The organism is Halomonas sp. ISL-56 (genome assembly GCF_018612805.1).
GTDB lineage: Bacteria > Pseudomonadota > Gammaproteobacteria > Pseudomonadales > Halomonadaceae > Vreelandella.
This window is the reverse complement of the sequence record NZ_JAGGRO010000012.1, coordinates 171,372-229,042: the sequence shown is the minus strand read 5'-3', so window position 1 is coordinate 229,042 and position 57,671 is coordinate 171,372. Positions and strand designations below refer to the sequence as shown.

Below are 57,671 nucleotides of genomic sequence, written 5' to 3'. Positions count from 1 at the left end.
GGGCGCGGGCCACACGCTAAAACTGCTGCATAACTTTGTTTCGCTGGGGTTTTCGGCGGTCTTGGCCGAGGCCACGGCGGCATCTCGCAAAGCAGGCATTAGCGATACCGCCTTGTTAGAAGTGCTGGGGGCCGGTGGCGGCGGAGGGGTAGTGTTAGAACGCCTGCGTCCCTATATTGCTGAAAACGATCCTTCAGGCTTTAAGTTTAGCGTTGCCAATGCCAGCAAAGACCTGGGTTACTACCACACGATGACCGAAGATCTCGCCGTAGAGGGAGGTATCGCTGAAGCCGTTCGCAACCTGTATACATCGGTTGAAGATCAAAGCCTTCCAATACCCGCGCTAATCGGTGTGCTTGAGCGGCGTTAAGATAGAGAATGGCTCAACCGTTGTTATCTCGGCTGGGTTTCCCATACGCCGCCAAAAACACATCCACGGCGCTGCTGATTTGGCGGTGAAGCTCTTCATCGCTGGGCGGCGGACGCACGCCCATGCGGACTTCTGTGACCAGCGTGCCCTGCCACATGCTGCACAGTTGGTCGGCGGCAGATTGAGGTGCGGTAAGCGTTAAGTGCCCGCTGTTGGCTAACCCCTCCAATTTCTCCTGAAGCCACTGTTTAGTGGCCCAGGGGCCTGCCTCGAAATACGCCCGTAGCAGCTCCGGGTACTGCTCGCCCTGGGCGGTCATTACCCGTTCAACCGCCAGCACATGGGGCTCTAATAAAAAGCGCACCAGGCTTAAACCGACCTCGATCAGCGATTGGCGCACCGCCCTGTGGGTGTCGGGCAGTTTATCCAACCCGCGGCGGATGATGGTGGTTTCACGCCGGATCACACTGCCAAACAGGGCCTCTTTGGTTACAAAATGGCCGTACACGGTGACTTTGGAAACCCCCGCTTCTCGGGCAACGGCTTCCATCGTTACCCCCTCTAAGCCATGGCGAAAAAACAGGCTTGTCGCCGCATCCATCATGGCATTCCGTTTAGCCATATCTTTAGGTCGGCCAGCGCGGCGTGTTGGTTCCGGCGATGTATGTTGAGAATCTGTCATCCAGTGCAATCCGTGCCCATCGAGTAAATAAATATTGAACGTACGCGTACAGGTATTATAGTGGACGGTATCGTTCAAGAATAAACCATTTCGAGGCCATTATGGTTAGGTTATTAGCGTCTTCTTGGCGCCACCGACTACGCGGCACGTTGGCGGCGCTGCTGATGATAGGTGTCACACTGGTGGCGGTGTTTTTCCTGACCAGCCAGCGCAGCAGTGCTCAGCAGGCCCGCCAGCAAGGCGCTGATAACGCCCTACTGCAGGTGGCGACCGAAGCCCTGGAACAGTCTGAACAGCTGCAGCGGGAGGTGCGCTTAACCGGGCGTGTGGTGGCGCGCCAGTCAGTATCACTGGCGTTCGAACCCGCGGGGCGGGTCACTGCTGTGTCCGCCGACAGAGGCGATGCGGTTGAGCAAGGGGATGTGCTGGCCACGCTGGATACCCGCCGATTAGAGAGCCGCTTGGCGGAGGTCGCCGCGCGCAGTGAAGAAGCCCGTGCCAGCCTCGCCCTTGCCCAGCGACAGGAGGAGCGTGAGGCGCAGCTAAACCAGAATAACTTTGCCAGCCGTACCGCACTGGATCAGGCCCGTACCGATCGGCTAACCCTTCAGGCTCAACTTGCGGCGCTGGCTGCCGAGCGCGATAGCCTGACCGCCGATTTAGATGACAGCACATTACAAGCGCCCTTTACCGGACGGGTGATCGAGCGCCATGTCAGTGTCGGCAGTCTGGTGAGTAGCGGCACGTCGGCTTTCGATCTTATCGATATCGAGCAGTTAGAAGCGCATCTTGGCCTACCTGCCGCGCTAGCTGCCACGTTTACCCCAGGCGAGGCCGTTGAACTGAGTGTCAATGGCGAGTCGATCCACGCAGAGGTGCGTGCCCGGCTGCCCCAGGTTGACAGCGACAGCCGTACCCAGACGCTGGTGGTATCGCTGGGTGAGCCCGGCAGCGCCGTGCCCGGCGATTTGGCAGAACTGCGCTACACGATCACCGAGCCCGCAAGCGGCTACTGGGTGCCTTTGGATTCCCTGCAAGCCGCTGAACGCGGCCTATGGAACGTATTGGTGGCCGAGCCGCTAGAAAATGATCACTACCGTGTGGCCCAGGCCAGCGTGGAACTGCTGCACAGCGAAGGCGAGCAAGCCTTTGTGCGCGGTACGCTAGCGCCGGGTATGCGGCTGATTACCAGCGGCACCCACCGGATTACCCCAGGGCAGCAGGTCACGTTGAGCGAGGAAGTGGCCAATGAAGCGCCTTGAGTGGTTATTTAACCGACGACTGTTAGCGCTCGCGCTGGGCCTTCTTGTGGTCGCCGGGCTGTCGGCCATTCAAACCTTGCCACGTGCGGAGGATCCTCACTTGGTAGCGCGCATGGCGACCGTATTAGCGACTTTTCCGGGTGCCACCCCAGAACAGGTCGAAGCCTTGGTGGCGCGCCCCATTGAGGATGAGCTACGCACCATCGCCGAAATTAACGTGCTGGAATCCACCTCACGCCAAGGCATTGCGGTGATTAGCCTTGAGCTCGAGGACGCGGTGACTAACGTAACGCCGGTGTGGAGTCGCGTGCGTGACAAGCTGGCCGACGTTGCGCCTACACTGCCTGATGGCGTGCAAACGCCAGAGCTACTGGATGACCGGGGCTACGCGTTTAGCATCGTGGCCGCGCTGCGCTGGACATTGGACGCCCCACCCAATCCCCAACTGATGGAGCGCTACGCCGAGCGTTTGGAAGCAGCGTTTCGAAACGTCCCTGGCACGGAGTATACCCACCGTTTCGGCGTGGCGGGGGAGCAGGTAGAGGTGAGCGTTAACCCGCTTGAGCTGAACGCCTTGGGGCTCTCGGTTGGGCAGTTAGCAGCCACCATTGAGGCAAGCGACGGTCGGCGTACCGCTGGTGAAGTGGTTACCGACGGCCACCGGCTAACGGTGGGGCTAAGCGGTGAGTTCGATGCGCTTGATAGGCTGCGCGATATAGAAGTGGCGACTCGCCAGGGGCAAACCGTCAGGCTTGGCGAGTTGGCTGAACTACGCCGCGGCGTACAAGACCCCCCAGCTGCGGTGGCACTGCTAAACGGCGAGCGTGCGGTGTTTGTCGGCGCACGTATGGCGCCCGGCCAGCGAATTGATCGCTGGGTGGAACAAGCCCAGCAGCAGTTGTCGGCGTTTGCCGACGAGCTACCGATTGGTATCGCGGTTGAAGAAGTCTTCGAGCAAGCCAGTTACACCAATCAGCGTTTGAGTGACGTGGCAGTTAGCCTATTGATAGGGCTGGTGCTGGTGGTGGCGATCTTGTTCCTTACCATGGGCTGGCGCTCGGCGGTGACAGTGGGACTGGCGATTCCCGCCACGGCTCTGCTGACCCTGGCGTTCTTCAAACCGCTGGGTATCGATATCCACCAGATGAGCATTACCGGCATTATTGTGGCCCTGGGGTTGATGGTCGATAACGCCATTGTGATGACCAACGCCCTGCGCGAGCGTTTTTTGAAAGGCGATTCAGCGCTGGCCGCTACCCGGGACACACTGCGCCACTTAGCCGTGCCGCTGCTGGCCAGTACCTTAACCACCATTCTGGCGTTTATGCCGATTGTGTTGATGCCAGGCCCTGCGGGGGAGTTCGTAGGCCCCTTGGCCATGGCGGTGATGGTTGCGCTGGTAAGCTCTTATCTGGTCTCGTTGCTGCTGGTGCCAGCACTGTCACCCATGCTGTTAGCCAAGGTTGCTGACAAACCTCCAGCGCCAACCGAAAGCGGCATCAGCTATAGGGTTAAGCGCGGTTTTCGCCGAACGGTACGTAGCGCGCTGCGTCATCCTTGGGCCGCGATGATCATTACCTTGTGCGTGCCGGTGGGTGGCATGGCGCTGATGCCTACACTGGACGTGGCGTTTTTCCCACCCGCAGACCGCGATCAGTTTCATATAGAGGTGCGCTTGCCTCCTGCCAGCAGTATGGCCAACAGCGAAGCCCTGGCCCATGAGGTCGAGGCGATGATTCGTGAGCTGCCGGGCATCACCCGCGTCTCGGCGTTTGTCGGTGAAAGCGCGCCGATGATGTACTACAACGTGCTTACCAATGAGGATAACAACCCGGCGTTTTTGCACCTGGTAGTAGACACAACATCTTTGCAGGCCACTAATCAACGAGTACCCGCCCTGCAGCAGGCGCTTGATCAGCGGTTCCCCCAGGCACAAAGCGTAGTGCGCAAGTATGAACAGGGGCCCCCGTTTAAAGCCCCAATTGAACTTCGTGTCTATGGCGATGATCTAGCGGTGCTGTCATCGCTGGGGCTTGAGTTGGCGGGGCTCATGCACGAACTGCCGCAAGTCACCCATGTGCGGGCGGGCATGCAGCGTGATTTGCCCAGGTTAACCCTGGATATCGACCATACTGCATTGAGTGATGTTGGGCTGACGCCGCAGCGGTTAGCGGAACAAGTGGGTGCCGCGCTCTCGGGACAATCGGCAGGCATGCTGCTGGAGGATACTCAGCAACTGCCGGTGCGGGTACGCTACGCCGATGAGTGGCGCACTAACGCCGAGCAGTTGGCGGCGCTGCGCTTGGTCAGCGACCAATTAGCGGAGGGCCTGCCACTGGCGGCGGTGGCGGAGGTGTCGCTCATGCCTGCCTGGAGTGTGATTACCCGCCGTAACGCGGAACGGGTTCAGTTGGTGCAAGGGTACCTGGTGGCTGACGCTTTGCCAGCGGTCTCTATGGCTCAACTAGATGGCAAGCTTCAGGCGGCGTTGGACTCGGGGGCGTTTCAATTGCCACGGGGCTACCGTATTGAAACCGGTGGTGAAGCTGCCGAGCGTGATGAAGCCGTGGGCCAGCTGCTTGCTTCGGTGGTGTTGCTAGTCATCGCCATGGTAGCCACCGTGGTGTTGGCCTTTAACTCCTTCCGGCGGGCCGCCATCGTCTTTATAGCCGGAGCCCAGGCAATGGGGATGGGCATTGTCGCGCTGCTACTCAGCGGGCATGCGTTTGGCTTTGTGATTATCGTTGGTATTATGGGCTTGGTGGGGGTAGCGATTAATGCCACCATTATCATTATTGCCGCCTTGGATGACGATGAAGCCGCCCGCCGAGGCGACATTGACGCCATGCTGGCGGTGATCAGTGGCCCCACCAGCCGACATATCGTTTCGACCACGATCACTACCTTTGCTGGTTTAATACCGCTAATGGTGGCTTCCGGCGGTCTTTGGCCACCATTCGCGCAAACGGTTGGTTTTGGTCTACTCTTAGCGACGCTAGTATCGTTCTTCTTTACGCCAGCGCTTTATCGGCTGTGGATATCGAGATCTGCTGACGTTTAACACCATGACATCACGACTATTTTACAAGGATGAGTAAATAGCATGTTTCAGCACTATGCGAGACCGGGGCAGGACGCCGATGGTGAGGAGCCAGGCCATGCGGTGGCAATTCTTAGCGTTCAAGGAAGCTCACCTGGGGCTCATATTGTCGACGTCAATACGGATTATCAGCGGTTATGGGGTGGCAGTCGTGAAGACTGGCTGGGTGCGTCGCCCATTATCGTTCAGCAAGAGGCAGCCAACCGGCAAATTTTTGACCAACTGCACGATGCGTTGAATCCCTTACTCAATAATGCGGAAACTTTTTTCGAAGGCATTGGTGGGCTGGAGGTAAACCGCCGTCACGATGGGTCGCGTCGATATGTTGAATGGCGAATCACGGCGATGGGCGTGCGTCATAATGACAGCATTACACTAGTGTTAACCCAGCGCGATGTGACCAAGCAGATGGAGAAAGAGGCGCAGCTTGAACGGCTAGCAACCACCGATATGTTAACGGGGCTAGTTAACAGGTCTCAGTTTGATGCGGTACTGAAAAGCGAAGTCAACCGCCAATCCCGCTACGCTCGACCACTCGCTTTAATCATGCTGGATATCGATTTCTTTAAAAACATTAACGATAGCTATGGCCACGATGTCGGTGACCAAGTGCTGGTCGAGCTTGCCCATTTGCTTAAGCGCAATCTACGTAAAGCGGATTGTTGCGCACGCTGGGGGGGTGAAGAGTTTATGTTACTAGCCCCTGAAACCTCCCTTGAGCAGGCAGTGCGGCTAGCAGAAAAAGTGCGTGCCGCCATTAAACATACCGATTTTCCTATTCAAGGCGGTGTTACGGCCAGTTTTGGTGTTGTGGAGGTTTATTCGCAAGAATCGATTAAAAACGTCATGAAGCGAGTGGATAACGCCCTTTACCTCGCGAAAGAGGAAGGGCGCGATCAAGTTTCAACGGGTGGTTTATTACCCTCTGTTAAGCAAGCTTAATCTTGGTCGCGATCAATGGCGAACGGTGACCACGCCTGACGAACGGTCATAATTTCTAAACGGTTGATGTTGATATGGTCGGGCAGGGTCGCCAAGTAGTAAAGTTGCTCGGCAATATCTTCCGCCTGGAGTGGCGTGGTGCCGCGGTAAAGCGCATCAGAGGCGGCCTGGTTGCCTTTGGTTCTAACCAGTGTGAACTCGGTTTCCGCCATGCCGGGTGCAAGATCGGTGACGCGCACACCGGTACCTAACAGGTCGCAGCGTAGGTTATAGCTGAATTGCTGCACAAAGGCTTTGGAGGCGCCATACACATGCCCGCCCGGGTACGGCCACTGCCCCGCCACCGAGCCAAGATTAAGAATACTCGCTCCTTTGCCGGTTTTAAGTAGCAGTGGCAGCGCCGCGTGAGTCACGTTGACCAAGCCCGTGATATTGGTATCGATCATGGTGTGCCAATCTTCCAGCGCCACCTTTTGTGCCGGTTCCGGCGCCAGGGCTAAGCCCGCATTGTTGATCAAGCAAGTCAGCGGTAAAAATTCTTCTGGCAGGTTGCTGATAGCACTTGTGACTGCTTCGCTATCGCGTACATCAAGCGCCAGCGTTAGCACAGGCACTTGTTTGGAAAGCTCTTCCTCTAGTGCTTTTAGGCGCTCTTCACGACGGCCCGTTAGAATTAACGACCAACCTGCTTTGGCAAAGCGCTGCGCTGCCGCTTTACCAAACCCCGAAGTAGCTCCCGTGATAAGTACGCTAGGCATTGCACTATCTCCATGTTAGTTAATGCTTAATAGGGCGACATTGCCCATGATTGTTTCACTGTAAGCAACGTTGGCCCAAGCCATTAGGGCCAGTTAACAACAGCCGATGTGACATTGTCTGTCCCGTTGATGCGTTGCGACTGGCCCTACAGCCTCAAGGATCAAACTCACTAGGCTGGCAAGCACACTATTTGCTAATGGATTAAACAGGGTGCCTGCCATGAATGCCACTATTGCTGCTTCTTATCCACCCACCCAAGATGTGGATAACCGCTATGTACACGGCTTGGATCGCCAGTATGTGTTCCATTCTTGGGCCCAGCAAGGCAGTTTAGATCCCATGGTTATCGCGGGCGCTGAAGGTTGCCGCGTTTGGGACTATGCGGGACATTCGTATTTGGATTTTAGTAGCCAGCTGGTTAATACCAACATCGGCCATCAGCATCCTAAAGTGGTGAGTGCGATTCAGGCCCAGGCGGCAAGCCTGTGCACCATCGCGCCGGCCCATGCCAATTTAGCCCGCGGGGAGGCGGCTAAGCGCATCATCGCCAAAGCCCCCGCAGGCTTTAGCAAGGTGTTTTTTACCAATGCAGGTGCGGATGCCAATGAAAACGCCATTCGCATGGCTCGGCTGTATACCGGGCGAAGCAAAATACTCTCCGCCTACCGTTCCTATCACGGCAACACCGGTTCAGCGATTGCCGCCACCGGTGACTGGCGGCGCGTACCTAACGAGTATGCCAGCGGGCACGTCCACTTCTTCAACCCCTACCTTTATCGCAGCGAGTTCTGGGCGCGGGATGAAGATGAAGAGTGTGAGCGGGCGTTAACCCATCTACGCCGGGTGATTGAGTGCGAAGGTGCCAACGCCGTCGCCGCCATTCTGCTCGAAACCATTCCCGGTACCGCAGGGGTGCTATTACCGCCCAAGGCCTACCTGCAGGGCGTTAGGCAACTTGCCGACGAGTTCGGTATCGTGCTGATTCTCGATGAAGTGATGGCTGGTTTTGGCCGAACGGGCCGTTGGTTTGCCTTTGAGCATTACGACATGGCGCCGGATTTGATTGTGTTCGCCAAAGGGGTCAACTCCGGCTACGTACCTGCCGGTGGGGTGATTATTTCAGAATCTATTTCACACTACTTCGATGATCACTTTTTTGTCGGCGGTCTAACCTATTCCGGCCACCCCTTGGCCATGGCGGCGATAGTCGCGACCCTGGACGCCATGGACGAAGAGGGCATCGTCGAAAATGCCGATAGTATCGGTAACGGCTTGTTAGCAGAAGGATTGCAGCAGCTTGCCGAGCGCCATGCGGTGATCGGCGACTGGCGTGGCTTGGGCGTTTTTCACGCTCTGGAACTGGTCAGCGACCCGGTACGCAAAACGCCGCTGCCCGGGGCTGAAGTGCTGAGGCTCAAGCAGCAATTGATGGAGCAGGGCTTGCTGGTGTTTACCGTCGAGAACCGCATTCATGTCGTGCCGCCATGCATTGTGTCGGCGGCCGAGGTGGAAGAGGGGTTAGCAATTCTTGAACGCGTGTTTGAAGGTTACGCGTTACCTAACTGCTAATAAGTTACTTAAGTACTTAAAGCGTTATCGTAGGCGAGGCCCAGGCGCTGTATGCCTGGGTCAATACGCTCCCGTTCGATAGCGCCAAACCCCAAGCGGAAAAAGCGCCGCGGCGGGGCGGCATCGAAGAAGTGTTGAAAGCCGGGTTCAATCAACACACCACGTTGAGCGGCATGCCAGGCCAACCGCTGGGTATCGATGCTGGCGTCTGCTTCCAGCCAGAAGGCGCTGGAGCGATTGCTGCTATGGCTTCGGCAGCCAGGCAAGGCCTGTTCAATGGCGAGGCGCATGGCATCGCGGCGCTGATCGATCTCTTCCACATGCAGCTTGAGATAGCGCTCGTAATAGCCTTGGGAAATAAACTGCGCCAGTTGATGCTGCAACGCCGCAGGTGGGTGGCGGTACATCATGCGGCGCAGTGCGCGTAGTTCGTCAATCAACTCTGCATCCGCGACCACGTAACCCATACGCAGCCCAGGTGAGAGTGCTTTGGATAAGCTTCCCATATAGATAATCCGCGCACTCTGGGCACTGGCTTTAAGCGCGGGCAGCGCAAACTGGTCGCCGTGAATCTCGGCGTCGTAGTCATCCTCAATCACGATTTGGTCGCGGTAGGGGAGTTGGGCCAATAGCGCCTCGCGTCTCTCACGGCTCATGGTCACGCCCGTGGGAACCTGATGGCTGGGCATCACATACAGATAGTCACACTGCTGAGAGCCCTCAAGGCACATGCCGTCTGCATCCACGGTTTGGAACTGCAGGCTAGCGCCGCGCTGGGCAAATACATTCATCGCCTCGCGGTAACCCGGTGACTCCAGGGCCACGCTCGTTCCCCGATGGCAAAGCAGTTGCGCAATCAAATAGAGCGCATTTTGCGTTCCCATGGTGATCAGTATCTCTTCCGGTCGGGCAAAAATACCTCGACGCGGCAAAATACGCTTACGCAGTTGCTCAATGAGTAAAGGGTCATCCTGATCAATGCGGTCGCGCAGCCACGGTTTATCGCGCTGGGAGCTTAATAAACGCCGGGACACATCGCGCCATTGGGCAAGCGGGAACAGACGCGTATCTAACTGGCCATAAATAAACGGATAGGCATATTCCGACCAATTGCCGGGTTTGAGAATACCTTGGTAGTTAGTAGGGCGCTGGGAAATACGTTTGTGCCAGTTTGGTGCAGTGGTTGAGGCGCTACTGCTCTCCGTCATTGCGGTTAAAGAGGCATTTAGTCCTGATTGAGGCTCATTATAATCAGGGTGTAAGTAATAACCGCTACGTGGGCGACTAACCAGATAGCCATCTTCGACCAGCTTTTCGTAAACAATCGCTACCGTATTACGCGAAATACCCAGCTGTTGGGAAAGCTTGCGGCAGGAGGGGAGCGCGTCCTCGGTGGGTAAGCTGCCCGTGCGAATGGCTTCTAACAGCGTTTTACGCAGCTGTTCTTGCAGGCAAGGGGCAGCGTTAGGGTCGACCTCAAGACACAGCGTAGTCATGCACTCCTCCTCTTTAGATTATCCCCCTCTCTTTAAGCCAAGCATCTTTCATGCCAGTTTTAGGGTGCCCAGCTGTCCTTTTAATTTAAGCCAACTGGCTCTAATCGGGAGGAGGATAAAAAACTAGGGTGAAGTTACTTCCAACTTGTAACCGTTTGGTTAGCGATGATTGTTCACTCTAGGGATATAAAAAGATGAAAAAAATAGCTGCTTTAACTACCGCACTAAGCGTTGGTGTTCTTACTTTAGGGATGTCATTCACTACGGCAGCCGCAGATTTAGAAGAAATCGAGAGCCGTGGCTACATGACCGTGGCTACCGAAGATAATTACGCACCGTTTAACTTTATGAGTGGCAGCGACCCGGACGGCTTTATCAAAGACATTTTGATTGAACTGGAGGAGTACGCTGACTTCGAAATCCGCCAGGATATTTTGCCCTGGACAGGGCTGCTGGCGTCGGTGTCGTCGGGCCAGTACGACATGGCACTGACTGGCGCTTCGGTGACCGATGAGCGGCTGCGGGTGTTCAACTATGCACCGCCTTTCGCCTCCGCCCAGCACTTTTATATCAAGCGGGCGGGTGATGACCGTATCAATAGCGTTGCAGATTTAAGCGGTATGACGCTGGGCGTTCAAGCGGGCAGTGCACTGCTGTCGCGCCTGCCAGAGCTGGAAGTCATGCTGGAAGAGAGCGGTGGCGAACTGGGCGAGGTCATGCAGTATGAAGCCTATCCAGAAATCTACGCTGATCTCGCCAATGGCCGTGTTGACTACGTTATCAACTCCATCGTGCCGGTGAATGACCTGATCAGTGAGCGACCAGACGTATTCGAAGCGGGCCAGGCCGTCTCCGGCCCGGGCTATGTGGCTTGGCCGATGCGTAAAGATAGTCCCGAACTGTTGGCCTATATCACCGATTTTATGAGCCACCTGCGCGATTCCGGCCGCTTGGCCGAGCTACAGGAAAAATGGTTTGGCGAGTCCTTTGACGACCTGCCGACAACACCGATCACCTCCGTAGAAGAGTTCCACGAAATGGCCGGTATGTAAGCCATCACCTTCGCCAGCCGCCTGTGCGCATCCAGCCGGGCGGCTTATCCAATCAAGCGAATCAGGGGGTGAGTGGGCATGGACAGTAGCGCATGGGGACTTCTCATTCAGGGTGCCTGGACAACGCTGTGGATCTCCGGCATCTCCATTGCCATCGGTGTGGTGATGGGGCTGTTGATTGCGTTGCTTCGAGTGGCAAAAATTCCCGTTCTGCATCAAGTGCTAGGGGTTTATATTAGCCTGGCGCGGGCAACGCCGCTGGTAACGCTGGTGTTGTTTATCTTTTTAACCGCACCGACCATGGGCGTTAACCTCAACCGCAATGTGGCCGGTATCATTGCGCTAACGCTCAATACCACTGCCTTTAACGCCGAAATTTGGCGCTCTGCGTTTAACAACTTCTCCAAAGATCAGCGTGAAGCCGCGCTGGCGATTGGCATGACCCCATGGGTCTATTTTCGCCGCATTATGCTGCCGCAAATTACCATTACCAGTCTGCCGGGCTTGGTCAATGAGATGTCGTTTCTGATTAAAGGCAGTCCCGCCATTGCCGTCATCGGCGTGGTCGACCTTACCCGGGTGACCAACCGTATCTCAGCGGTTACCTACGACCCATTGCCACCCATTTTAGCGGCTGCGGCGCTGTATATGCTGATCATCAGTTTGTTGGTGTGGTTTCAACGTGTGGCTGAGCGCAAGGCCAGCCGACTGGCCGTTTAACGTGGCCATTATGGGGGAACCTCTATGAGCAATTGGGACATTCTTTGGTCGTCTTACGATGTGTTTTTAAGTGGTTTTTACAACACCTTAAAACTGTTTGGTTTATCCGCCGTGTTAGCTTTTTTAATGGGCAGCGGTATGGTGTTTTTGTTGGAAGGCTCTCGCCCACGGTTGAAGATTCCGCTGCGAATTTTTATCGATGGCATGCGCATGCTGCCGTTTTTGATATTGGCGTATTTGCTCTATTACGGTTTACCCAGTGCAGGCATTCGTATGAGCGCCTGGACGGCCGGGATTATTGCCCTGGTGATTTACCACGGCGCTTATTTTGCCGAAATTCTGCGTGGCTGCCGCGCCACTTTTGCCCAAGGGCAGGTCGAAGCCGCCATCGCCCAAGGGTTCTCGCAGCCTAAAATGTTTATGCGCATCATCTTGCCGCAGCTGATATTAAAAACCCGCGGCTTATTGGGCAATCAACTGATCATCCTGCTCAAAGACACCGCCTTTCTGGTGATTATCACCGTGCGCGAACTCACCGCGGCGGCGAGCAGCCTGTCGAGTACCTACTTCATTCCCATGGAAGCATTCATTGTGGTGATCGGCTTCTACTGGTTGATCAGTATTGGTTTAGAACTGTTTATCAAAATGATTGGCCGTTTTGGCGCCAAGCGAGGATTTGAAAATGCCTGAGACCGCCGCTGTCAGTATTCGTAAACTTTCCAAAAGCTTTGATGGCACCGAGGTGCTGCGTGATGTATCGCTTGAAGTGCAGCCTGGTGAAGTGGTGAGTATTTTGGGCTCATCGGGGTCGGGTAAATCCACCCTGCTACGCTGCATTAACTGGCTTGAACAGCCCGACCGCGGCGACATTCGTATCGACGGTGACCGCATCGGCGTCAACGACACCGGCAAACCCATGTCGCGACGCGAGCTTGCTGGCATGCGTGCGCGCTTGGGCATGGTGTTTCAGGGCTTTAACCTCTGGCCTCACTTGAGCGTGCTGCGCAATGTCACCGAAGCGCCTATTCATGTGCAGGGGGTAAGCAAGAAGGAGGCCGAGGAGCGTGCTATGGCGCTACTTGAGAAAGTCGGGATGGCCGATAAACGCGAGCAGTACCCCTACACCCTTTCGGGCGGGCAGAAACAACGGGTCGCGATTGCCCGGGCGCTCGCCATGCAGCCCAATGTGATGTTGTTTGACGAGCCCACTTCAGCCCTTGACCCTGAACTGGTGGGCGAGGTGTTAGGGGTCATCAAGGATCTCTCCAAAGAGGGCTACACCATGGTGCTGGTAACCCACGAGATGGAGTTCGCCCGGGCCGTTTCTGATCAGGTGGTGTTTCTCGACAAAGGCATCATTATCGAAAAATCCCACCCCAGCGAATTTTTCGTCAACCCCAAAACCGACCGGGTACGGCGCTTCCTGGAACTTGAAGCGCCGCTGGTGTGAATCAAAGCATTGATCCCAGTGAAATCGAACGGGCTATCGCTAACGGGCAGCGCCTAGGCTGACAGAGAGGGCTGTATTGCACTAGACTGACACAAACATACGCAGGAGGCGCTTTATGAGCACCCCACTGGATCCGATTATCAGCGAATTTGAGACACAGGAGCAGGCCGACAGCTACCAGCGCTGGTTTCGTGAGCGGGTACAAGCCAGCTTGGATGATCCCCGGCCTTCAATCCCCCATGATGACGTGATGGGCGAAATGCGTGAGCTGATCGCTAAGCGTCGCGATGCTGCTAGTTGAGTGGCGCCCCCAGGCCCGTGAATCGTTGTGGGCGATCCTTGACTACCTCAGTCAACGTAACCCGTATGCCGCTGAGGCGCTTTACCAAGCCATTGAAGAAGCGACCGAAGCGCTACCTCAGCATCCCTACCTCTACCGCCCAGGCCGCGTTGTCGGTACGCGAGAAGCCGTAGTGCACCCTAACTACATCGTGGTTTACCGCTTAGCGGCAGGCAGTATTGAAATAGTTAACGTTCTGCACGCACGCCAGGAATATCCCTAGCGAACCATTACCCCAACTGCCTGCGCCAGCGGTTCTCAATGGTATCCAACTCAGCTGGGCCGTAAAGGGCATGATCATGTTGCCCGTAGTAGGCCCATAATTGATCGCCGTAATCGAAGTGCCACCACTCGCTGGGCAGGTTGGTGAAGCCCTGCTGTTTCATGGTGTGGTAAAGCAAGCGGCGGTTATCCCGCGCCTTGTACTGTTGCGGGGTAAGCATTTCTAGATGCTCGAAATAGTCGCTATGCGAGGCGGGAATCGCTTCATCAAACAGGGTGCCCATATCCAGCGGCAGGCCATCGGCATCACAAAGTGTGACATCGACGGCACCGCCGGTGAGGTGCGGGCTGGGGGCTAAAGGGTCGCGGCTGGGTACCGATACAAACTCCCGTGTGCGCTCCAATAGCTCAGCTTCGCTGAGATCTGGATGGTGGTGATGGATGGCTTCATGCAGAGTATCAAACAAGTACTGCTGCACCCGCCATGGCCGCCAGCCATCCAGTACGATCAACCCGATGCCCTCGGGTAAGCTACGTGCTGCCGAGAGTAGCGCCCGATAAACTCCCTCACGAACGAAACACTCCGGTACCGCTCCCGGAATACCCAGCCGAGCATAGGCGGGGAACACGCTGACCGGTGCCGGGGCGAGGCTCATCGGTACCAGGCGTTCACCGTTATCTTCAATAGGCGCACGGCGCAACTGCTCCCAGCAAGGGGCTGGATGGCTGGGTATCGGCGGCAAAGCCTTCAATAGTTTGTTTAAAGGCATCATGTTATCCAAGCAGAGTGTTCTTCAAGAAGAGCATTAGCAAAACTGGCTATCAAAACTGAGTCGGTAGCCACAGTGTCAGCGGTGGAAACAGGATTAATAGAATAAGCACCGCAATTGCTGTCAGCACAAAGGGCCAAATGGTTCTGAACAGCGACACTATCTCTAGCCGACTGACCGCGGCGGCCACGAACACACAGGCCCCCAATGGTGGTGTGATTAACGCAATAGTAATATTCAGCGTGATGATGACGCCTAGATGGATGGGGTCGATACCCGCCATCATGGCCACCGGCGCAAAGATAGGCGTCAGTAGCATCAATGCCGATACCTCCTCCATAAACATCCCCGTTATAAAGGTAATGGCACTCAGTAACAGTAGAATCAGTACTGCGTTATCTATGTAAGGAGATAACAGTGAGACAAATTGCGCGGGCACTTGCGCATAGGAGAGCAGCCAGCTAATCGTGGCCGAGGCTGCCATGATCAAAAAGATCGCTGAGGTTAAGCGTGCCGTATCAAGGATGGCTTGCCAACACTCCTTGAAACGCAACCCTCCCAGCACAAAACCACATAGGGCCACGTACAGCGCTGTCAAAGCGCCCGACTCAGTAGGCGTAACAAAGCCCAGCACGATACCCGCAACGATAATGAAGGGGGCGATAAGTGCAGGCAGGGCGGCTACGAAGGCTATCGCAAGCTGGCTGAGCGAGGGCAATTGACCACTTTTGGGCAACCGGTGGCGCCAGGCATACCAGGCGTTCATGCCCATAAAGGCAACACCCAGCAGTAGCCCTGGCACAACGCCCGCCAGAAATAGATCACCGACTGACGTATTCGTCAGTGAGGCATAAAGAATCATAAAGATACTGGGGGGAATAATCGGGCCGATCAGCGAACTGCCCGCAGTTAAACCAGCGGCAAAGGCCCGTGAGTAGCCCTCCTTCTCCATGGCGGGCACTAACAGCGACCCCAGTGCCGAGGTGTCGGCTACCGCCGAGCCATTGACGCCAGCGAAGAAAACGCTCGACACCACATTGACGTGGCCCATGCCACCCCGCAGGTGACCTACTATCAAGCGGGCAAAGCCCATCAAGCGCTCCGTTAAGCCGCTGACGTTCATTAGGTTGCCTGCGAAGATGAACAGCGGGATAGCCATTAAGGAGAACACATTGATACCGCTAAAGAACTGCTGAGGCAGCATACGCGGAATCATTGAGGGGTCGACAAACAGAAAACCCACTATCGCGGTGGTAAGCAGTGCGATGAACAGAGGAAGCCCAAGTAGTACATGGCCTAAGAAAACCGCCAGCATCGTCGCAATCATAAAGAGTCCTCAACGGTTTTCATACAGAGTCCTCAACGGTCTTGAGCGGCGCGGGGCCATAGAGAAGCGCATGCCAAGCGAGTAGCAAAAAGCCCAAGGGTAGCGATAGGAGTGGCACCGTGCGGCTAATGCCGAGCCCGGACGTGGTAAACATGCTGACTGATAACGCATAGCGATAGCTTACCCATGCTCCCCCCGCTGCAATCACAAGGGTTAGCAGCCATTGGTACACATTAAGTAAACGAGCGAAGGGGGCGGGCAGTAGTTTCTCCAACAGGCCAACGCGCATGTGGCCTCCTTCCGACCAGACGGCCCCTGCCGCAAGCATTACAGTGGCGATAATTAAGAAACGTGACAGCTCATCTGTCCAAATGGGAGCACCACCGGCGATATAGCGGGAAAACACACCAAATAGAATGGCCGCAACGTTGAGGGATAACAGCGCACCCGCCAGGGTCAGAGTAATTGGGCGGCTAATCGCCAGTAGCCGGAATCTAAGCGTATGAAACATGGCAGCCTTCCATGAAGCGCTAGAACATTAAGCACAGAAAATAGAGGGCCAGTAAGGTACCAGCCCCTGTGGTTGCAACAGTGTTGAAAAGCCCGTTAGTCGAGCAGTTCGCTCATACCCGCATCTTCCAGCGCCATATCGATCCAGCGTTGCTCGATATCACGCTCTTCGAGCCATTCAAGATAAGCAGGCTGACCAATTTCGCGGAAAGCGGTGAGCTCCTCTTCAGAAGGGCGAATCACTTCCATACCTTGTTCTTCCAGGTAGGCGATACGTGAATCGACCTGCTCCTCGTTGTGCTCACGGGCATTGTGATTAGCTTCGGCGACGGCTTCCTGAAAGGCGCTACGAAGTTCATCATCCCAACCAGCGATCATTTCGCTATTTCCTACCAGGAACTGGTTGGAATACTGGATATTGGCGAGGGTCAGGTAGTCCTGTACTTCGTAAAGACTGCCCAGAATGATATACATCGGCGGGTTCATCTGGCCGTCGGCCACCCCTGTGCGCAGTGCCATGTAGGTTTCTGTCCAGGGAATCGGCGTGCCGGAGGCGCCGAAGGATTCGTAGAGAGCTACCTGACTGGGATCCATGGCTCGGAAGCGCAGACCTTCGAAGTCGTCAGGGTGACTGATCGGCCTTTCGTTATTGGTGAACGCTAAGAAGCCCCCTTCTTCGACAACCGCCAGCATATCGATACCGGCACGCTCTTGCAGAGCATTCCCAACTTCCTGCCAATATTCGCCTTCATCGAAGAAGCTACGTGCCGCCTCAAAGTCGTCGAATAGAAACGGAATCGCGCTGACGAAAATCTCATCAACAAGAGGAGACACGCCCGCAAACGACGCCACGTTGAGCATCGGCGTGTTCATGGCCTGTTCCATGCGCTCCTGCTCTTCGCCCAGCATACTGTTGGGGTAGAGCTCAAGCTGGATCTCACCGTCGGTCTTCTCGTTTACCAACGTTTTAAGATTCTCTGCAAAGACATGGACAGCATTCTTCTCGGGATCGGGCGCACCGTTGTAGCTCAGATTAATCGTGGTGGCTGCAAGGGTATTTCCTGCCATAAAAGCGCAGCTAATCAGGCAAGCTGAAATGAGTCGTTTAGGTGTAAACATTGGTTGAGCAAGCATCGTAAGTCTCCTGGTTTATTGTCGTGAGCTAGAAGGCGCTAAAGGCGCGTTATTAGATTTATAAGAAGTGCCTACTAGGAGACTATGTATTGAAGCGTTGACTATGCAATACCTAAACTGTGGCTTTTATTGCAACAGTCGTGGCGCATCGGCCGAAAAAAAACGCATGCCTTTGTGCAAATGATCGATGCAGGTGGTTGAGGCAACAGTGAGTTCTTGTCCTTTCAGACTAACAATTTGGGCGCGTGTACCACTCATCACCGGGTACTGCATCGGTAGCGTAAAAATTTCACCCCGCTCTATCTCATCCATTACGGTGAGCTCAGGCATAAACGTAATGCCGATGCCAGAGCGGACGAAATTCTTTAACACCGAAACAGAATTAGTATGTAGGCGCGCTTCAAGATGAATACGCTCCTGGTGAGCCACCATATTGACCATTTGCCGCATACCGAAGGGGTTGTCCATCAACGCCAGCGGCCAATCCTTAAAGTCATGCAGCGTCACGGGACGATTCAGCTCAATGAGAGGATGTTTGGGGGGCACAATGACATCGAGCGGCTGGCGCGTTTCCACATGGCAGAAAAGCTGCGGGTCTACCGGCGGTGCGTAAAGTAGCGCTATATCCACTTCACGGTCTTTGAGTAACGACATCGCTTCATTGACCCCCGCCATGCGAATTTCAACATTGATACCTGCAAATCCTGACATGAAAGTGCCTAATGGTGCGGCGATCAGGTCAGCGATAAACCCTTCTCCCACGGCAATGCGAACTTCCCCCCTCGTAAGGCTCTGTAGGGCCATTAGCTGGGATAGTACGGCCTCTTCTGAAGCTCGTTGGGCATGAAAATGATGCACCAGCAACTGGCCCGCAGCGGTTGCGCGCATCCCCCTTCCGTGCCGCTCACATAGCTGGATATCCAATTCTTCTTCAAGTGCTTTTAATTGGCGACTAACGGCAGAAGCATCGACATTGAGGTGGGCCGCGGCACGCCTGAGCGAGCCGCGGCGAATTACTTCATTAAGATAGGTTAATGCACGCTGGTTAAGCATAAAACACACCTGTGGTGGGATGTTTTATATCTTACCGGAAGCCTGCTCGGACTTGTCATGATTGGGGCTAGCTAAGCGATTGGGTGGCTTGCTGAGTGCGGACGTTTTTCTCTTCCACCGCATCTGTCAGCATATCGGCAGTAATGGCAGAAAGCGTCCAGCCGAGGTGGCCGTGCCCGGTGTTATAGAACACGGTGGGCAGTTTGCCGGGGCCGACCTTGGGCAGCATATTGGGCAGCATCGGACGCAGCCCTGCCCAGGGCACCACGCGGCGGGTGCTGACGCCGGGGAAGCACTCTTCCACCCAGCGAATCAGCGGGCGAATCCGGTTGTCGCGTATATCGCGATTAAAGCCGTTAAACTCGGCGGTACCGGCGATGCGGAAGCGGTCATCACCCAAACGGCTGGTGACCAGCTTGGTTTCGTCATCCAGTAAGCTAACGGTAGGGGCGGCCTGTTGGGAGGCAGTATCGTCAAGCTGCACGGTAATCGAGTAACCTTTGACCGGGTAAATATTGACCCGGTCGCCTAGCTTGGCGGCCAGGGCGCGGCTGCCTACGCCTGCGCATACCACGACGCTATCAAAGGTTTCGCGCACGGGTTCGCCGTCAGCCTCGCCTTCAATTGCGGCAGTGACCCAGGCGTGCTGTTCGTCCGCGCCGATATCCTGCACGCTGTGGCCATATTTAAGCGTTACGCCGCGGCGTTCGGCAGCTTGGGCCAAGCCATGGGTAAACTTATGAATATCACCCGTGGCATCGCTTTCGGTAAAGAAGCCGCCGTAGTAGCTGCCCGCTAGGGTAGGTTCGATGGCGCGCATTTCCTCGGGCGTCACCGGCTGTCGCTCTAGGCCGCCTTGGCTGAGCAGTTGCGATACCTTAGCGGCGTGGTCATAGCCCTTTTTGTCGCGGTAGATGTGCAGAATACCTTTCTGCTTTAAATCGAAATCGATCTGCTCTTCCTGCGCCCACTGAAACAGGTGCTCGCGTGCTGCAATGGCCAGCCGAGCGGTTTCGGTGGTGTTGGCAGAGTAGCGGGGGATAGCGGCGATAAATTCGCCAAACCAACTGAGCTTATGCCAGCTTGGTCGGGGATTAACTAAAAGAGGGGCGTCGTTTCTGAGCATCCAGCGCAGGCCCTTGATAACGGTTGGCCAGTGGTTCCACACTTCAGCATTAGAGGCTGAAAGCTGGCCGCCGTTGGCGAACGACGTCTCCATTGCGGCGTAGCGATGCTTTTCAAAGACAGTGACGTCATAGCCACGTTTGGCAAGGGCGTAAGCGCTGGTAATGCCGGTGATACCACCACCGATAACGGCAATGCGTTGCATAACTCTCTCCAGATTGTATGAGCGTCGGGAATCCCACCTAACGGCGTAAGCTGCTGGGCGTACCCCTTCCGTCATGGAACCTGAGAGATTCACGCATCCGTTGGGTGCGCTTGCTCCTTCGGTGGGCTGAGTGACGCAGTCATCAGCCGCTCTTCGGAAAGCGAGGGTGATAGCGGTCCGGTTGCCTGAGAGTTTCCGGGGTTGTTGCTCCTTCGGCGCTGGCGTCATCGCGATTGCTATCAGATGCGCCAAGCTCTCCCGCTATTACCTTGTGTCTTATTGTCTTAAATGCTGCTGTCTTTAATACGGTTAGTGTTTAATACAGTCAGTTTTAACGTGATTAGTTTTAGCATGAAAGACGACGATGGTCTTGAACGCTTATTCCACGGGTCTCATTCCAAGGGCCTTATTCCACGGGCTGTGCACGCTCGATGATCGCCGCACAATTCAGCCCGGTGGGCAGGGTGCCGGTGTTGAGGCCACTGCGCTCAGCTAGCCGCCCCGCGCAGAACGCATCGGCCACATAAGCGGGGGCGTGCTGTACCAGTAGGGCGCCCTGTAGCGCCAGAGCCATACCGTCCGCTAACTGGCGAGCGCGGTATTGGAGCGCTTGGGTATCCTGCATTTCCCGCTGTAACTGGTGTATAAAGCGATCCAGATGCGCATCAGCGCCTTGTGCTTTGGCGAGTTCTACAAAGTAGGCGTCAAGCACCTCGGGCTGCTTTTCAATCGCGCGCAGGATATCCAGACACTGCACGTTGCCGCTGCCTTCCCAGATGGCGTTGATGGGCGATTCGCGGAACAGGCGCGGCATCAAATGGGTTTCCATGACGCCGCTACCGCCGATGACTTCCATCGCTTCATAGGCGTGGTGGGGCGTGCGCTTGCAGATCCAGTATTTACCGACCGGTGTGGCAATGCGTGCAAGCAGACGCTCGTGCTCGTTGTCTTGCTGATCCATCGCTCGAGCCATGCGCAGCATCAGGGTCGTCGCGGCTTCACTCTCGATGGCCAGATCGGCGAGCACGTTTTGCATCAGCGGCTGCTCACTCAAACGCGCCCCAAAGGCATGGCGATGAGAGGCGTGGTGAATCGCCTGGGCGGTGGCCTGTCGCATGCCGGCCGCAGAGCCAATCATGCAGTCGTAGCGGGTCATGGCGACCATCTCGATGATGGTGCGCACACCGCGCCCTTCATCGCCCACCATCCAGGCAAAGGCACCCCGCAGCTCCGTCTCGCTGGAGGCATTGGCCACGTTGCCCATTTTGCGCTTTAGCTGCTGGATATGGAGCGGGTTTTTAGTACCGTCGGGTCGCCAGCGCGGCAGTAGAAAACAGCTCAGGCCGCCCGGGGCCTGGGCGAGCACCAGGAAAGCGTCGCACATCGGCGCGGAGACAAACCACTTATGCCCTACTAGCTCGTAGGCTTCCCCTGGCCCGCCTTGATCAATCGGATAGGCGCGGGTGGTGTTAAGCCGCACATCGGAGCCGCCCTGCTTCTCGGTCATTGCCATGCCGAGGGTGACGCCCTGTTTTTCGAAATAGGGCACGTTGCGCGGGTCGTAGTGTGGCGCGGTGATTTTATCGCCCCAGCTCTCAAGCAGGCTGGGCTGGTGGCGTAAAGCAGGCAGGGCCGCGAACGACATAGTGATCGGGCAGCCATGGGCCGCTTCCACCTGAGTGTTCAGATAGTAGTTGGCGGCACGTGTAACATGGGCGCCCGGCCCGGGGGTTCGCCAGGGGCTTGCGTGCAGGCCTTGCTCTACCGCTGTTTGCATTAGCTGGTGATAGGCTGGGTGAAACTCGATTAAATCGATCCGATGACCTTGCCGGTCATGGGTGACCAACTGCGGCGAGTAACGGTTGGCGTCAAACCCCAGGGCGATGGCTTCAGACGAGCCTGCCCACTGGCCAAACGTCTTGAGAGCTGTGTCGTCAGTACCGCCTTCGCGCTCGACGCCTTCCTGAAGCGCGCGATCAGTGGTGTAGCTGTTGTAGTTCTCCAGCGACGGTGGCTGGTTTTCCACCTTATGCGTACTGGCTTGGAGTTGGTCGTCGAGCGGGTAGTGATCAGTCATAGCAATACCTTGCGCGTAGAGATGATAATTGTGTTTATTTAAACGTACGTTTTATAGTTTTTAGGGTAGTTGCTTGGCAGGAAAGACGCTAAACATTGGAGGCGATGGGGAGCGGGATGTGGTGCTGCTTTGCTCAGTCAGCGTATTTAACCGACAATGCGGTTTATCCTTCTCAGTTTTGAGTACTATTAATGCAAGCAAACGCAATGCAGGCAAACGGCTTTTTTGACGAAATCGGCGAAACCATTGGCGAAGCGATACGCGTAATGGTGGAGTTTCTACTGGGCATTTTTACCAACTTCTTCGGAGCGTTCCGTGATTTTATTGACGGACTAACGCGTTCGCTAGGAATCAATGATTCAATTTTCAGCATTGCTGTCTTAGTGATCGGGCTGCTGATTCTGTGGGGCGGTTTGCGCGCGTTCCTGCGCGGCTCGCTGCTAGGCGGTATTATACGTACCGTGTTGGGGCTGTTTATTCTTTCCTGGCTGATGATGTAGACACTCAAAGAGGAATAACAAATGAAACAATATGCGTTGGTCGCCTACGACTACACTGATGAAGGTGCCTTGGATCGTCGCTTGGCTTGTCGCGAGCCGCACCTGGAAGGCCTGCGCCGCTTATATTCGTCGGGTAATTTCGTCAGTGGCGGGGTGATACTCAACGATGAAGGCAAAATGATCGGCTCTAATGCACATTTCCGATTTACCACGCGAGAAGATTTGGAGGCTTGGTTGGCGCAGGAGCCTTATATGACTGAGCGTGTTTGGGAGCAGGTCGATATACGTGAAGTTAAACTGTTTGATCCCACTACTTAATATGACGATCGAGTCTTGGAATTGTTTATAAAATTGTTCCTAAATTAATTGCCCGCCTTATTACTAGCCTTGATTAGCACTCCTATGCGCTGACGACTATCAACTGGTTTTCCCGTGAGTCAGTTTCATCAGGGGCATGATGGATTGTCATTTGCTTATTTGGTGCATTTTGGCATCATTTGCACTCATTTTGTGCAAAGCGAGTGTGATGAAAACTTATCTTGGCAAGATGCGGGGGAAGCCAATTAAGCGTGACCGGGTAGGTTGGCAGGATGCTTTTTGGTCATGGGTCGGTGCCTTTACCGGTATGGCGGTCATTTGTTGGTTAAGCTCGGCTTGGCTATCACAACAGCTGCTAATCGTAGGCTCCTTCGGCGCAACCTCGGTGCTTATCTATGCGGCACCTGAGAGCCCCTTTGCTCAACCCAGTCATGTGCTGTTTGGCAGCATGCTCTCCGCAGGTATTGGCGTTGCTTGTTATCAATTGTTGGGAGCGACACCGCTCTCGATGGCTCTGGCCGTATCGCTGTCGGTGCTGGGTATGCAGCTAACCCACACGGTTCACCCACCGGGAGCCGCGGCGGCTCTGATTGCGGTAGGCGGGGGTGCCAGCGTTCACCAATTGGGCTGGTGGTATCCGTTGTTACCCATTGGTGCCGGCAGTGTGGTCATGTTGATTATCGCCATACTGGTCAATAATCTTGCCCGTCACCGGCGCTATCCGCGCTACTGGTAATGTTAAAAACGGCTCAACTGCCGCTCTAGGGCAAAAATATGGGCGTCTTTGGCCCCTAGCTCGCGCAGCGCCTTGGCCAGATTGATCAGGTAGTCGCGGTTGGGGCCGCTGGGGCCATGGGCATTGGCAATTTGCTGGGCCATCTCGGCAAGCGGCGCCTCGCCTAGAAAGGCCGGATTGTCATCGCTGGCTAGATAAATAAGCCCTTCGCTCTGTTCGATCCCATTGCCCTTTTCATCAACAAATGTCAGCGGTACTTTTTCCCGCAAATAGCCGTTCTTCTCCCGCACATCCAGCGGTGCCAACACTTCTGGGGTAATGCGGTAAGCCATCCCGTGGCAAATCGAATCCTTGGCGCGGATCAGCGTCGCTACACGCCCGGGTGCTTCAGGGGTGCCGCGATGGTCGTGGGAAGCCTGCCAAAACCGCCGTTCCCAGCCTTGAATATAAGCTGGGCGGCGCTCTAGGAAGTCAAAATCGGCCTTCCAGATCAGCGAGCCGTAACCAAACAGCCAGATAGCCGCATGGCCCTCGAAGAAGTTTCTTTGCTGGTTTAAGGCAGTGGTGTCAAACATCAGTATCAAGCATCATGTTCTCGGCGTATTTGTTTCAGCGTCTATCTTATCATGTCACTGACGATCACTTGGGAGACAGACATGCGCGCGATTTTTCTGGTCGATAATGGCTCCCTGCGGCCCCAGGCAACGCTGAATTTGCGCCGCGTGGCGGCCTCGCTTAGCGAGCTGATTGGCGAAACCGTGCAGGCGGCTTCGCTGCTGCACTCTAACAAGATCCCAGCCGATGAGGTTGAGGGAATCCCTGCGACAACGCTTGGCCCCGCCGCTGAGCGCTGTGCCGAACAGGGGGCAACGGAGATCATTATCCTGCCGTTCTTTTTCGGCCCTAGCAAAGCGCTGACGGGCTACCTGCCTGAACGTATGGCCACGCTGCAAGAGCGCTTTCCTCACGTGAAGGTGCGGGTGGCCCAGCCCTTGGTGGATGAGTTCGGTAGTAATGACCTGCGTTTAGCCCATTTGCTGGCCGACAACGTGCGCGACAAATTTCAGCCAGGTACTAAGCCGCATGTGGCGCTGGTAGATCACGGCAGCCCGATTCCAGAGGTCACCGCGGTGCGCAATCGCCTGGCGGGACAGCTTAGTGTGCTGCTTGGTGAAGAGGTGGCCTGCGTTGCTGCAGCCTCCATGGAGCGCCGCGAGGGCGATGAGTACCGCTTTAACGAGCCGCTGCTGGAAAACTTGCTTGTATCACCCGAGTTCAGTTCAGGGCCAGTTATCTTGGCGATGCTGTTTCTTTCGCCGGGCCGCCACGCCGGGGAGGGCGGCGATATCGCCGAGATTTGTGCGGCCGCTGAACAGCAGCATCCAGAGCTTTCCGTTACCACGACGAAACTGGTGGGGGAACACCAAGGGATCGTCGATATTTTGCACTCGCGGCTGCGCCAAGCACTTGATGATCAACGCTTTCTACTCGATATTCCGGCAATCACCTGATGTGACGAAAGTCTGATGGGTGAATACCCGTCCAATAGCGCGTAGAATCGCGGGCCTTTCGTATTGTAAATACTGTTGTTACAGATATGCTAACCGGGGCTCTTTTTTTGTGATCGCAACCGCCAATATCACCATGCAGTTTGGGGCCAAGCCCCTGTTTGAAAATGTCTCTGTTAAATTCAATAACGGCAACCGTTACGGCCTGATCGGCGCGAACGGCTGCGGTAAATCCACCTTTATGAAAATTCTCGGTGGCGATTTGGAGCCCTCTTCCGGCCAGGTGATGCTGGATAGCAGTACACGGTTGGGTAAGCTGCGTCAGGATCAATTTGCGTTTGAAAACGAGCGCGTCATCGACACCGTGATCATGGGTAATGTTGAGCTCTGGTCGGTGGCTGCCGAGCGCGAGCGTATTTACTCGCTGGCAGAAATGAGCGAAGAGGACGGCATGGCCGTCGCTGATCTGGAAGTGCGCTTTGCCGAGCTGGATGGCTATACCGCTGAGTCCCGCGCAGGCGAACTGCTGCTAGGGTTAGGTATCCCCATCGAGCAGCACACCGGCCCGATGAGCGAAGTGTCTCCCGGTTGGAAACTACGCGTACTGCTGGCTCAGGCACTGTTCTCCGACCCGGATGTACTGCTGCTGGATGAGCCCACCAACCATCTGGACATCAACACCATCCGCTGGCTGGAAGATATTCTTAAAGCGCGCAGCAGCACCATGATTATCATCTCCCACGACCGCCACTTCCTGAACAGCGTCTGCACCCATATGGCGGATCTGGATTACGGTGAAATTACCCTGTTCCCGGGTAATTACGATGATTACATGACCGCTGCCACCGCCGCCCGCGAGCGTCAGCACTCTGATAACGCCAAGAAGAAGGCCCAGATCGCCGAACTGCAGCAGTTCGTTAGCCGCTTCTCTGCCAACGCCTCGAAGGCTAAACAGGCCACGTCGCGAGCGCGTCAAATCGATAAAATCAAACTGGAAGACATCAAACCCTCCAGCCGGGTTAGCCCCTTTATTCGCTTTGATCAGGCCAAGAAGATCCACCGCAATGCTGTCAATGTGGATGGCATTACCAAGGCCTATAACGGCGAGAAAGCGTTGTTTGAACGGCTATCCATGACCGTTGAAGCTGGAGAGCGAATTGCCATTATCGGCCCCAACGGCATTGGTAAAACCACGCTGCTGAAAACGTTAGCAGGCGAGCTGCACCCGGATGCGGGCGAGGTGAAGTGGACGGAAGCCGCTGAAGTGGGCGTTTTTGCCCAGGATCACAGCGACGATTTTGCCGTCGATGCCACGCTGTTTGAGTGGATGTCGCGCTGGACTAAAGGGGGCGAGCAGGTAGTTCGCGGTGCTTTAGGGCGGATGCTGTTTTCCAGTGATGATATTGGCAAGTCAGTGAAGGTGATTTCCGGTGGCGAGCAAGGGCGCATGCTGTTCGGTAAGTTAATCCTTACTCAGCCCAACGTCATGCTGATGGATGAGCCGACCAACCACTTGGATATGGAGTCTATCGAGGCATTAAACCTAGCCTTGGAGAACTACCCCGGTACGCTGCTGTTTGTCAGCCACGACCGCGAGTTTGTGTCATCGCTAGCCACGCGCATTATCGATATGCAGCCGGAAGGCATCGTCGATTTCAGCGGCAGCTACGACGACTATCTGCGCAGCCAGGGGGTGGTGTAAGCCTATTTGTATTAGCTATTTTTATAAGCATCGATAAGGCTATTCGCCAATGATCTGGGCGTAGGTTTCTTCGGTTGCCGTTTGATGGTCAGTATCCAGTACATTGGCATTAAATAGCGTCGCCGCTTCCTTGGCAAGTTCAACAAAAACAATCATTTGCTGGTTTCGGCGTTTTCGCAAAGGGGGCTTGACGATTAGGCTGATCCCTTTGATTGCTTCGCTGCCGCTCTCATCTCTGAAGAGATCAGGCAGCTCTCCCGGTAAAAATGCATTGGCAATAGTAATGGGGTTAGCGGGTTGCTGCCCATTGATTAAGAATACTTTCCTAAGCGGTTCATAATGAGCGTCTTTCTCACGTAACCATTCGGCAAGCCGCTCATCTGATCGCTCACTGGGCTGATCAAAAATAATGAATAGTGAGTGTTGTTTCACATTGTTAGTGCGCTTGGCCGGTGTGGATGTTTCGGACGGCTCCGGAGGGCTATTCGCTTGAGTAGATGCTGGGTTAGCGGCTTTCTCTTTCGCTGCGCGCCGTCGGCGACGCCAGGGGACAATGACATAAATAAATATCGCCGTTGCCATTGCGCCTAATACCAGCGATGCGAAGGCGAGTAATATTATAGTGGTGGTGCGATCCATACTCTCAGAACCCTTTGTTGTTTAATCAGCGCTCAAGCTTGATTTAACCGAAAAATAGTGGCGTTGAGGGCTAGCGCAAGTGCTACCCAGAGCCAGTAGGGCACCATAAGCCACGCGGCTAGGGTGTTGACCTGGAAAAACAGTGCGATGGCGATCGTAATTAATGCCAGTAACACCATGATATCTACCAGTGCAGCAACAATTTGTTTACGCCCAAAGAACAGCCATGACCAGGCTGCATTGACTAAAAGCTGCAGCGCGTAAACCACTAAGCCTGCCGTGCGCCATGCTGATTCTTCAGCCATGTATATTCGCCATGCGGCGATAGCCATCAATAGATACAGTATGCCCCAAGCAATAGGGAAGGCGATATCCGGCGGTGTCCAGGTGGGTTTGCGCAGTTCACGGTACCAACCATCGGGCCGAAAGCGCGCACCAGTCGTGGCGGTAAGGCCGACGAGCAGAAGAGATACCAGCAGCGCTAATAGTGAACCAAGCATTGATCACCTGTCTGTTCATACGAAAGAATCAATAGCCTAGCAGTGTTTTACAATGGGCAGATATAAAAAAAGCATCACCTAAGTGATGCTTTTCCAACGTAAGGGAGTAACAGCAATAGTGGCATGCTGTTTTAACTCATACGTTTAACTCATACGGTCATAGCCATTATCCATAAATGGATAGTCGGTATAGCCCTTTTCATCACCGCCGTAGAAGGTTTCATGGTTGGACTCGGTGAGCGGTGCGTTAACGCGGAAGCGTTCCGGTAAATCAGGATTGGCAATATAGGGGCGTCCGAAAGCAACCGCATCCGCAGTGTTTTCACTAATGCGGGCTTCAGCGCGCTCGGCATCGTAATTACCGCAGTAGATCAGGCTGCCGCTAAAACGCTTGCGCATCTGCTCGCGGAAACCGTCAGGGAAGGTGATATCACCACCGGCCCAGTTGGGTTCGTTAAGATGCAGATAGGCAAGGCCGCGCTTTGACAACTGCTCGGCCATGTAGAACGCCATCGCTTCTGGCTCATCGTCGGTCAGGCCAAACAGTTCGATAAACGGCGTCATGCGAATACCAACCCGGTCAGCGCCATAGACGTCAATCACGGCGTCGACGACTTCCAATGGGAAGCGGGCACGATTCTCCAGCGAGCCGCCGTACTGGTCGGTACGCTGATTGGTGCCGGTGGCTAGGAACTGGTTGAGCAGGTAAGCGTTAGCGGCGTGGACTTCGACCATATCGAAACCTGCCCGCTTGGCGCGCACAGCCGCCTGGCGGTAGTCTTCAACGATGCCGGGAATCTCATCGGTTTCCAACGCACGCGGGGTACTGGTGGGATGCTGGCCCGCAGTGCCATCTTCAAACTCGACGAAACACTGAGCGCCTTCACCTTTCAGTGCACTCGGCGCAACGGGCTGTTGGCCATCGGGTTGTACCATTTCATGGGAAACGCGCCCAACGTGCCACAGTTGCAGGGCAATACGGCCACCCTTAGCGTGTACTGCGTCCACCACGCCTTTCCAGCCCGCTTCCTGCTCATCCGTCCAAATGCCCGGTGTATACACATAGCCACGGGCAGTGGGTGAGATATTGGTAGCTTCGCTGATGATTAGCCCCGCACCAGCACGTTGACCGTAATAAGCTTCCTGCATCTTGCTCGGTACGCTATCGGGCGTACGCGAACGAGTCAGCGGCGCCATAATAACGCGGTTAGGAATTGATAGGCTGCCCATCTGGGTGGGAGTAAACAGTGTTTCGAAAGCCATCAATTAAGCTCCTTTTGAATGCTTCGATGAAATAGTACGCGTTAGAATAGACCAGTTTACTAGTTGACGCCAGCCAATGCTTTGCAGCCACTAGGTGGGGTGTTAAAGATAATACAAACGGAGCTGCACAGGTCAGTGGGTCAAGGATGAGGCAAGGACGAGGCAACGGAGACTCACGTTTTCAAAGAGAGTGCTGTTCGCTTGATAATTGCATTTAAATGCACCGTTCTACATCATAAGGTTAACTTAAGCGTTATAAGGCCTAGCACGTGCGATATGACGTCAATCAAACGCCTGAGCAAGCGGCATGACACCTAAACTTCCCATCAATATTGATGACTTGCTTCATCACCGCACGGTGGAAAGCGAACGCATTGAATATAAGGAAGGCTGGAACCCAGAATCCATCCTACACACCTTGTGTGCCTTCGCTAATGACTTTCACAATTTGGGTGGCGGTTACGTATTAGTGGGTGTGGCGGAAGAAAATGGCCAGCCGCAATTGCCGCCTGCTGGTCTGTTACCGGCGCAAATCGATGCCATTCAAAAAGAGCTGTTAAATCTTGGGCATTCAGCGACTGCGCCGCACTATCATCCATTAACAGCCACCTATGACATTCAGGGCAAAACCATTCTGGTGCTATGGGCCCCAGGCGGGGAAACACGCCCCTATAAAGCTAAAACCAGCTTAAGCAAGAAGAGCGATTGGGCCTATTACCTGCGCAAACATACCAGTACGGTAAAAGCATCGGGGCGGGATGAGTGCGAGCTGCTAAGTTTGGCGGCAACCGTGCCTTTTGATGATCGCTATCGCCAAACGGCGGATTTAAGCGATCTTTCCCCTTATTTGATGCGTGACTTTTTGCACGATATTGGCAGTGAATTAGCGGCAGAAGCCCGCGAACTGGATCTTGAAACCTTGGGCCGTCGATTGAATGTGGTCGGTGGGCCAAGCGAGATGGCCTTTCCCAAAAATGTGGGGCTGTTGTTTTTTAACGAGCATCCCGAGCAGTTTTTCCCAGCCACTCAAATAGATGTGGTGTATTTTCCAGACGGAGCCGGTGGTGACCATTTTGAAGAGAAGATATTTAAGGGCCCGCTGGGACGTATAACCCGTACGGCGTTGGACTACATTAACCGCAACTATTTGAAAGAGGGCGTAACAAAGCACGCTGATCGTCCCCAGGCCGAGCGTTTCTGGAATTTTCCGCTGGTCGCCATTGAAGAAGCGGTGGTGAATGCGGTGTATCACCGCTCTTATGAAATTCGTGAGCCCATTGAGATTCGTATTGATGGTCAGGAGCTTGTGGTTCTCAGCTTCCCAGGGCCAGACCGCTCAATTCGTTTGCAAGACCTGCAAGCAGGTACAGCAGTCAGCCGCCGCTACCGCAACCGGCGTATCGGCGAGTTTTTAAAAGAGCTGGATTTAACGGAAGGCCGTTCAACGGGCGTGCCAAAAATTCTTCGAGTGATGAAGGGGAACGGTTCTCCAGAGCCGGTGTTCGAAACCGACGATGAACGCAGTTACTTTTTAATTCGCTTACCCGTTCATAGAGGGTTTTTGGTTGATAAGGACATAGCCCCTGTAGCAACTAAGCAAGTAACCGAACAAGTAACCGAACAAGTAACCGAACAAGTAATGCGGTTATTGCAAGCTCTGCTTGAAGAGCCAATGAGCACTAAAGCACTTCTTGAGGCGTTATCACTCACGCATCGCCCGACGTTTATACAAAATTATTTACAACCGGCATTGGCACTGGCATTGATTGAAATGACACAACCTGGCTCGCCGCGTAGCCCAACCCAAAAATATCGATTAACAGACCTAGGTAAGCAAGTGCTTGCCACTAAGAATACACATCAATAAACCTTAACCTTTTCAAGGTCTGGAGCGTCGCTACTTGCCTGCTACCATGCTAGTGCCCCCACTAGATATCTGCTGGACTAGTAATGCCCCAATGCTCGCTCAGTTCCACTTCGTCCAAGGCCAGCGCCGCTTGACGGGGGTATCGATCTGCTGGAGCGCGCTAGAGATCGGCAGCATAATGGCACCCAATTGACGATGGCAGACGGCGCTACTGAGTACCCCAGGGCACTGTTTTAGTAGCAGCTCGCACTGCTGGGAGGCGATATAAAGCTGTTCGATAACAGGTGGGGCGAACAGCGGTTTGGCTTGTTGGCAGCAGCGAGTGAGTTCCCGCGAGAGCATTGACAGCATGCTGGTATCTAGCCAGCAGGGCAACGGGTCTTCCAGGCGGCCAGCAATCGAGTGCTGAACCGCTTCAAAAGAGGTGCGCAAAAATATCAATGTTTGGCGAAGTTGGCGCTGCTCACTGGTCATGGTGCTTACCCTTACCTCAAATGATCGTCACCTCATATAGATGAGAGAGCTAAAAATAGTGTTTCTCATTTGCATCTATGCTGACGATAGCGCTACTCCATCGACCTGTCAATACGGTGGCTATAAGGCGCAAGCACCTATGAGTGCGCCTCAAACAGCTGCCAGTCGTTAGTGGTCAGCGGTTTGGCGCCGTTTTCAGTCACTACCACGGTGTCGCTTATGCCTACTCCCCACTGGCCGGGTACACGCAGGCAGAGTGGCAGGTGAAAAACCATATTGGTTTCAAAGGTGCGGTTCTGGCCTTTGGCGATAAAGCCGGTACCTTCCACCCAGCTAGGTGGAAACTGCGCGCCCACGGCATAGCCAAATACGCCGGAGAAAAAATACTGGTCGCGCTGAGGGGCAAGAATTGCGTCGGCAGCCTGGGCGGCGTCATCAAAGGTGTTGCCTGGCCGCATGGCGCCGCACAGCGCTTCAAAAATTGAGCGGCATAGATCCCGGGTGGCAGAGAGAGCTAGGCTTGGCACGCCGGTTACCGCGGTGCGCATCATGGGTGCCGTATAGCGTTGATAAGCGGCGCCGAACTCTAAGAAGACCGGCTCATTGGCCTGGATGACACGCCGTTTATGGTTGACATGAATCACGCCAATGCGGTGTCCGCTGGTCACAATGGGCTGCAGGCTCATAAACTCGCTGCCATTTTCGAGCAGCGCTTTGGCTCCCACGGCGGCAATATCGTTATCGGTCATGCCGGGGCGAATGCTCTGTATGGCGATCTCTAAGCCTAGGGCGGTAATTCGTGCGCTCTCTTGCAGCATCTCAAGTTCAGCAGGGCTTTTAACAATTCTGAGGGCATCGACTAACGCGCCTGCCTCGTTAAAGCGTTCACGGCCAATGGTTTGCATCAGCGCATCAACCACTCCAAAACGTAGCCCGCTGCTCCAACCATCTATGCCGATTTTTTGACAGGGGGTAAGAATATCGGCCAACGGTGTGATGATTTCGTCCAGATTTTCCCAGCGGTAGCCAATGATCTCATCCACGCGAGCGGTCACCACTGCGGCGCCGGTTTCAATTGAAGCGACTTGCAGCACTAACCGCTCCTGCGTGCAAACCAGGCAGGCGTGAACCGAGACTTCAAAGGTGTGATAGCCGGTGAGGTAATTAATGTCGGCGGGATCGGTAAGCAGCAGAGCATCTAAGCCATGTGCGGTCATTGCCTGACGGATCTTATCCAGGCGTGCCTGATATTCGGCAGCGGGAAAGGGCAGTTCACTCTGGGCGAGCGTTTCCGCAAGGGCTTCGCGGTAGTGGTGATAATCCATAGCGACCTCCATCAATAGGTAAGGTCAGTATAGGCACCCGCTTTAAGCTCGCCGTTATCTCCCTCAACGCTAGCGGGTGAGCAGGAAGGCCTCCTGTGGAAAGAAGAAAACGGCGAACCGGTTAGCATGAAAGCTCGCCTTCAGAGGGACGGTATACAAAACGAGAGGTAACTCTTTCCAGTCTTGTGGCCGTGCCTCGTTATGAATGGGTGTTGCTTTTTTGATAACACTTTTCTGCGGAGAAAGAAGTATTGCCACCCTGTAAGGCTAGTATTTGCTGATGCTTGCGTATTTTTGTAACGATCTATATGATTATTTTGTTTAAAATAATCAACAAAAGGAATGTGATAAATGCAACCTCAAGCGTCTTCTGGTCATGTGGCGTCTTACTACGCTGCATCGTCAAACTCCACCTCACAACGGCCCATGCTGGAGGGGGATATTGAGTGTGATGTCTGTGTCGTGGGGGCTGGATTTACGGGTATCTCAGCAGCACTGCATTTGGCAGAGCGCGGCCACCGAGTGGTGGTATTGGAAAGTGTGGCAATTGGTTTTGGGGCGTCCGGGCGCAACGGTGGTCAGATCGTTAATAGCTATAGCCGTGATATGGACGTTATCGAGAAACAAAACGGCGCTGAAACCGCCAAAGCGCTGGGCGCTATGGCCTTTGAAGGAAACCGGGTTATCCGTCAGCGCATTGAGAAATATCAGATCAGCTGCGACCTAAAAGAGGGCAATCTGTTTGCTGCCTGTAACAAGAAGCAGTGGGAAGGCTTAAAGGAACAAAAAGCCTTATGGGAACGTTACGGCCATCATGAGTTAGAGCTGCTGGAAGGCGAAGAGGTTAAGCGAGAGATAGGCAGCGAGCGCTATGTGGGCGCATTGGTGGATCATTCCGGCGGGCATCTGCATCCTCTCAATCTGGTGTTGGGGCAGGCGGCAGCGCTGGAGTCCCTTGGCGGCAAGATTTTTGAACACTCCCCCGTGACCCGTGTAGAGCATGGTGAGCCGGTAACGCTGCATACGCCCAAAGGCCGAGTGACCGCTCAGCGGGTCGTTATGGCAGGCAATGCCTACCTGCAAGGGCTGTTGCCCAAGCTGGAAAGCAAAGCGATGCCGTGCGGCACCCAGATTATTACCACTGAGCCGCTGCCAGCAGCGTTAGCCGCACGATTGCTGCCTAACGATAAAGCAGTAGAAGATTGTAATTATCTACTGGATTACTATCGCCTTACCGCTGATAACCGTTTGCTGTATGGCGGGGGAGTGAACTATGGCGGGCAGGCGTCTGCGAGTATTGAGGCGGCTATTCGGCCGAAAATGCTGGCGACCTTCCCTGAGCTTGGCGATGTCCGTGTTGATTACGCTTGGAGTGGTAACTTTTTGCTGACGCTTAACCGCCTGCCGCAGTTCGGGCGTATTAACAGCAATGTTTACTACGCGCAGGGTTACTCTGGCCACGGGGTTACCTGCTCCCACTTAGCAGGCAAGTTAGTGGCAGAAACGATTAGCGGTGAAGAGACGCGTTTTGAAGCTTTTGCGCAGATTTCCCACCTGCCAATGCCCGGTGGTCGGCTGTTACGTGTGCCGCTTTCTGCGCTGGGTGCGTGGTTCTACGCCATGCGTGATCGACTGGCGGTTTAGCGGCATATAGCTTGATGGTTGCATAGCAACGGGCTGACGGAGAGAGTAGCCAGCCCTTTTTTTAGATAAAAAACTAATAGAAGAACGGGATAACAGGGCAAGATAGAGATACATGAAAAAGAGAGACGTCGAGCGCCTCTCTTTTTTCTATTGACGCTATCTATGGCCCAATCACTTACACGTGCCGCAGGTACCAGTCGTACTCCATCGCGCTAACTTCACGCATGGTTTCGGCGCGCTCTGCTTGGCGGTTGGCAATAAACACGTCAATAAAGTCTTCGCCGAGTTGTTCGCCGAGTACGCGGTTGTTCGCCAGCAAGTGCAGCGCTTGGGTCCAGCTGTTAGTCAGCTGAGGCGCGATTTGGTCGTAGGCGTTGCCGATAATTGGCTCCGCAGGTGCAATCTTTTGGGTTAGCCCATGGTGAACGGATGCCAGCACGGTGGCCAGCAAAAGGTAGGGGTTAACATCGGCACCCGCCACACGGTGCTCTATGCGTCGCGCTTCTTTTGGGCCGGCGGGGACGCGTATTGCCACGGAGCGATTGTCGTAACCCCAGGTAGGTGCCATGGGTACATAGAGTCCTTCCTGAAAACGGCGGAACGAATTGAGGTTGGGAGCCAGCAATGCCATGGAGTCCGGCATCAGTTCCAGCAGACCTCCTACCGCGTGTTGCAGTGCTGCGCTTTCCAGCGGGTCATCGCCGTTTTCGGCAAAGATATTATGTCCGTTGCTATCTACCAGACTGACGTGAACATGGGTGCCGCTACCGGCTTCTAGACCGTAAGGCTTGGCCATAAAGGTGGCTTCAAAGCCGTGCTTTAATGCAACGCCCTTGATCAGACGCTTGAGCAGCACCGAGTGGTCGCAGGCACTCAATGCATCATCTGTGTGGATCAAGTTGGCTTCAAATTGGCCGGGTGCACACTCTTTCAATACCGTATCCAGCGGCAAACCTTGTGCCTGAGCGGCACTCTGTAAGTCATTGATAAATTCAGCGTACTCGTCTAGCTCCAGCATCGAATAAAGCTGGCTTTGAGTGGCCCGCTCGCCGCTGGAAGGAGACTGCGGTGGCTGAATCAAGTTTTCATCGTCGCGTAAGCGATCGACCAGATAAAACTCTAGCTCAAGGGCGACGACGGGGGTTAAGCCACGGTCGGAGAACTGCTCAAGAATACGCCGCAGTATTTGGCGAGGATCGGCAAAAAACGGCGAGCCATCCATCTCCTCCATGGTCATCAATAGCTGGCCATACTGGTTGTTATCCATCCAGGTGACCGGGTTGAGTGTGCCCGGAATGGCGCGACATACGCGGTCACCGTCACCACTGGAAAGCCCAAGCCCGGTCTCCTCCACGGTGTTGCCATTGATGTCCAGCGCAAACACCGAAGCCGGCAAATAGATGCCTTTTTCAAATACTTTGGCAAGGTTATCGCAAGGAATGCGCTTGCCACGGATGACGCCGTTAAGGTCACTGATCAACAGGTCAATGCTGGTGATGTCTGGGTGCCGGTCGAGAAAGTCCGAGGCTACGTTTTGAGCGTCTGTGTCATTGGCAGAGGACATACGTTGTACCTTATTTTTATGCCGTGTTAGTTGTGTTTTTGCTAACAGTATCCTTGCGGTGTCGACCGTTTCTGTCAATTATTTAATAACAAAAATCGTATAAAAACTTATCCCTCATGATGTGGTTGTTTTTTAATCCATTGTTTTTCAATTGTTTAGTTTGTTTTTTGGCAAAAAAAGCATTTTGCGCTTGGAAAATAAAACGAGTCACGCTATGTTGAATTGAGTGTTGAATAAAACATAACAACCGACAAAGTGGTTTGACTATGCAAGCAACGCATTCTCCGCGCCCCCTGGTGGGGGTTATCGCCTGCTGCCGAGAGGTGGAAGGTCATCCTGCTCAAATGGTGACCGATAAATTTCTTCAGGCTCTCTACTACTACGGCGTCACGCCGGTGATTCTTCCGGTGTTGGTGGCTGATATAGCGACGCCCGAGCAGCGTGCCGAACAGGCTGTCGAGTTGTTGGGCAGTCTGGACGGTTTGATGCTAACCGGCAGTTACACCAACGTCGCTCCTGATCGCTATGGTGCCGAACGCGCCCCAGAGAATACTCGCGATGACGCACGGCGCGATGAAGTGGCACTTTGCTGGGTGCATGAGGCGTTACGCCAGGCGTTGCCCCTGTTTGGCATTTGTCGTGGTTTTCAGGAAATGAATGTCGCCTTGGGAGGCACGCTGCACCAAGCCGTTCAAACGCTACCCGGCATGCTCGACCACCGAGAGCCGCCCGCTGATGACATGGCGGGCCATTATGCCCCCTCCCATACGGTAAAAATTCGCGCTGGCGGTGCCTTGGCAGCGTTATATCGCGGCGAGCATGCAGAGGTGAATTCACTGCATCAGCAGGGAATTGATCAACTTGCACCGGGCCTGGAAGCCGAAGCTTGGGCGCCTGATGGTCTAGTTGAAGCGATTTCGGTGCGTGACGCCGCTGCGTTCGCACTGGCTGTTCAGTGGCATCCAGAGTGGCGCCCTAAAGAACATCCTTTCTATGACGCACTGTTTCAGGGTTTTGCGACGGCCTGCCGCCAGCATCGTACCCAGCGCGCCGCCCAGATTGCTGCCGGCTGAACGCTTGTTGCAACGATTTGATCAGGAACTGACTTATGCAGACCCAGGATTACCAAACGTTGGATCGCCAGCACCATCTTCATCCCTTCACCGACTTTAAATCGCTCGGCGAAGAGGGCAGCCGCATCATCACCCACGCTGATGGGGTATACATTCACGATAGCCAAGGCAACCGTATTCTTGATGGTATGGCAGGGCTTTGGTGCGTCAATCTCGGTTACGGGCGCCAGGAACTGGTCGATGCCGCCACTGAGCAAATGCAGCAGCTGCCGTACTACAACAATTTTTTCAAAACCACCCATCCGCCCGCCGTGAAGCTGGCCGCCAAGCTAAGCAAGCTGGCGCCCGAGCATATTAATCATGTGTTCTTCACGGGATCTGGTTCCGAAGCCAACGATACCGTGCTGCGCATGGTGCGCCGCTATTGGGCACTTAAAGGCAAACCGGAAAAGCAATGGATCATCTCGCGTGAAAATGGCTATCACGGCTCTACCGTGGCGGGCATGAGCCTTGGCGGCATGGCGCCGATGCATGAGCAGGGCGGCCCTTGTGTGCCGGGAATTACCCATATTGGCCAGCCTTACTGGTTTGGAGAAGGGCGTGATATGAGCCAGGAGGCCTTTGGCAAGCAGTGTGCTCAAGCGCTAGAAGAGAAAATCCTGGCATTGGGTGAGGACAACGTAGCGGCCTTTATTGCCGAGCCGGTGCAGGGCGCAGGCGGTGCCATTATTCCACCAGACAGCTATTGGTCTGCGGTGAAAGAGGTGTTGGCCAAGTACGATATTTTGTTGATTGCCGACGAAGTCATTTGTGGCTTCGGGCGTTTAGGCGAGTGGTTCGGTAGCACCCACTATGGGCTCAAACCTGACCTAATGCCGATTGCCAAGGGCTTGTCGTCAGGCTATTTGCCCATTGGCGCGGTGCTGGTGGGAGACCGCGTGGCCGATACGTTGATCGAAGACGGCGGTGAGTTCTTCCACGGTTTTACGTACTCCGGTCACCCTGTCTGTGCGGCTGTTGCGCTTAAAAACCTCGAACTGATGGAAAGTGAGCAGGTGGTCGACAGCGTTCGCAATAACCTGGGCCCTTATCTGGCGAAACGCTGGCAGGAACTGGCTGAACATCCGCTGGTGGGTGAGGCGCGTTCGTTAGGCTTGATCGGTGCGCTTGAGCTGGTGGCTGACAAGAACACCGGCGAGCGTTTCGATAAATCCCTTTCCGTAGGCAATCTGTGCCGTGATTTGTGTTTCGAAAGCGGGCTAGTGATGCGCTCAGTAGGCGACACCATGGTGATATCGCCGCCTTTGATTATCACGCGTAGCGAAATTGACGAGCTGGTGGACAAGGCGCAACGAGCGCTGGACAAAACCGCTGAAAAGCTGGCGGTAACACTTCCGATGGAGAATGCATGATGGCGGCAGATACCCCGAAAAACTTAGCCGACTGGCAGACATTAGCGGCTTCGCTACGTTTTGAAACACATGCCTTTATTGACGGTGCGTTTGTCCCCGCTGTGGGTGGCAGCACATTAACTAGCATCAACCCGGCGACGGGTGAAGCGCTGGCGGAGGTGGCCAGTTGCGATGCGCCAGATGCTGAGCGGGCAACCCAAGTGGCCCGGGCAACCTTTGAAAGTGGCGTCTGGTCACGTTGTCACCCCAGTAAACGCAAGCGAGTACTGCTGCGCCTAGCCGAGTTGGTAGAGACGCACCGCGATGAATTGGCGCTACTCGACACGTTAGACATGGGTAAGCCAATTTCCAGCTCGCTGGGCGATCTGGCTGGCACCGTAGCTTGCCTGCGCTATCAGGCGGAATGTATCGACAAGCTCTACGGCGAGGTAGCGCCGACCGGTGAGCGTGCGTTGGGGCTGGTGCTACGCGAACCGATGGGCGTTGTGGCGGCGATTGTGCCATGGAATTTTCCGCTGATGATGACATCCTGGAAGATTGCCCCGGCACTGGCTGCGGGCAACAGCGTTATTCTCAAACCGTCGGAAAAATCGCCTTTGTCAGCGCTGCGCTTGGCCCACCTTGCCCAGGAAGCGGGTATTCCCGATGGCGTCTTTCAAGTACTGCCAGGTTACGGCCATACGGTGGGCAAGGCGTTGGCGCTTTCGATGCAGGTAGATTGTCTGGCGTTTACCGGCTCCACCGGCGTGGGCAAGCAACTGATGCAGTACGCTGGCCAGTCCAACCTGAAACGCGTGTTTCTGGAGTGCGGTGGCAAAAGCCCCAACATCGTTTTTGCCGACTGTCAGCATCTTGATGCCGTTGCCCACAGTGCTGCGGAAGCTATTTTCCACAACCAAGGCGAAGTCTGTATTGCCGGTTCGCGCCTGTTGGTGGAAAACAGTATTCGCAAGGATTTTGTGGCCCGCGTGGTGAAAGCTGCCGAGCACATGCAGCCAGGCGACCCACTCGACCCGGCCAGCTTTATGGGCGCGATGGTCGATGAAACGCAGTACAACCGAGTGCTTGAGTATATTCGCCAGGGCGAAAGCGAAGGGGCCACCTTGACGCTAAAGGGCGAAGCCAGCGATTCCAATGGGTATTTCTTGTCGCCAACGGTCTTCGACGATGTGACGCCTGAGATGCGCATTGGCCGCGAAGAGATCTTTGGCCCTGTACTGAGTGTGTTTGGTTTCGACAGCGAAGAGCAAGCGATTGCACTGGCCAATGATAGCGATTTTGGCCTCGCTGCCGGTGTTTGGAGCCAGGATATTGACCGCATTATGCGGGTTTCCCGGCGCCTGCAGTCCGGCCAGGTATATGTGAATAACTGGGCGGGTATCGATCAGACAGTGCCTTTCGGCGGCGTGAAGCAGTCGGGCAATGGGCGCGATAAATCGCTTCATGCGCAGGAGAAATACTGCGAAGTAAAGACGGTGTGGATGTCGTTGAGCGTTTGAACCATCGAAGTTCGTAACGAGCTTCGCCTGGGCACTTCACCCTTTATTGATTCGATTCAACAGCGCTAGGTGTCACGGCAAATGCCGTGCCTCCTCGCCGAGGGGGCCTTGTGCCTGAAAAACCAATAAAAACAAGCGTAACAATGATCGGAGTCGCCATCACTGCAATGATTTCCTAACGGAAATACGACGACCAATAATCAAACATTAAGTGAGGACATTATGTCGACTGACCACTCTGCTAAGGAAGACCAAGAAACACCCCGCCCAAGTTTAAAAGCGACGATGATACCGATTGTGTTTATGGCGGCGTCATTGGGGGTTTTTATCGGTTATTTCGAAACTGACCCGCATTTACCGCTATTTTTGAGTGCCATTGTGGCAACCTGTGTGGCCGTGGCTACGGGCAGCCGTTGGAAGCACCTCGAAGCGGGTATTCTTCGCTCCATTGGCCTGACGACTCAGGCGATTGTGATTCTAATCATTATCGGCACCATTATTGGCTACTGGATTGCCGGTGGAATTGTGCCCACCATGATCTATTACGGGCTGAGTATTCTGGCACCGGACTATTTTTTGGTCGCGGCGTGCCTGATCTGCTGCTTGGTATCGTTGGCCGGCGGTAACGCCTGGACGGCGGCAGGCACTATTGGCATCGCCCTGATGGGTGTTGGTGAAGGGCTAGGCCTAAATCCGGCAATGGTAGCAGGCGCCGTAATCTCTGGGGTTTATTTTGGCGACAAGATTTCTCCGCTTTCCGAAACTACCAACATGGCGCCAGGTGTCGTCGGTGTCGATCTGTTTGAACACATTCGCTATATGCTCTACACCACGGTTCCTGCGCTCGCGGTGGCGCTGGTGCTTTACACCATTATTGGCCTGAACATGACGCCTTCCGGAGATGGCGCGACACAAGTAGCCGAGTTGCAGCAAAGCCTAAACGAGCTGTTTATCATCAGCCCCTGGCTGCTGCTGGTGCCGGCGGCAGTTATCGTGATGATGGTAAGAAAGGTGCCTGCCATCCCTGCTCTTGCTGTTGGTTCGCTAATGGGCATCGTCTGCGCGATTGTGATCCAGGATGTGCCTTTAGGCGATAGCTTCACTATTTTTGTGGAAGGCTACGCGGTGGATACTGGCAATGTCACGGTGGACGACCTGCTGACCAACGGCGGTACTGACGCCATGATGTGGACGGTTTCGCTGATTATTATCGCAATGAGCTTTGGCGGCATTCTTGAGTCGGCTGGCTTTTTCCGCACCATCGTGGAGAGCCTGCTCAAACTGGCCAAGACCACTGGTAGCCTGATTGCTACCACGGTGGCGACAGCCATGGCCGCTAATGTCGTGGGGTGCGATCAGTATCTCAGCATTATTCTGCCCGCCCGCATGTATGCCAGCGAGTACAAGCGTCGCTCACTTAAACTGAAAAACCTTTCGCGCACGGTAGAAGATGCCGGCACCATGACATCACCACTGGTGCCTTGGAATACCTGTGGTGCCTTTATGTTTGCCACGTTAGGTGTCAGTGCTTTTAGCTACGCGCCGTATGCCTTTCTAGCGCTGCTGAGTCCGCTATTTGCCCTTCTTTACGGCTTTACCGGTTTCCGGATTGCTTACGAAGACGAGTCTCAAGAGTATGACGTAGCCTCTGAGTTGGCTGATGCTCGAAGTGCTTGAGCTGACCTCGACGATGTACACCGACTAAGCGAATTATCTTTTGTAGCAAGCGCTCTTTTAATTAAGTTTTTGCCCCACAGCCGTGGGGGTTTTTTTGCGCTATTATGTGCCCGTCAATAGACCAACAACGTAATTCACTTATTGATTGGGAGTGAAAAAAGCATGTCGGATGACGTGGGTGCGAGCTTGCGCTCACTGCGCAAGCAGCGAGGGATTTCGCAGCGTGAACTAGCAAAGTTATGTGGGGTTACTCACTCAAGTCTTTCGCTAATAGAGCAAGGAAAAGTTAGCCCATCCGTCAGTTCCCTGAAGAAAATCCTAAACGCCTTCTCTATGAGCGTCGGTGATTTTTTTACCATGGATCTGGATAGTCAGGAGCAGGTCTTCTATTCGGCGGATGATTTAGTTGATATTGCCTCCGGTGATATTTCCTTCAAACTTGTCGGGGCAAATCGTCCTAATCGTGCCTTGGCTTTTATGGTTGAGCGATACTTGCCGGGTGCTGATACTGGGCAAGCTATGATTACCCACTATGGTGAAGAGGCTGGTTTTGTTGTAGAAGGTGAGATTGAAATCATTGTTGGAAGTAATACGAGGCGCCTAGGGCCGGGGGAGTCATACTATTTCAAGACAAGCACTCCGCATCGTTTCAGAAACATTGGAGATGTTCCCTGCAAGATAATTAGCTGCGCTACGCCGGGTAAGGCGTTCTGACATTATTGGCTTATATTGAGCGGCAACTGTCGCAGCAATGCAGCAATGATGTCGCGCAAATCGCTTGGACTCTGCTGCAACGCTAGCGAGTGAGCAGGAATATCCCCTGAAAGAAGTAGAAAACCCCAATGCCGGTAACGATCCAACGCGTCCAGGTGCGGAAGTTGGCATCGGTGAGGCGGTGTAAAATGCGGTTGCCGGTGTGGGTGCCAAAGATCGCAAATGGTGCCGCTAACAGCACAATGCCCCATTCGCCGGCGCTAAGCGCCATGGCGGCACCCAGGTAGAAGATGATCTTAATGCTGTGGGCCACTACCTGAATCATCGCCTTGGTGGCCACGACCTGGCGGCGATCCATGCGTGAGCGCACAAAGAATATATCGATTAGCGGCCCTGAAACCCCGGCGGCAATTGTCAAACCGCCAGAAGCAATCCCGCAACATAGCGCATGACTGGCGCGGTTAGCATCCAGGTGAAACCAGCGCTTGGGCATCCATACCAAAATCGGCATTAGGCCAATCAAAATAGATACGCTGGCGGCGTTAGGGCTGTAGTTGAATAGCATCAGCAGGCCAGCAGCGCTCAGCACGCCCAGCGTCATAAACGCGACGATACGCCAGACAATAAAGCGCCGCGATAGCCACGCTCGTGATCCATTCGCGGTGAGCTGTATCACGCCGTGCACCGCCATCGCCGTGCCCGCGGGAAAAATCAGCAGCAAAAACCATAGCAGTACCAAACCGCCCGCCATGCCAAACACACCGGAGAGCATCGAGGTGAAAAACACCACGCTAAGCAGTGCCGCACCTATCCATAGTGACATTGTTAAACCCCTTAACTACGGCAAAACGGCCAGACCTGATAAAACTTGCGGCACTGAAACTCTGCTTCGCAGGCGTTGAGCTGGGATTGATAGCGGTTCGTGCGGGCCGCTACTTGTCTGCCCGCACTCAATACATGAGGCTTGCCACGGTAAGTGCCTCGTTGGTAGCCGCCTGCGCCTTCGTGGTAGGCGTAGTAGAGATGCTCAGGATTGCTGAGCGATATACCCGCCTGCTGCTGGGAGCGGCGGTTGTACCAGCCAATAAAATCGGTGGCGTGTTTCATATGGGTACGCCGGGCGAACAGGCTGCCCGCTTGATCCTCATACTCTTCCCACACAGGGTCTTGGGCCTGGGCGTAGCCCTTAGCAGAAGAGGGGCGTGGGCCGGGGATAAAGCCCAGGTAGTATTTGCGGTCTGGGCGGACATGGCTGCGAAACGATGACTCCTGCTGAATAAAAGACATCTGAGTGGCGATCGGCGTGCCCCACTTCTCCTCTGATTCCTGGGCATAGTCGTACCAACTGGGCTGCTCGCGGAATATTTCGCAGATATTGCTTTGATCCTGGGGCGGGTTGGGCGCAAAGGTGGCGCAGCCAGACAGGAGCAGCACGAAGCTCAGCGTTAGCCACAAGCGTAATGTAGAGGCAGCCGACGGGAGAAAGGGCGAGGCGAAAGCAGTCAAACTATCAACAGGGTGACGCATAAAATGTCCTTATAGGTAAGCTCTTCTAGATAGGAGCTTGTGAATAAGTTATTGAGAGCTTGTGGATAAGCTGTGTGATTAATGTTCCACAAGAACTGCTGAGTAACCCAGCCGACTAGCGGAGCAGCGCCTCTAAGCAGCGTCTTAGCCGCTGGGCCTCGCGCACTAAGGTTTCACCCGAAAGCATACCCACGCCCATCACGAGCCCCGAGCGCGAGTCGCCCTTAGCGCATACCGGGCTTAGTGGGCGGACAATCAAATGCTCTTTTAACAGCGTTTGAGCAATCTGCACGTCATTGATATGCGGTTCAAATTCCACGCATAAGCTGATGGCGTTGCTCGGCGGCGAAACGCGGCGCACTTGCGGCAGCGAGCGTAGCTGATCATGCAGCACCTGTTGGCGCCCTAAGTAGTCGCGCTGAATGCGTCGACACCAGGCATCCAAATCGCCATCAAAAATAAACTGTGCCAGCACGGCCTGATCAAGCATGCGCCCTTCGCGGAATAGCTCGCTACGTAGGCGGTTCATTGGTCCCGCTAAGTGGTGCGGAACGACTAAATAACCTAAGCGCAGGCCTGGAAACATCATCTTGGAAAAAGAGCCTACCAGCAAGTGAGACTCCGAGTGTGGGTCGAAGAGCAGGTTAGGGTGGTCATCGCGGTTAAATTCGTAATCATCTTCGACAATATAATCAGGCGCTAAGGCATTACATAAGCGCTGTTTATCCACCGCGCTGGTAGGCACGCTAAGCGGATAGTGGTGCGAGCCGGTCAGGTAGGCCAGTTTGACCGGGCCAGAAGCAGGCGGAAGGGTGTGCCCCTGGCCTGGCAGCCACGCTACGGGTTCGATTTCCAAACCTGCGGCGGTAAAGACATTGCGCGCGCCCCAGTAGCAGGGCGACTCCATGGCAACGGTGTCACCCACATCGGCCAACGCCACGGCGCATAGCTCAATGCCGTTATGGGTGCCGTCGGTGATGATGATCTGCTCTGTGTCGCAATTGATATTGCGCCAGCGCGCCAAAAAATCGCGGATCGCGCGCTTTAACGGCCCGTAGCCACCGGTGGAGTAGGAGAGCAGCAGGGCGTTTTGCGGCACTGTCACGCTGGCGTATAGCTGCCGCCATTTACGCATCGGGAACTGGGCGATATCAGGAATGCCAGGCACGAAGGCGCCACTTTGGATCATGCTCGCGCCGGGGCCATCCAATACCCGCTGGGCGCGTGAGGAGAGCTGCGCATTGCCACGCAGGGGAAGAGTGGGCGTAACCGGCCTACACGTCCAGGTGCCTTGGCCATGGGCGGTTTTAAGCAGTGCCTCTGCGAGTAGCGTATGGATCGCCAGCGCCAGGGTTTGGCGAGCAACGCCCAAGGCATCCGCCAACTGGCGGTGGGAGGGCAGCCGCAGCCCGGAAGGCCACTGCTGGGTAATGGCTTGGCGCAAGGCTTGCTCAATACGCACCTGTTTACTCAACCGCTCCGGCTGGAGTGCATAAAGTTGTACAAGTTGGTGCACGACCTCCTTGCGATTCATCTGAATGCCTCCTTAATCCCGCTTGACCCGCTAACGACGGGCTCTTAGACGAAAGCAGTAGGAAAATATTGCACCCTTTCGGTGCGCCTAAAAAGTGGTCTAGTCGAACCTAAAAGTGGTGCATTCGCGTTTTCTCTCCCGCCTGCTAGCGTGTTGCTATCTTGTTTAGTAAGACCGTTTAAAACGCGGTCGTTAATCAGGATCAGGATACTGCGCCCCTGAGCGCCAACGACAACATCCAATAACTCGCAGGACACTCTACAATGACTACTCCCTCATCAGAACAGGAAGGGCTCGTCCGGGTATTGGCCCGTGGCGATGTATTAGCGCTAGCTTTCGGCGCGATGATCGGCTGGGGCTGGATTGTACTGACCGGCACAGCGATTCAATCCGCTGGCAGTCTAGGTGCCATTATAGCGTTTATTATCGGCGGTTTAGCGATTGTCTTGGTCGGCCTTACCTATGCAGAGCTGGCCGCTGCGATGCCTAAAGTCGGTGGCGAGCACGTTTACAGCTATCGCGCTTTAGGCCACTTGCCTTCATTTTTGTGCACGTGGGCGATTATTTTGGGCTACTTGAGCGTGGTGGCTTTTGAAGCCGTCGCCCTGCCCACGGTTATCGAGCACCTGGCGCCCAACTACGCCGTTGGCCACCTCTGGACAATTGCCGGGTGGGAAGTTAAAGCCACTTGGGTCGCGGTAGGCGTGGGCGGTTCGCTGGCCATGATGGTCATTAACTACTTCGGCGTGACCACCGCTGCGCTGCTGCAAAAAGTTGTCACCGGATTAATTCTGCTGGTGGGGGTGATGTTTGTCACCGGTTCGCTGTTTGAAGGCGAAACCATCAACATGATGCCGCTGTTCACCCAGGCTGATACTGGTGTGGTGGCGGGTATTGTGGCGGTGTTGGTCATGGTGCCGTTCCTGTTTGTGGGTTTTGACGTTATTCCTCAGGCGGCTGAAGAGATTAACCTCCCCTATAAAGCCATCGGCAAAGTACTGATGATGTCAGTCATCCTGGCGGTGGTCTGGTACGCGCTGATTATTCTGGCCACCAGCTTGGCACTCAATAGTGATGAGTTGGCGGCAAGCTCGCTCAGCGTGCCGGATGCCATGGGCTCGCTGTTTAACGCCGCTTGGGCGAGTAACTTAATGGTCATGGCGGGTATTGCGGGCATCATTACTAGCTGGAATGCCTTCTACATTGGCGGCTCTCGGGCGATTTACGCGCTGGCGAAAGCCGGTATGTTGCCTGCCCCATTCGCCAAGCTGCACCCGCGCTACAGAACCCCGACCAATGCCATCTTTATGATGGGTTTTCTCTCCTGCATCGCGCCCTTCTTTGGACGCCCTGCGCTGGTGTGGATCGTTAACGCCGGTGGCTTAGGCATCGTTTTGGCCTACCTGTTTGTGGCGATCTCCTTTGTGGTGCTTCGGGTGCGCGAGCCGGATATGCCCCGCCCATTCAAGGTGAGTAACGGCAAACTGTGCGGCACCCTAGCCATCATTCTGTCCTTTGGAATGGCATGCCTCTACCTACCGGGAAGCCCTGCGGCGCTAAGCGGTGCGGAGTGGACTATTTTTGCTGGTTGGGCGGCGCTAGGTATTGTGCTGTATGTGCATGCACTGCGCACCTACGGGCGCGAGTACAGCGACCGCCATATGAAAGTGGATCTGTAAGCCTCTAACAACGTTACCCAGGAGCAATAATATGAGCTTTATTGAACAGTGGTTGCACGATGGCGTCGCTGGCCTGATCGGCGATGAGTGGCGCGCAGGGAAACAGACATTTGCGGTCGATAATCCCGCCACCGGCGAAACGATTGCCCGCGTAGCCGACATGGGCGCGGATGATGCCCGTGACGCAGTGGCCGCCGCTTATAACGCCGGTGCCAGCTGGCGTGCGACCCCAGTAAAACAGCGCTCGGCGCTGCTGCGTCGCTGGTTTGAGCTGATCATCAAGCACGCCGACGACCTGGCCCTCCTGATGACCTTAGAGCAGGGCAAGCCGTTGGCAGAAGCCAAAGGCGAAGTGGTCTACGGGGCCTCGTTTATTGAGTTCTTCGCCGAAGAAGCCAAACGCATGGCCGGTGAAACCCTGCCCAGCCACGGTGCCGACAAGCGCCTGCTGGTGCTGCGCGAGCCGGTCGGCGTCGTGGCGGCGATTACTCCGTGGAACTTCCCGCTGGCGATGATTACCCGCAAGTGCGCCCCGGCCCTGGCTGCTGGCTGCACCGTGGTCATCAAGCCCGCCGAAGCCACGCCGCTCACCGCGCTGGCAGCCGCTTACCTAGCATTAGAAGCAGGCCTGCCAGCAGGCACCATTAACGTTATTACCGCTTCAAAACCGGCAGCGGTAGGTGAGGTGCTCACCACTGATCCGCGGGTGCGCAAAGTGTCGTTCACCGGCTCAACGCCGGTGGGCAAACACCTGCTGGCCCAGTGTGCCAGCACGGTGAAGAAAACAGCCATGGAACTGGGCGGCAACGCGCCGTTTATCGTCTTTGACGACGCCGATGTGGATGCCGCGGTTAACGGTGCGATTGCCTCCAAATTCCGTAACGCTGGGCAAACCTGTGTTTGCACCAACCGCTTTCTGGTGCAGGACGGTATTTACGATACCTTCATCGCCAAGCTCACCGAGCGTGTGAATGCGCTAAAGGTCGGCGATGGCCTCGCGGAAGGCAGCATTATCGGCCCGCTGATCAACCAAGCGGCGGTGGACAAGGTTCAGCGCCATGTGGATGACGCCATAAACCAAGGCGCGCGGCTGCTGTGCGGTGGCAAGCCCCACGAAGCAGGCGAACGCTTCTTCACGCCCACGGTGCTGGCGGATGTGACCACCAGCATGGCGGTGGCCGACGAAGAAACCTTCGGCCCCGTCGCGCCAGTGTTCCGCTTCCAGCGCGATGAAGAAGCTATCGCCATGGCCAACGATACCCCGTTTGGTTTGGCAGCTTACTTCTACGCCACCGACTACCGCCGCATTTGGCACACCATGGAGCAGCTGGAGTACGGCATGGTCGGTGTCAATGAAGGGCTGATCTCCACCGAGCTTGCACCGTTTGGCGGTGTAAAAGAGTCCGGGCTGGGTCGCGAAGGCTCCCACCACGGGCTGGATGAGTTTACCGAACTGAAATACGTCTGCGTTGGCGGTTTATAAAGAGAACGATGATGACTAATCAAGAACTAAACGAGCTAAAAAACCGCTATGTGGCCAACGGTGCCGCCACGCCGACCACTCAGTTTGCCGAGCGTGCTGAGAACGCCGAACTGTGGGATGCCGATGGCAACCGCTGGATCGACTTCGCGGGCGGCATTGGCGTGCTGAACCTGGGCCACCGCCACCCGAAAATTGTCGCCGCGGTAGAAGCGCAGCTCAAGAAAGTCGTGCACACCAGCGCGGCGGTAATTTCCTACGCGCCTTACGTTCAGCTATGCCAAAAGCTGTGTGAACTGAGCCCGGTACGCGGCCCAGAGCGCAAGGCGATGCTGGTCAACACCGGTGCCGAAGCGCTGGAAAACGCCGTGAAAATTGCCCGTGCAGCCACTGGCCGCACCGGCATTATCACTTTTGATGGTGCCTTCCACGGCCGCACCATGATGACGCTGGCGATGACCGGCAAGGTGCTGCCCTACAAGAACGACTTCGGCCCAATGCCGGGCGACGTATTCCGCGCACCGTTCCCGAACCCGCTGCACGGTATCAGTGAAGAGGCGTCTTTGGATGCCATTCGCACGCTGTTCAAAACCGACATTGCCCCGCACCGCACTGCGGCCATCGTGATTGAGCCGGTACAGGGCGAAGGCGGCTTCTACATCGCCTCGCCGGCCTACCTGAAAGCGCTACGCGCACTGTGTGACGAGCACGGCATTCTGCTGATCGCCGACGAAGTGCAGTCCGGCTTTGCCCGCACCGGCAAACTGTTTGCGCTGGAACATAGCGGCATTGAGGCGGATATTCTCACCACCGCCAAGAGCCTGGCCAACGGCATGCCGCTCTCGGCCGTTGTCGGTTCCGCGAAGGTAATGGACGCCTCCGGCCCCAACTCGCTAGGCGGCACCTACAGCGGCAACCCGCTCTCCTGCGCCGCAGCGCTGGCGGTAATCGAGGTAATCGAAGAGGAAAACATCCTGGCCCGCAGCGAGCAGATGGGCAAGATGCTGGCCGAGCGTTTTGCCGTATGGGAAGACCGTTTCCCCGCTGTAGCCCACGGCCGCCAGTTAGGCGCCATGGCGGCGTTTGAACTGCTCGATAGCGACGGCAAGCCAGATACTCAAATGACCGGCGCGCTATGTGCCAAAGCCCGCGAGAAAGGCCTGATCCTGCTTTCCTGTGGGTTCTACGGCAACAGTATCCGCATTTTGGTACCGCTGACCGTTTCGTCTGCGGTGTTGGAGGAGGGCTTGAGTATTATCGAGCAGTCGCTGGAAGCGCTTAGCTAATACCTTTCTAAGTACCACCTAACCCGCCCTCGTCATGCAGCGAAAGCTGTTTGACGATTGGCGGGTATTTTTATGCGTTGATTGTTGATCTGCTCAAGTGCACTTATTGAAAATCTTCTTATCCATAGGAACTGCCGATGAACTGACAGCGTCGACGTTGAAGACCCACACCTAAGATAGTCAGTCACCCGAAGCGCCCTGTGTTAATCTGGTTTTTTTAGGGTAGCCGCCCCAAGGCGGAGGTGCTGGAAATTGCAGCAGAAACGCGCATTTTTGATATGCAGTTTGATAAAATGAATAGTCAATAAAGTAAAGGCGCGGAAGAGCATGGTAGTCTGAATTGTTCGAGCAATTATGTCGGCGTTTTCATCTATTATAGGATGCGCTGTCTAGCACCTGTTAAACCCCAAGGGGAAAGAAGTGTTTTCGCAAAGTATAAAAGTGAAAGAATATACATCTTCAAGTATTAAAGGGGGGGCTACAAAAGGAATCCCTATAAAAATCATTGATAGTGCCAGTGTTCACGGTGCTCTTAAAGTGAATTTTTTGAAGTTTTCAGTGGCGATGTTAAAAGCCAATACAAAAAGCAATTCAAGTGCTTTTTCTCAGGCTTATGATATTATGCTTAATGCTTTGTTTTTATATGGTTTACTTGACTGCAAAAATTCTTCAATTTGTTTGAAGAATGGGTTTAGAGATAAATATCGTGATTTTTCAAGAAGTAGTAGGACTGGAGAGTTGGGGCAAGCGATAAACTATATATTTTCACAAGAGTTTTTAGGCTATAAATACGTATTTGATTTTGATGAATTTCTAAGTGTGTATTCAATTGCATCAAAAAAATCAGGTGGAACTCCTGACTATGTGTTATTGGGGAAAAAAAATAAAAATGTTTCTGTACTTGAATCAAAGGGAAGTTCTGCTCTAAAGGAGTTGACGAGGCCTGAGTTACGATCGAGGCTACAAAAAGCAATGGATAATCAGTGTTTGTCAGGAGTGGTTTATCTACAAAAAAACAAGGTAAAAGTATCTAATTCCTATGCTTCAGTTGTTGAGTTTTCTGAAACTACAGAAAGCCGAGATAGCTTCATCCATTTTGCAGATCCTGAATATGATGAGTTTAAGGAACAGAGTTATTCAGAAGCGCTTAAGAATTTCTATACTCGTTGGATAGCTTTTCTTCTCGGACGGCAGGATAATGATAGCGTCGATATAGGAAAAATAAAATTATCTGAGTATTTTGATGTTCGCGAATACCAAGGAGAGCAATACTATGTTCAGAATAAAAGTTATAGTAATCTAAATCTAATTGTTCCTGTATTTTATGGTATCTCATCTCGAGTGTTTAACCATATTCTTGCTGAAGAATATGATTATCTTTATTATCTTGAGATGAAGGCATTGTCATTAGAAAATGTCGAGATTTTTTCAGATGGAACAATAGCTATTGGAGTGAATTGAATTTAAAGAATTATTTCCAGTGCCTAGTATATTCAGTTAAAACATGGGTTTGTGTTTACGGTGCAGTTTTTTAAGCTCTGTGGCTGCGTTACTTACACCTTAATGCAGCGTTTGGCGTAAGAGCCAAGTGCGTTATGTTTGAGTAGGACTATATATGCCCAGTCGGGACGACTTTACGAAAGAAACCAAGCGCCGACTCGCTCATCGAGCTGGATACAGGTGCTCTAACCCTGGCTGCCGTGCGCTAACTGCCGGCCCAAGTGATGCCGCGCCGGATGCTACAACTAGCATTGGCGTGGCGGCACATATTAGCGCTGCTTCGCCGAACGGCCCCCGATTCCGCGAAGAACTCTCGGCCGATGTGAGAAGCTCCATTAATAATGGGATATGGCTTTGTCAAAACCATGCGAAGTTAATCGACGATGATCCAGGGCGGTTTCCGGAAACCCTATTGCTTGTTTGGAAGGAAGAGGCAGAGCGTGTTGCGCGGGAAGAAGTCGGAGTGCCCACTAGTGAGGCACCACACCTTACCAAGGTGGAAGCCTTTGCCGAGCGAGATACGAATGGACGGATCATTGTTTTCGGGAAGGTGAATCTTCCTAACGATACGAAATTAATGATTTCCGTTAGGGAGTCCGGCGGTGGGTTGCTCTACGGCCAGGATAAATGTGCAGTTAGGCATGGTGCCTTCTCAAGTAAGGGCTTTTCTAACAAAGGTCATCCGCTACCCGCAAAACGCTATCACATCGCGATAGTTAGCTACTTCAATGGTGCATGGAGGCAGCCAGAGTCTGTTCTGTCTGGGGTCGGCAGCTTAGGCCACAGGTTGCTTGGTCCGCAGGTGCGTAAGGTGGATCCCGAGTTTGAAGACTCGGAGAAATACGTTTCAGCTGTATTTGAGTTTCCCGTAGGGGATCATTCTAACTCTTGCAATGATGGCTATTCTGAGGGCACTGCAGTTCAGGCCGTGAAGGAGGCCGTCCTGACAGTAATGGGCCGTGGAAAGTCTAGTGAACCGGTGGGTAGGGTAGTGGAATGGTTTCTAAGCGTCCCAGGCCTGGCGAAAAAAGATGGATGGTCGGCTTGCGAAGTAAAAGATGGTGTTTACGAGGTCGTATTTTCGTATTGGGACAAGGATTCCCCGTCGCTCGCCAAATGGACCGTAGTGGCCGGATCAGGGCAAGTAATGTACGAAAACAAACACGCGAAGATTATGAGCTACCTCTCCGATGATTAAATAGAGTGTAACTGCAAGACTATCAACTTGAACAAATATGCTTGCCGTTAGCTGGTTGAGGGTTCTCGCCCAACAAGTCCATTGAGCGGACGTTAGGCACTTTCCTGTAAGCGAGTGTCGGCAGCTCCTCAAACGAGACGCAGGACGGGTATAAACAGGCGGCATTGCTGAAAAAGTTCGGTAAGAAAATAAGTAACGTGGCGCATGAAAGGGACCTTCTCATATTATAGCTGCCATGCTGAGTTGTTCCTCGATGCGGCCACTTTTCTAGCGGAGAGATGAGTAAACTCTAGCCAATCGCAACAGCTACCTATCCTTCCAACCCGCCATCGTCAAACAGCGAAAGCTGCTGACGATTGGCGGGCTTTGCTTTTTTAGTGCGCTGCTTTGAAGGGCGGCGCTGGCTGGCGAGTTTATCCACAATCGCTTTGCTTGATTCCCTTGCTTCTGGAGTACGGCGAAGCTCATAAAGCATTTTCTTCCAGTGGCGTGCTTCGGCTTCAAAATCGTGGGGTAGTGGGTAGTTTACGCCGGGCTGGAAATCAAACCGCTTTTGCAGGCTTTCGGGTAGTGCCCAGGGCTTGGCGCGCCACTCTAACGGCAGTGGCAGTAGTTCTGGCACCCAGCGGGCGACAAACTCGCCATCTGGGTTGTTATCTTCTGCTTGTTTGATGGGGTTGTAGGCCCGCAGCGTGTTGGTGCCTTTAGCGCCTGCCTGCATCTGCACCTGGGGGTAGTGAATGCCCGGTTCATAATCGGTAAATAGCCGCGCTAGGTGCAGGGCGGGTTCACGCCAGTGCAGCCCCAGGTTGAACGTGGCGTAAGAAATCAGCATGGCGCGCATGCGGAAGTTGATCCCAGGCTGCGCATGCAGGCATCCACCAGCGGCACGCCAGTTTGGCCGCGCTTCCAGGCAATCAGGTTGGGGTGGTCGGGATTACGTTCTCGCAGCCCGCGCAGCGCTGGGTGCAGCGTTTGATGCTCAATGCTTGGCTCATTTTCGAGCTTTTGAATAAAGTGGCAGTGCCAGTAATGAGGTTACTGTAGGGCGAATTTTATTGGAGTGGCAGGACATCTTGGAATGAACGGTTACGTTAAAACGTGTAAGAGTTTAAGGTTTGACCCGACTTAGACTGGCCGAGGTAGCATAAGCTGCCATTGCTTAAGGCATATTTGAACTGGCTCCGGTTATTGGCTGGTTCTATATCAATCAGGCTTTTATGAAGAGGCTGAGCCAGGTGCACAAACGATATTGACGCACTAAACTCATTTCAAAACGCTGTGTAGGGTTGAATAACACCTAAAGTACTGGCGGCCAGCGTATTTCCAGGCCACCATCTTTTACTATGAGCAACAATTGCTGACCTGAGTAACGAGTCGCCGTCAATCCCTGTTCAATCTTGTGGGGGAGGCTCTTCTAAGCAAGCTAAACGCTCTTGCGTAGCCCAGGCAAAGTTACCAGTGACCAGCCTGCCTCGGTCTCTGTCAAGGCCAGTCGATTTCCGCTCAAGGGCGTGCTGTTCAACAGATTTGAAGTGAGGTCGCCGACCATCCAATTAGCAGTGTTGGACGCTATGATGCGGCCATCTGACGATACTAGCATCGCCTCATGTTCCAGGCGCATTAGGCTGCGTACCAGTCGACGTTCAACACTATGTAGTGACAGATCCAGCCCAGCAACGCCGATGAAGCGACCCTGAACTAGAATTGGCATAGTGAAAGTCAGCACGTACATATTGGTGCCGTACAGGTCAATGTAGGGCCCCTCCACTACACTTTTGCCAGTATTCCTTGGTCGGCAGTACCAAGGCATCTCAGTATAGTCGTAGTAATTTTCCCGGCACTGGTCGAAATTTGGGCGCAAGGGTAGAGTTTGGTCAGTATCAGCTAAGTACCACCACTCTAAATGCATTTCCCGGTCAGCTAAGCAGAACGGTTCCACAACAATACCACCACCGCAACTGAACGTACCGGGGGCCAGCAACTGTTGGTCGATTGCAGGACGCAGCGAGGCTAAGTCCTTAGCGGTAGGTTGCCGGCCCGCGGCCTCTACGCTCTCCCAAAGCGTTTGGGTTTCCTCTACTAATTGACGAACCTGGCTGAAAGTTGTTTGTAATGTTTTTTCGAGCTGCTGGGCGCAGTTCGACACAGGGTAGCTATCGCTTAGGGGAGACATGTCATTACCTCATGCAGTTCAGCTTTCTTGTTATAATATGGATTAGTATGGCCCGGTTCTTCGAGTTTGTAGGCTCGTCTAGTATTTATTAAGCAATAATCGAGCCAGAGCTAACGGTTAGCCCTCATTAGCCTCAGCCATCAGTTCGAGACGCAAACTTAGAAGACGTTTTATGCCACGGGTGACGTGGGCCTCAGCCAGAGCCCCGGCCAAAACTGAATCACCAGACGCCAGTGCTTGTAGTATGCCCCGATGCTCCTGTTCAATCTCCATTATATTTCCACCGCCTGCGGACTCCATCCAGAGCAATTCTCCAACCTCAGATTGCAGTCGCATCTCTGCATTGGTGAGGCGTAGCGACTGAGCGGCGGCGGCTACCTCAATATGGAAGCGCGCATCAGCTCGGTGCCGGGCCAAACGTGAAGTTGCCTGGCTAAGCGTTTCGATGTGCTGAGAGATGCGCTCATGCTGTTCGTGTGAACTGCGCTTAGCTGCGAGGCGCGCAGCGGTGCCAGAAATGGCGGTCTGTTCATCGCCAAGATCACGCAGATCGGGGCCGCTCATTTCGCGCAGACGCTGCAATAGTAATTCTTCGGGCATTTCGACCGGCGCACAAACGAAACTGCCGCCGTTGCGACCTCGCCGAGTCTTGATCAGGCCGCGTTGCCGCAAGGTAATCAATGCTTCTCGAAGCGTAACGGTAGCGACACCCAGCTGCTGGGCCAGCTCCGATTCACTAGGTAGTTGCTGCCCTTCGGCAAATAAGCCGAGCTCAATAGCTTCAATAAGCCTTCGCGCCACCTCATCAGTTCGCCCTTCCTGGCGCAACCTGATAAACGCGGTATTACGATTAATATACTGCGTAGTCATTTCCTCTTCCTATCGAAGCATTTGTAAGGCTTATATGAGGCTTTGGCCAAAAAAAACCTAGTTTATTATTTTTTAGGAAAGCATTGGCTATCAATCCACCCATCTCATTGCCTTTTTCTATCTCAAATTCTCATTGACAAGTCCGTTGGGAAATACTAAAAAACATAAGATATATTTTTATATGTTTTAATTTTACGGTCACTGGTGTGTTATCAACCATCAGTTGTCCTTCTGCCAATAATAACCTAGGAATGCATCATGCAAACCCAAATGCTGATTAACGGGCAGTTAGTAGAAGGGCTGGGTAGCCCGTACGCTGTGTATAACCCTTCAGAGGGTGCGGTGTTGGTGAAAATCCCTGAGGCTAGCAAAGAGCAAGTTGACGCTGCTGTAGTCGCAGCGGATCAAGCTTTCGAAAGCTGGTCGCAGACGCCACCTAAGGATCGCGCCCGATTGCTACTAACGTTAGCAGAACGCATAGAAGCTGAGGCGGAAAACCTGGCGCGTTTAGAGTCGCAGAACTGCGGCAAGCCTTTCCAAGCAACCCTTGACGATGAGATCCCAGCCGTCGCTGATGTGTTTCGCTACTTCGCTGGTGCCAGTCGTTGCATGACGGGCTCTGCTGGCGGTGAGTATTTGCCAGGGCATACTTCGATGATTCGTCGCGATCCGCTTGGAGTCGTCGCATCTATCGCGCCTTGGAATTACCCACTAATGATGCTCGCCTGGAAGCTAGCCCCCGCTCTAGCCGCTGGTAACTGTGTAGTACTCAAGCCCTCCGAGCAAACCCCGTTAACTGCTTTGGAGCTGGCGCGGCTCATGATCGACCTCTTTCCTGCCGGTGTAGTAAACATCCTTTTCGGATGCGGCCCCAGTGTAGGAGAGCCACTGGTTAATCATCCCAAGGTGCGCATGGTCTCACTGACTGGCTCTATCGCTACCGGGTCAAAGATCATTGCCAGTACAGCCAGCAGCGTGAAGCGTACCCACATGGAGCTGGGTGGAAAAGCCCCCGTACTGATTTTCGATGACGCCGACATAGATGAAGCCGTCGAAGGTATCCGTGCTTTCGGTTTCTACAATGCTGGCCAGGACTGCACTGCGGCTTGCCGCCTGTACGTTCAAGAGGGTGTTTACGACGCTTTCGTCAGCAAGCTCGGTGAGGCAGTGGCCACTCTGCGCCATGGTCTGCAGGATGATCCCGAGACTGAATTGGGCCCACTGATTACTCTTGATCATCTACAACGCGTTGAAGGCTTTGTCGAACGCGCTAAAGCCTTGCCTCACATCCGTGTAGTGACAGGCGGTAAGCGAGTCGAGGGAGCAGGCTTCTTTTTCGAGCCGACTGTGCTAGCTGATGCTCGCCAGGAAGATGAAATTGTACAGCGTGAAGTATTCGGACCCGTAGTCAGCATAACGCGCTTCAGCGATGAAGCTCAGGCCTTGGCCTATGCCAACGACTCGGACTACGGGCTAGCCTCTTCAGTGTGGACCAAAGATATTGGGCGTGCTAACCGCTTGGCCTCGCGGCTTCAGTACGGCTGTACGTGGGTCAATACTCACTTCATGTTAGTAAGTGAAATGCCGCACGGCGGTATGAAGCAGTCCGGCTTTGGCAAAGACATGTCGATGTACGGATTGGAAGATTACACCTGCGTACGTCATGTGATGTTTAAGCACTAACATGGTGCGTTTGGCGCCAATTAGGTGCAAATCTTGCTCTTTTAGGTTCACTTACTTAATCAAATAAAAGTCTCCGGCTTGTTAAAAACGCATTAAAGTGGCCATAAAATAAAACATATAAGTTCATATGTAATATGGCACGGATTATGCTTTGTAGC

Annotated in this window: 51 protein-coding genes, 1 pseudogene and 1 riboswitch (1 of these 53 only partly in view); of the genes and pseudogenes, 29 read left to right on the top strand and 23 right to left on the bottom strand. The window is 54.3% G+C overall.

Going from position 1 to position 57,671, the window contains the following annotated elements; translation table 11 throughout:
* Positions 1-370, top strand: partial view of an NAD(P)-dependent oxidoreductase gene (locus J7J49_RS11765; RefSeq protein WP_215092778.1) — the end only. 503 nt of this gene lie to the left of the window's left edge; 370 of the gene's 873 nt are visible here — the last part of the coding sequence; its start codon lies beyond the left edge, outside the window; the stop codon is at positions 368-370.
* Between the two features lie 13 nt (positions 371-383).
* Here the strand turns inward: J7J49_RS11765 and J7J49_RS11760 are convergent, their stop codons facing one another.
* Positions 384-1,052, bottom strand: coding sequence for a TetR/AcrR family transcriptional regulator (locus J7J49_RS11760; RefSeq protein WP_215092776.1), 669 nt, complete (start codon positions 1,050-1,052; stop codon positions 384-386).
* Between the two features lie 101 nt (positions 1,053-1,153).
* Here J7J49_RS11760 and J7J49_RS11755 point away from each other — a divergent pair, with 101 nt between their 5' ends.
* The 3 genes from J7J49_RS11755 to J7J49_RS11745 are packed head-to-tail and all read left to right on the top strand — an operon-like array spanning position 1,154 to position 6,356.
* Positions 1,154-2,314, top strand: coding sequence for an efflux RND transporter periplasmic adaptor subunit (locus J7J49_RS11755; protein ID WP_215092774.1), 1,161 nt, complete (start codon positions 1,154-1,156; stop codon positions 2,312-2,314).
* Positions 2,301-5,375, top strand: a complete 3,075-nt coding sequence (locus tag J7J49_RS11750) for an efflux RND transporter permease subunit (protein WP_215092771.1) — start codon at positions 2,301-2,303, stop codon at positions 5,373-5,375. Before J7J49_RS11755 ends, J7J49_RS11750 begins: the two co-directional genes overlap by 14 nt.
* A gap of 42 nt (positions 5,376-5,417) precedes the next feature.
* Positions 5,418-6,356, top strand: a complete 939-nt coding sequence (locus J7J49_RS11745) for a GGDEF domain-containing protein (RefSeq protein WP_215092769.1) — start codon at positions 5,418-5,420, stop codon at positions 6,354-6,356.
* Here J7J49_RS11745 and J7J49_RS11740 read toward each other — a convergent pair.
* A complete protein-coding gene (locus J7J49_RS11740) occupies positions 6,353-7,114 on the bottom strand; it encodes an SDR family NAD(P)-dependent oxidoreductase (RefSeq protein WP_215092767.1) in 762 nt (253 codons plus the stop codon). The genes J7J49_RS11745 and J7J49_RS11740 overlap by 4 nt on opposite strands.
* 220 nt (positions 7,115-7,334) lie before the next feature.
* On the opposite strand from J7J49_RS11740, the gene J7J49_RS11735 reads away from it, so the two are divergent.
* Positions 7,335-8,684 (top strand): aspartate aminotransferase family protein, encoded by a 1,350-nt coding sequence (locus tag J7J49_RS11735; RefSeq protein ID WP_251048267.1) that lies wholly within the window; start codon positions 7,335-7,337, stop codon positions 8,682-8,684.
* An 8-nt stretch (positions 8,685-8,692) separates the two neighbouring features.
* Here the strand turns inward: J7J49_RS11735 and pdxR are convergent, their stop codons facing one another.
* On the bottom strand, positions 8,693-10,180 hold the full coding sequence (gene pdxR / locus J7J49_RS11730) for a MocR-like pyridoxine biosynthesis transcription factor PdxR (RefSeq protein WP_215092763.1): 1,488 nt from the start codon (positions 10,178-10,180) through the stop codon (positions 8,693-8,695).
* A 194-nt stretch (positions 10,181-10,374) separates the two neighbouring features.
* Here pdxR and J7J49_RS11725 point away from each other — a divergent pair, with 194 nt between their 5' ends.
* The 6 genes from J7J49_RS11725 to J7J49_RS11700 all read left to right on the top strand — a co-directional run bounded on the left by J7J49_RS11725 (position 10,375) and on the right by J7J49_RS11700 (position 13,965).
* Positions 10,375-11,232 carry a transporter substrate-binding domain-containing protein gene (locus tag J7J49_RS11725; RefSeq protein ID WP_215092761.1) on the top strand — a complete coding sequence of 286 codons (858 nt, stop codon included), beginning with the start codon at positions 10,375-10,377 and terminating at the stop codon, positions 11,230-11,232.
* Positions 11,233-11,310: 78 nt separating this feature from the next.
* Positions 11,311-11,952 carry an amino acid ABC transporter permease gene (locus J7J49_RS11720; RefSeq protein ID WP_064235400.1) on the top strand — a complete coding sequence of 214 codons (642 nt, stop codon included), beginning with the start codon at positions 11,311-11,313 and terminating at the stop codon, positions 11,950-11,952.
* 24 nt (positions 11,953-11,976) lie between these two features.
* Entirely contained in the window at positions 11,977-12,642 is a 666-nt protein-coding gene (locus J7J49_RS11715) for an amino acid ABC transporter permease (protein ID WP_064235399.1), read from the top strand.
* Positions 12,635-13,402 carry an amino acid ABC transporter ATP-binding protein gene (locus J7J49_RS11710; protein WP_215092759.1) on the top strand — a complete coding sequence of 256 codons (768 nt, stop codon included), beginning with the start codon at positions 12,635-12,637 and terminating at the stop codon, positions 13,400-13,402. Before J7J49_RS11715 ends, J7J49_RS11710 begins: the two co-directional genes overlap by 8 nt.
* A gap of 115 nt (positions 13,403-13,517) precedes the next feature.
* A complete protein-coding gene (gene relB / locus J7J49_RS11705; protein ID WP_215092757.1) occupies positions 13,518-13,703 on the top strand; it encodes a type II toxin-antitoxin system RelB family antitoxin in 186 nt (61 codons plus the stop codon).
* The gene (locus J7J49_RS11700; protein ID WP_215092755.1) at positions 13,690-13,965 is read left to right on the top strand and encodes a type II toxin-antitoxin system RelE/ParE family toxin; all 276 of its coding nucleotides are present in this window, start codon (positions 13,690-13,692) and stop codon (positions 13,963-13,965) included. Before relB ends, J7J49_RS11700 begins: the two co-directional genes overlap by 14 nt.
* Positions 13,966-13,972: 7 nt before the next feature.
* Here J7J49_RS11700 and J7J49_RS11695 read toward each other — a convergent pair whose 3' ends face one another.
* The 7 genes from J7J49_RS11695 to J7J49_RS11665 form a co-directional block, all read right to left on the bottom strand.
* Positions 13,973-14,737 carry a M15 family metallopeptidase gene (locus tag J7J49_RS11695; RefSeq protein WP_215092753.1) on the bottom strand — a complete coding sequence of 255 codons (765 nt, stop codon included), beginning with the start codon at positions 14,735-14,737 and terminating at the stop codon, positions 13,973-13,975.
* Between the two features lie 49 nt (positions 14,738-14,786).
* Positions 14,787-16,061, bottom strand: coding sequence for a TRAP transporter large permease (locus tag J7J49_RS11690; RefSeq protein ID WP_215092750.1), 1,275 nt, complete (start codon positions 16,059-16,061; stop codon positions 14,787-14,789).
* A 19-nt stretch (positions 16,062-16,080) separates the two neighbouring features.
* Entirely contained in the window at positions 16,081-16,572 is a 492-nt protein-coding gene (locus J7J49_RS11685; RefSeq protein ID WP_215092748.1) for a TRAP transporter small permease, read from the bottom strand.
* 95 nt (positions 16,573-16,667) lie between these two features.
* Positions 16,668-17,705 carry a TRAP transporter substrate-binding protein DctP gene (dctP, locus tag J7J49_RS11680; protein WP_215092746.1) on the bottom strand — a complete coding sequence of 346 codons (1,038 nt, stop codon included), beginning with the start codon at positions 17,703-17,705 and terminating at the stop codon, positions 16,668-16,670.
* A gap of 126 nt (positions 17,706-17,831) precedes the next feature.
* A complete protein-coding gene (locus J7J49_RS11675) occupies positions 17,832-18,758 on the bottom strand; it encodes a LysR family transcriptional regulator (RefSeq protein WP_215092744.1) in 927 nt (308 codons plus the stop codon).
* Positions 18,759-18,825: 67 nt separating this feature from the next.
* On the bottom strand, positions 18,826-20,163 hold the full coding sequence (locus J7J49_RS11670) for a D-amino acid dehydrogenase (protein ID WP_353048373.1): 1,338 nt from the start codon (positions 20,161-20,163) through the stop codon (positions 18,826-18,828).
* 88 nt (positions 20,164-20,251) lie between these two features.
* Positions 20,252-20,359: riboswitch (glycine riboswitch) on the bottom strand.
* A 135-nt stretch (positions 20,360-20,494) separates the two neighbouring features.
* Entirely contained in the window at positions 20,495-22,165 is a 1,671-nt protein-coding gene (locus tag J7J49_RS11665) for an acyl-CoA dehydrogenase family protein (protein ID WP_215092729.1), read from the bottom strand.
* Between the two features lie 206 nt (positions 22,166-22,371).
* On the opposite strand from J7J49_RS11665, the gene J7J49_RS11660 reads away from it, so the two are divergent.
* The 3 genes from J7J49_RS11660 (at position 22,372) to J7J49_RS11650 (ending at position 23,719) form a co-directional block, all read left to right on the top strand.
* Entirely contained in the window at positions 22,372-22,665 is a 294-nt protein-coding gene (locus tag J7J49_RS11660) for a hypothetical protein (RefSeq protein WP_215092871.1), read from the top strand.
* 21 nt (positions 22,666-22,686) lie between these two features.
* A complete protein-coding gene (locus J7J49_RS11655) occupies positions 22,687-22,983 on the top strand; it encodes a YciI family protein (RefSeq protein WP_064235394.1) in 297 nt (98 codons plus the stop codon).
* Between the two features lie 208 nt (positions 22,984-23,191).
* Positions 23,192-23,719 (top strand): HPP family protein, encoded by a 528-nt coding sequence (locus J7J49_RS11650; protein ID WP_215092727.1) that lies wholly within the window; start codon positions 23,192-23,194, stop codon positions 23,717-23,719.
* A 2-nt stretch (positions 23,720-23,721) separates the two neighbouring features.
* Here J7J49_RS11650 and J7J49_RS11645 read toward each other — a convergent pair whose 3' ends face one another.
* Positions 23,722-24,294, bottom strand: a complete 573-nt coding sequence (locus J7J49_RS11645) for a gamma-glutamylcyclotransferase (RefSeq protein ID WP_215092725.1) — start codon at positions 24,292-24,294, stop codon at positions 23,722-23,724.
* Between the two features lie 81 nt (positions 24,295-24,375).
* On the opposite strand from J7J49_RS11645, the gene J7J49_RS11640 reads away from it, so the two are divergent.
* Positions 24,376-25,230, top strand: coding sequence for a sirohydrochlorin chelatase (locus J7J49_RS11640; RefSeq protein ID WP_215092723.1), 855 nt, complete (start codon positions 24,376-24,378; stop codon positions 25,228-25,230).
* 109 nt (positions 25,231-25,339) lie between these two features.
* Entirely contained in the window at positions 25,340-26,929 is a 1,590-nt protein-coding gene (locus J7J49_RS11635; RefSeq protein WP_215092720.1) for an ABC-F family ATPase, read from the top strand.
* 39 nt (positions 26,930-26,968) lie between these two features.
* On the opposite strand, the gene J7J49_RS11630 is transcribed toward J7J49_RS11635, so the two are convergent.
* The 3 genes from J7J49_RS11630 to J7J49_RS11620 form a co-directional block, all read right to left on the bottom strand.
* Positions 26,969-27,568 carry a cell division protein ZipA C-terminal FtsZ-binding domain-containing protein gene (locus tag J7J49_RS11630; protein WP_215092718.1) on the bottom strand — a complete coding sequence of 200 codons (600 nt, stop codon included), beginning with the start codon at positions 27,566-27,568 and terminating at the stop codon, positions 26,969-26,971.
* Positions 27,569-27,600: 32 nt separating this feature from the next.
* Positions 27,601-28,068, bottom strand: coding sequence for a TspO/MBR family protein (locus J7J49_RS11625; RefSeq protein ID WP_215092716.1), 468 nt, complete (start codon positions 28,066-28,068; stop codon positions 27,601-27,603).
* Positions 28,069-28,212: 144 nt separating this feature from the next.
* Positions 28,213-29,331, bottom strand: coding sequence for an alkene reductase (locus tag J7J49_RS11620; RefSeq protein WP_215092714.1), 1,119 nt, complete (start codon positions 29,329-29,331; stop codon positions 28,213-28,215).
* A 307-nt stretch (positions 29,332-29,638) separates the two neighbouring features.
* Between J7J49_RS11620 and J7J49_RS11615 the strand changes: the two genes are divergently transcribed.
* Positions 29,639-31,198: an RNA/DNA-binding domain-containing protein gene (locus J7J49_RS11615; protein WP_215092712.1), complete on the top strand. Its 1,560-nt coding sequence runs from the start codon at positions 29,639-29,641 to the stop codon at positions 31,196-31,198.
* A gap of 99 nt (positions 31,199-31,297) precedes the next feature.
* On the opposite strand, the gene J7J49_RS11610 is transcribed toward J7J49_RS11615, so the two are convergent.
* Both J7J49_RS11610 and J7J49_RS11605 read right to left on the bottom strand, forming a co-directional pair.
* Positions 31,298-31,672, bottom strand: a complete 375-nt coding sequence (locus J7J49_RS11610) for a hypothetical protein (protein WP_215092710.1) — start codon at positions 31,670-31,672, stop codon at positions 31,298-31,300.
* A 137-nt stretch (positions 31,673-31,809) separates the two neighbouring features.
* Positions 31,810-32,997 (bottom strand): M24 family metallopeptidase, encoded by a 1,188-nt coding sequence (locus J7J49_RS11605; protein ID WP_215092708.1) that lies wholly within the window; start codon positions 32,995-32,997, stop codon positions 31,810-31,812.
* Positions 32,998-33,348: 351 nt separating this feature from the next.
* On the opposite strand from J7J49_RS11605, the gene J7J49_RS11600 reads away from it, so the two are divergent.
* A complete protein-coding gene (locus tag J7J49_RS11600) occupies positions 33,349-34,641 on the top strand; it encodes an NAD(P)/FAD-dependent oxidoreductase (protein WP_215092706.1) in 1,293 nt (430 codons plus the stop codon).
* 175 nt (positions 34,642-34,816) lie between these two features.
* Here J7J49_RS11600 and J7J49_RS11595 read toward each other — a convergent pair whose 3' ends face one another.
* The gene (locus tag J7J49_RS11595; protein ID WP_215092704.1) at positions 34,817-36,205 is read right to left on the bottom strand and encodes a glutamine synthetase family protein; all 1,389 of its coding nucleotides are present in this window, start codon (positions 36,203-36,205) and stop codon (positions 34,817-34,819) included.
* 266 nt (positions 36,206-36,471) lie between these two features.
* Between J7J49_RS11595 and J7J49_RS11590 the strand changes: the two genes are divergently transcribed.
* The 5 genes from J7J49_RS11590 (at position 36,472) to J7J49_RS11570 (ending at position 42,580) form a co-directional block, all read left to right on the top strand.
* Complete coding sequence (locus J7J49_RS11590; protein WP_215092702.1) at positions 36,472-37,278, top strand: gamma-glutamyl-gamma-aminobutyrate hydrolase family protein; 807 nt, start codon at positions 36,472-36,474, stop codon at positions 37,276-37,278.
* A 35-nt stretch (positions 37,279-37,313) separates the two neighbouring features.
* Positions 37,314-38,690, top strand: a complete 1,377-nt coding sequence (locus tag J7J49_RS11585; protein ID WP_215092700.1) for an aspartate aminotransferase family protein — start codon at positions 37,314-37,316, stop codon at positions 38,688-38,690.
* Entirely contained in the window at positions 38,690-40,189 is a 1,500-nt protein-coding gene (locus tag J7J49_RS11580; protein WP_215092869.1) for an aldehyde dehydrogenase, read from the top strand. The genes J7J49_RS11585 and J7J49_RS11580 overlap by 1 nt, the downstream gene beginning before the upstream one ends.
* A gap of 222 nt (positions 40,190-40,411) precedes the next feature.
* Complete coding sequence (gene nhaC, locus J7J49_RS11575; RefSeq protein WP_215092698.1) at positions 40,412-41,866, top strand: Na+/H+ antiporter NhaC; 1,455 nt, start codon at positions 40,412-40,414, stop codon at positions 41,864-41,866.
* A 162-nt stretch (positions 41,867-42,028) separates the two neighbouring features.
* Complete coding sequence (locus tag J7J49_RS11570; protein WP_041158716.1) at positions 42,029-42,580, top strand: cupin domain-containing protein; 552 nt, start codon at positions 42,029-42,031, stop codon at positions 42,578-42,580.
* An 82-nt stretch (positions 42,581-42,662) separates the two neighbouring features.
* Here the strand turns inward: J7J49_RS11570 and J7J49_RS11565 are convergent, their stop codons facing one another.
* The 3 genes from J7J49_RS11565 to J7J49_RS11555 form a co-directional block, all read right to left on the bottom strand.
* Complete coding sequence (locus tag J7J49_RS11565) at positions 42,663-43,403, bottom strand: sulfite exporter TauE/SafE family protein (RefSeq protein ID WP_215092696.1); 741 nt, start codon at positions 43,401-43,403, stop codon at positions 42,663-42,665.
* Between the two features lie 11 nt (positions 43,404-43,414).
* Positions 43,415-44,107: a transglycosylase SLT domain-containing protein gene (locus J7J49_RS11560; RefSeq protein WP_215092694.1), complete on the bottom strand. Its 693-nt coding sequence runs from the start codon at positions 44,105-44,107 to the stop codon at positions 43,415-43,417.
* A 115-nt stretch (positions 44,108-44,222) separates the two neighbouring features.
* Positions 44,223-45,641 (bottom strand): aminotransferase-like domain-containing protein, encoded by a 1,419-nt coding sequence (locus tag J7J49_RS11555; RefSeq protein ID WP_215092692.1) that lies wholly within the window; start codon positions 45,639-45,641, stop codon positions 44,223-44,225.
* Positions 45,642-45,904: 263 nt separating this feature from the next.
* Between J7J49_RS11555 and J7J49_RS11550 the strand changes: the two genes are divergently transcribed.
* The 5 genes from J7J49_RS11550 (at position 45,905) to J7J49_RS11530 (ending at position 52,784) form a co-directional block, all read left to right on the top strand.
* Entirely contained in the window at positions 45,905-47,320 is a 1,416-nt protein-coding gene (locus J7J49_RS11550) for an APC family permease (protein WP_064235374.1), read from the top strand.
* A gap of 31 nt (positions 47,321-47,351) precedes the next feature.
* Positions 47,352-48,803, top strand: coding sequence for an NAD-dependent succinate-semialdehyde dehydrogenase (locus J7J49_RS11545; protein ID WP_215092690.1), 1,452 nt, complete (start codon positions 47,352-47,354; stop codon positions 48,801-48,803).
* 11 nt (positions 48,804-48,814) lie between these two features.
* Positions 48,815-50,086 (top strand): 4-aminobutyrate--2-oxoglutarate transaminase, encoded by a 1,272-nt coding sequence (gabT, locus tag J7J49_RS11540; RefSeq protein WP_215092688.1) that lies wholly within the window; start codon positions 48,815-48,817, stop codon positions 50,084-50,086.
* A 420-nt stretch (positions 50,087-50,506) separates the two neighbouring features.
* Positions 50,507-51,547 (top strand): hypothetical protein, encoded by a 1,041-nt coding sequence (locus J7J49_RS11535; RefSeq protein ID WP_215092686.1) that lies wholly within the window; start codon positions 50,507-50,509, stop codon positions 51,545-51,547.
* Positions 51,548-51,842: 295 nt separating this feature from the next.
* Entirely contained in the window at positions 51,843-52,784 is a 942-nt protein-coding gene (locus J7J49_RS11530) for a hypothetical protein (protein WP_215092683.1), read from the top strand.
* A gap of 310 nt (positions 52,785-53,094) precedes the next feature.
* Here the strand turns inward: J7J49_RS11530 and J7J49_RS11525 are convergent.
* The 3 genes and pseudogenes from J7J49_RS11525 to J7J49_RS11515 form a co-directional block, all read right to left on the bottom strand.
* Positions 53,095-53,756: pseudogene (locus J7J49_RS11525) on the bottom strand (FAD-binding domain-containing protein).
* Between the two features lie 454 nt (positions 53,757-54,210).
* Positions 54,211-54,960 (bottom strand): cache domain-containing protein, encoded by a 750-nt coding sequence (locus J7J49_RS11520; protein ID WP_215092682.1) that lies wholly within the window; start codon positions 54,958-54,960, stop codon positions 54,211-54,213.
* 117 nt (positions 54,961-55,077) lie between these two features.
* Complete coding sequence (locus J7J49_RS11515) at positions 55,078-55,830, bottom strand: FadR/GntR family transcriptional regulator (protein ID WP_215092680.1); 753 nt, start codon at positions 55,828-55,830, stop codon at positions 55,078-55,080.
* 258 nt (positions 55,831-56,088) lie between these two features.
* Between J7J49_RS11515 and J7J49_RS11510 the strand changes: the two genes are divergently transcribed.
* Complete coding sequence (locus tag J7J49_RS11510) at positions 56,089-57,513, top strand: gamma-aminobutyraldehyde dehydrogenase (protein ID WP_215092678.1); 1,425 nt, start codon at positions 56,089-56,091, stop codon at positions 57,511-57,513.
* The last annotated feature ends 158 nt before the right edge of the window (positions 57,514-57,671 follow it).

Coding starts and splice junctions, on each gene's coding strand:
- J7J49_RS11760 (WP_215092776.1), bottom strand. CDS start 1,052: ATGACAGATTCTCAACATACATCGCCGGAACCAACACGCCGCGCTGGC.
- J7J49_RS11755 (WP_215092774.1), top strand. CDS start 1,154: ATGGTTAGGTTATTAGCGTCTTCTTGGCGCCACCGACTACGCGGCACG.
- J7J49_RS11750 (WP_215092771.1), top strand. CDS start 2,301: ATGAAGCGCCTTGAGTGGTTATTTAACCGACGACTGTTAGCGCTCGCG.
- J7J49_RS11745 (WP_215092769.1), top strand. CDS start 5,418: ATGTTTCAGCACTATGCGAGACCGGGGCAGGACGCCGATGGTGAGGAG.
- J7J49_RS11740 (WP_215092767.1), bottom strand. CDS start 7,114: ATGCCTAGCGTACTTATCACGGGAGCTACTTCGGGGTTTGGTAAAGCG.
- J7J49_RS11735 (WP_251048267.1), top strand. CDS start 7,335: ATGAATGCCACTATTGCTGCTTCTTATCCACCCACCCAAGATGTGGAT.
- pdxR (WP_215092763.1), bottom strand. CDS start 10,180: ATGACTACGCTGTGTCTTGAGGTCGACCCTAACGCTGCCCCTTGCCTG.
- J7J49_RS11725 (WP_215092761.1), top strand. CDS start 10,375: ATGAAAAAAATAGCTGCTTTAACTACCGCACTAAGCGTTGGTGTTCTT.
- J7J49_RS11720 (WP_064235400.1), top strand. CDS start 11,311: ATGGACAGTAGCGCATGGGGACTTCTCATTCAGGGTGCCTGGACAACG.
- J7J49_RS11715 (WP_064235399.1), top strand. CDS start 11,977: ATGAGCAATTGGGACATTCTTTGGTCGTCTTACGATGTGTTTTTAAGT.
- J7J49_RS11710 (WP_215092759.1), top strand. CDS start 12,635: ATGCCTGAGACCGCCGCTGTCAGTATTCGTAAACTTTCCAAAAGCTTT.
- relB (WP_215092757.1), top strand. CDS start 13,518: ATGAGCACCCCACTGGATCCGATTATCAGCGAATTTGAGACACAGGAG.
- J7J49_RS11700 (WP_215092755.1), top strand. CDS start 13,690: ATGCTGCTAGTTGAGTGGCGCCCCCAGGCCCGTGAATCGTTGTGGGCG.
- J7J49_RS11695 (WP_215092753.1), bottom strand. CDS start 14,737: ATGATGCCTTTAAACAAACTATTGAAGGCTTTGCCGCCGATACCCAGC.
- J7J49_RS11690 (WP_215092750.1), bottom strand. CDS start 16,061: ATGATTGCGACGATGCTGGCGGTTTTCTTAGGCCATGTACTACTTGGG.
- J7J49_RS11685 (WP_215092748.1), bottom strand. CDS start 16,572: ATGTTTCATACGCTTAGATTCCGGCTACTGGCGATTAGCCGCCCAATT.
- dctP (WP_215092746.1), bottom strand. CDS start 17,705: ATGCTTGCTCAACCAATGTTTACACCTAAACGACTCATTTCAGCTTGC.
- J7J49_RS11675 (WP_215092744.1), bottom strand. CDS start 18,758: ATGCTTAACCAGCGTGCATTAACCTATCTTAATGAAGTAATTCGCCGC.
- J7J49_RS11670 (WP_353048373.1), bottom strand. CDS start 20,163: ATGACGGAAGGGGTACGCCCAGCAGCTTACGCCGTTAGGTGGGATTCC.
- J7J49_RS11665 (WP_215092729.1), bottom strand. CDS start 22,165: ATGACTGATCACTACCCGCTCGACGACCAACTCCAAGCCAGTACGCAT.
- J7J49_RS11660 (WP_215092871.1), top strand. CDS start 22,372: ATGCAGGCAAACGGCTTTTTTGACGAAATCGGCGAAACCATTGGCGAA.
- J7J49_RS11655 (WP_064235394.1), top strand. CDS start 22,687: ATGAAACAATATGCGTTGGTCGCCTACGACTACACTGATGAAGGTGCC.
- J7J49_RS11650 (WP_215092727.1), top strand. CDS start 23,192: ATGAAAACTTATCTTGGCAAGATGCGGGGGAAGCCAATTAAGCGTGAC.
- J7J49_RS11645 (WP_215092725.1), bottom strand. CDS start 24,294: ATGTTTGACACCACTGCCTTAAACCAGCAAAGAAACTTCTTCGAGGGC.
- J7J49_RS11640 (WP_215092723.1), top strand. CDS start 24,376: ATGCGCGCGATTTTTCTGGTCGATAATGGCTCCCTGCGGCCCCAGGCA.
- J7J49_RS11630 (WP_215092718.1), bottom strand. CDS start 27,568: ATGGATCGCACCACCACTATAATATTACTCGCCTTCGCATCGCTGGTA.
- J7J49_RS11625 (WP_215092716.1), bottom strand. CDS start 28,068: ATGCTTGGTTCACTATTAGCGCTGCTGGTATCTCTTCTGCTCGTCGGC.
- J7J49_RS11620 (WP_215092714.1), bottom strand. CDS start 29,331: ATGGCTTTCGAAACACTGTTTACTCCCACCCAGATGGGCAGCCTATCA.
- J7J49_RS11615 (WP_215092712.1), top strand. CDS start 29,639: ATGACACCTAAACTTCCCATCAATATTGATGACTTGCTTCATCACCGC.
- J7J49_RS11610 (WP_215092710.1), bottom strand. CDS start 31,672: ATGACCAGTGAGCAGCGCCAACTTCGCCAAACATTGATATTTTTGCGC.
- J7J49_RS11605 (WP_215092708.1), bottom strand. CDS start 32,997: ATGGATTATCACCACTACCGCGAAGCCCTTGCGGAAACGCTCGCCCAG.
- J7J49_RS11600 (WP_215092706.1), top strand. CDS start 33,349: ATGCAACCTCAAGCGTCTTCTGGTCATGTGGCGTCTTACTACGCTGCA.
- J7J49_RS11595 (WP_215092704.1), bottom strand. CDS start 36,205: ATGTCCTCTGCCAATGACACAGACGCTCAAAACGTAGCCTCGGACTTT.
- J7J49_RS11590 (WP_215092702.1), top strand. CDS start 36,472: ATGCAAGCAACGCATTCTCCGCGCCCCCTGGTGGGGGTTATCGCCTGC.
- J7J49_RS11585 (WP_215092700.1), top strand. CDS start 37,314: ATGCAGACCCAGGATTACCAAACGTTGGATCGCCAGCACCATCTTCAT.
- J7J49_RS11580 (WP_215092869.1), top strand. CDS start 38,690: ATGGCGGCAGATACCCCGAAAAACTTAGCCGACTGGCAGACATTAGCG.
- nhaC (WP_215092698.1), top strand. CDS start 40,412: ATGTCGACTGACCACTCTGCTAAGGAAGACCAAGAAACACCCCGCCCA.
- J7J49_RS11570 (WP_041158716.1), top strand. CDS start 42,029: ATGTCGGATGACGTGGGTGCGAGCTTGCGCTCACTGCGCAAGCAGCGA.
- J7J49_RS11565 (WP_215092696.1), bottom strand. CDS start 43,403: ATGTCACTATGGATAGGTGCGGCACTGCTTAGCGTGGTGTTTTTCACC.
- J7J49_RS11560 (WP_215092694.1), bottom strand. CDS start 44,107: ATGCGTCACCCTGTTGATAGTTTGACTGCTTTCGCCTCGCCCTTTCTC.
- J7J49_RS11555 (WP_215092692.1), bottom strand. CDS start 45,641: ATGAATCGCAAGGAGGTCGTGCACCAACTTGTACAACTTTATGCACTC.
- J7J49_RS11550 (WP_064235374.1), top strand. CDS start 45,905: ATGACTACTCCCTCATCAGAACAGGAAGGGCTCGTCCGGGTATTGGCC.
- J7J49_RS11545 (WP_215092690.1), top strand. CDS start 47,352: ATGAGCTTTATTGAACAGTGGTTGCACGATGGCGTCGCTGGCCTGATC.
- gabT (WP_215092688.1), top strand. CDS start 48,815: ATGACTAATCAAGAACTAAACGAGCTAAAAAACCGCTATGTGGCCAAC.
- J7J49_RS11520 (WP_215092682.1), bottom strand. CDS start 54,960: ATGTCTCCCCTAAGCGATAGCTACCCTGTGTCGAACTGCGCCCAGCAG.
- J7J49_RS11515 (WP_215092680.1), bottom strand. CDS start 55,830: ATGACTACGCAGTATATTAATCGTAATACCGCGTTTATCAGGTTGCGC.
- J7J49_RS11510 (WP_215092678.1), top strand. CDS start 56,089: ATGCAAACCCAAATGCTGATTAACGGGCAGTTAGTAGAAGGGCTGGGT.